The sequence below is a fragment of the Pseudoalteromonas luteoviolacea H33-S genome, assembly GCF_001625695.1.
GTDB classification, from domain to species: domain Bacteria; phylum Pseudomonadota; class Gammaproteobacteria; order Enterobacterales; family Alteromonadaceae; genus Pseudoalteromonas; species Pseudoalteromonas luteoviolacea_B.
In genome coordinates, this window is record NZ_AUXY01000086.1 from 1 (window position 1) to 57,671 (window position 57,671).

The 57,671-nt window shown below is 41.7% G+C and carries 50 protein-coding genes (1 of these 50 running past the window's edge); 31 read left to right on the forward strand and 19 right to left on the reverse strand.

All coding sequences use genetic code 11. The annotated features are described in order from the left end of the window. The first annotated feature begins 86 nt into the window (after window positions 1-86). The 6 genes from N477_RS16925 (at window position 87) to N477_RS26325 (ending at window position 5,435) form a co-directional block, all read left to right on the forward strand. Window positions 87-800 carry a class I SAM-dependent methyltransferase gene (locus tag N477_RS16925; RefSeq protein WP_063360324.1) on the forward strand — a complete coding sequence of 238 codons (714 nt, stop codon included), beginning with the start codon at window positions 87-89 and terminating at the stop codon, window positions 798-800. Between the two features lie 52 nt (window positions 801-852). Then, window positions 853-1,263, forward strand: a complete 411-nt coding sequence (locus N477_RS16930; RefSeq protein ID WP_063360323.1) for an energy transducer TonB — start codon at window positions 853-855, stop codon at window positions 1,261-1,263. 377 nt (window positions 1,264-1,640) lie between these two features. Continuing rightward, on the forward strand, window positions 1,641-2,906 hold the full coding sequence (locus N477_RS16935; protein WP_231098045.1) for an N-acetylmuramoyl-L-alanine amidase: 1,266 nt from the start codon (window positions 1,641-1,643) through the stop codon (window positions 2,904-2,906). Between the two features lie 284 nt (window positions 2,907-3,190). Further along, window positions 3,191-4,795: a hypothetical protein gene (locus tag N477_RS16940; protein WP_063360322.1), complete on the forward strand. Its 1,605-nt coding sequence runs from the start codon at window positions 3,191-3,193 to the stop codon at window positions 4,793-4,795. A gap of 10 nt (window positions 4,796-4,805) precedes the next feature. Next, window positions 4,806-5,048 (forward strand): hypothetical protein, encoded by a 243-nt coding sequence (locus tag N477_RS16945; RefSeq protein WP_063379455.1) that lies wholly within the window; start codon window positions 4,806-4,808, stop codon window positions 5,046-5,048. A gap of 210 nt (window positions 5,049-5,258) precedes the next feature. Beyond that, window positions 5,259-5,435, forward strand: a complete 177-nt coding sequence (locus tag N477_RS26325) for a hypothetical protein (protein ID WP_196760644.1) — start codon at window positions 5,259-5,261, stop codon at window positions 5,433-5,435. Window positions 5,436-5,495: 60 nt separating this feature from the next. On the opposite strand, the gene sigZ is transcribed toward N477_RS26325, so the two are convergent. Further along, the gene (gene sigZ / locus N477_RS16950; protein ID WP_063363254.1) at window positions 5,496-6,059 is read right to left on the reverse strand and encodes an RNA polymerase sigma factor SigZ; all 564 of its coding nucleotides are present in this window, start codon (window positions 6,057-6,059) and stop codon (window positions 5,496-5,498) included. 47 nt (window positions 6,060-6,106) lie between these two features. Further along, on the reverse strand, window positions 6,107-6,850 hold the full coding sequence (gene arsH / locus N477_RS16955; RefSeq protein ID WP_063363255.1) for an arsenical resistance protein ArsH: 744 nt from the start codon (window positions 6,848-6,850) through the stop codon (window positions 6,107-6,109). A gap of 180 nt (window positions 6,851-7,030) precedes the next feature. Here arsH and N477_RS16960 point away from each other — a divergent pair, with 180 nt between their 5' ends. The 4 genes from N477_RS16960 (at window position 7,031) to N477_RS16975 (ending at window position 9,501) form a co-directional block, all read left to right on the forward strand. Next, the gene (locus N477_RS16960; protein WP_063363256.1) at window positions 7,031-7,240 is read left to right on the forward strand and encodes a hypothetical protein; all 210 of its coding nucleotides are present in this window, start codon (window positions 7,031-7,033) and stop codon (window positions 7,238-7,240) included. 229 nt (window positions 7,241-7,469) lie between these two features. Then, on the forward strand, window positions 7,470-7,856 hold the full coding sequence (locus N477_RS16965) for a thiol-disulfide oxidoreductase DCC family protein (protein ID WP_063363257.1): 387 nt from the start codon (window positions 7,470-7,472) through the stop codon (window positions 7,854-7,856). A 144-nt stretch (window positions 7,857-8,000) separates the two neighbouring features. Further along, window positions 8,001-8,348, forward strand: a complete 348-nt coding sequence (locus tag N477_RS16970) for a hypothetical protein (RefSeq protein WP_063363258.1) — start codon at window positions 8,001-8,003, stop codon at window positions 8,346-8,348. A 91-nt stretch (window positions 8,349-8,439) separates the two neighbouring features. After that, entirely contained in the window at window positions 8,440-9,501 is a 1,062-nt protein-coding gene (locus N477_RS16975) for a Kelch repeat-containing protein (protein WP_081216556.1), read from the forward strand. 21 nt (window positions 9,502-9,522) lie between these two features. Here N477_RS16975 and N477_RS16980 read toward each other — a convergent pair whose 3' ends face one another. After that, window positions 9,523-9,921: a winged helix-turn-helix transcriptional regulator gene (locus tag N477_RS16980; RefSeq protein ID WP_081216557.1), complete on the reverse strand. Its 399-nt coding sequence runs from the start codon at window positions 9,919-9,921 to the stop codon at window positions 9,523-9,525. Window positions 9,922-10,054: 133 nt separating this feature from the next. Here N477_RS16980 and N477_RS16985 point away from each other — a divergent pair, with 133 nt between their 5' ends. Then, window positions 10,055-10,534 (forward strand): nuclear transport factor 2 family protein, encoded by a 480-nt coding sequence (locus N477_RS16985; protein ID WP_063363259.1) that lies wholly within the window; start codon window positions 10,055-10,057, stop codon window positions 10,532-10,534. 73 nt (window positions 10,535-10,607) lie between these two features. On the opposite strand, the gene N477_RS16990 is transcribed toward N477_RS16985, so the two are convergent. Further along, on the reverse strand, window positions 10,608-11,141 hold the full coding sequence (locus tag N477_RS16990; RefSeq protein WP_063363260.1) for a hypothetical protein: 534 nt from the start codon (window positions 11,139-11,141) through the stop codon (window positions 10,608-10,610). A gap of 14 nt (window positions 11,142-11,155) precedes the next feature. Then, complete coding sequence (locus N477_RS16995) at window positions 11,156-12,358, reverse strand: MFS transporter (protein WP_063363261.1); 1,203 nt, start codon at window positions 12,356-12,358, stop codon at window positions 11,156-11,158. 152 nt (window positions 12,359-12,510) lie between these two features. On the opposite strand from N477_RS16995, the gene N477_RS17000 reads away from it, so the two are divergent. Next, entirely contained in the window at window positions 12,511-13,461 is a 951-nt protein-coding gene (locus tag N477_RS17000) for a LysR family transcriptional regulator (protein ID WP_063363262.1), read from the forward strand. A gap of 16 nt (window positions 13,462-13,477) precedes the next feature. Here the strand turns inward: N477_RS17000 and N477_RS17005 are convergent, their stop codons facing one another. Beyond that, window positions 13,478-14,194, reverse strand: coding sequence for an SIMPL domain-containing protein (locus tag N477_RS17005; RefSeq protein WP_063363263.1), 717 nt, complete (start codon window positions 14,192-14,194; stop codon window positions 13,478-13,480). Window positions 14,195-14,301: 107 nt separating this feature from the next. Beyond that, entirely contained in the window at window positions 14,302-15,498 is a 1,197-nt protein-coding gene (locus N477_RS17010; protein WP_196760645.1) for a serine hydrolase domain-containing protein, read from the reverse strand. 113 nt (window positions 15,499-15,611) lie between these two features. Between N477_RS17010 and N477_RS17015 the strand changes: the two genes are divergently transcribed. Further along, window positions 15,612-16,598, forward strand: a complete 987-nt coding sequence (locus N477_RS17015; protein ID WP_063363265.1) for a helix-turn-helix domain-containing protein — start codon at window positions 15,612-15,614, stop codon at window positions 16,596-16,598. Window positions 16,599-16,886: 288 nt separating this feature from the next. Continuing rightward, the gene (locus N477_RS17020; RefSeq protein WP_063363266.1) at window positions 16,887-17,318 is read left to right on the forward strand and encodes a GNAT family N-acetyltransferase; all 432 of its coding nucleotides are present in this window, start codon (window positions 16,887-16,889) and stop codon (window positions 17,316-17,318) included. 13 nt (window positions 17,319-17,331) lie between these two features. On the opposite strand, the gene yiaA is transcribed toward N477_RS17020, so the two are convergent. Genes yiaA through N477_RS17035 form a run of 3 tightly spaced genes read right to left on the reverse strand, consistent with a single transcriptional unit; the run spans window position 17,332 to window position 18,927 of the window. Next, window positions 17,332-17,787 carry an inner membrane protein YiaA gene (gene yiaA / locus N477_RS17025; RefSeq protein ID WP_063363267.1) on the reverse strand — a complete coding sequence of 152 codons (456 nt, stop codon included), beginning with the start codon at window positions 17,785-17,787 and terminating at the stop codon, window positions 17,332-17,334. 2 nt (window positions 17,788-17,789) lie between these two features. Continuing rightward, window positions 17,790-18,599 carry a DUF2145 domain-containing protein gene (locus tag N477_RS17030; RefSeq protein WP_063363268.1) on the reverse strand — a complete coding sequence of 270 codons (810 nt, stop codon included), beginning with the start codon at window positions 18,597-18,599 and terminating at the stop codon, window positions 17,790-17,792. Window positions 18,600-18,609: 10 nt separating this feature from the next. Further along, window positions 18,610-18,927 carry a hypothetical protein gene (locus tag N477_RS17035; protein WP_063363269.1) on the reverse strand — a complete coding sequence of 106 codons (318 nt, stop codon included), beginning with the start codon at window positions 18,925-18,927 and terminating at the stop codon, window positions 18,610-18,612. A 114-nt stretch (window positions 18,928-19,041) separates the two neighbouring features. On the opposite strand from N477_RS17035, the gene N477_RS17040 reads away from it, so the two are divergent. The 4 genes from N477_RS17040 to N477_RS17055 all read left to right on the forward strand — a co-directional run bounded on the left by N477_RS17040 (window position 19,042) and on the right by N477_RS17055 (window position 23,538). After that, entirely contained in the window at window positions 19,042-19,812 is a 771-nt protein-coding gene (locus N477_RS17040) for a helix-turn-helix domain-containing protein (protein ID WP_063363270.1), read from the forward strand. Between the two features lie 250 nt (window positions 19,813-20,062). Further along, complete coding sequence (locus N477_RS17045; protein ID WP_063363271.1) at window positions 20,063-21,106, forward strand: GGDEF domain-containing protein; 1,044 nt, start codon at window positions 20,063-20,065, stop codon at window positions 21,104-21,106. 291 nt (window positions 21,107-21,397) lie between these two features. After that, entirely contained in the window at window positions 21,398-22,465 is a 1,068-nt protein-coding gene (locus tag N477_RS17050; protein WP_063363272.1) for a hypothetical protein, read from the forward strand. A 5-nt stretch (window positions 22,466-22,470) separates the two neighbouring features. Beyond that, complete coding sequence (locus N477_RS17055) at window positions 22,471-23,538, forward strand: hypothetical protein (protein WP_063363273.1); 1,068 nt, start codon at window positions 22,471-22,473, stop codon at window positions 23,536-23,538. Window positions 23,539-23,551: 13 nt separating this feature from the next. Here the strand turns inward: N477_RS17055 and N477_RS17060 are convergent, their stop codons facing one another. The 3 genes from N477_RS17060 to N477_RS17070 form a co-directional block, all read right to left on the reverse strand. Then, window positions 23,552-25,504: a methyl-accepting chemotaxis protein gene (locus N477_RS17060; protein WP_063363274.1), complete on the reverse strand. Its 1,953-nt coding sequence runs from the start codon at window positions 25,502-25,504 to the stop codon at window positions 23,552-23,554. A 128-nt stretch (window positions 25,505-25,632) separates the two neighbouring features. Beyond that, on the reverse strand, window positions 25,633-26,175 hold the full coding sequence (locus tag N477_RS17065; protein WP_063363275.1) for a GNAT family N-acetyltransferase: 543 nt from the start codon (window positions 26,173-26,175) through the stop codon (window positions 25,633-25,635). After that, a complete protein-coding gene (locus tag N477_RS17070) occupies window positions 26,144-27,352 on the reverse strand; it encodes an MFS transporter (RefSeq protein WP_231098141.1) in 1,209 nt (402 codons plus the stop codon). The genes N477_RS17065 and N477_RS17070 overlap by 32 nt, the downstream gene beginning before the upstream one ends. A 104-nt stretch (window positions 27,353-27,456) precedes the next feature. Between N477_RS17070 and N477_RS17075 the strand changes: the two genes are divergently transcribed. Beyond that, on the forward strand, window positions 27,457-28,353 hold the full coding sequence (locus N477_RS17075) for a LysR family transcriptional regulator (protein WP_063363276.1): 897 nt from the start codon (window positions 27,457-27,459) through the stop codon (window positions 28,351-28,353). On the opposite strand, the gene N477_RS17080 is transcribed toward N477_RS17075, so the two are convergent. Continuing rightward, the gene (locus N477_RS17080; RefSeq protein WP_063363277.1) at window positions 28,336-28,941 is read right to left on the reverse strand and encodes a hypothetical protein; all 606 of its coding nucleotides are present in this window, start codon (window positions 28,939-28,941) and stop codon (window positions 28,336-28,338) included. The genes N477_RS17075 and N477_RS17080 overlap by 18 nt on opposite strands. Window positions 28,942-29,108: 167 nt before the next feature. Then, window positions 29,109-31,934 (reverse strand): hypothetical protein, encoded by a 2,826-nt coding sequence (locus N477_RS17085; RefSeq protein ID WP_155731943.1) that lies wholly within the window; start codon window positions 31,932-31,934, stop codon window positions 29,109-29,111. Window positions 31,935-32,474: 540 nt separating this feature from the next. On the opposite strand from N477_RS17085, the gene N477_RS17090 reads away from it, so the two are divergent. Together N477_RS17090 and N477_RS17095 are read left to right on the forward strand one after the other, a co-directional pair. After that, entirely contained in the window at window positions 32,475-33,221 is a 747-nt protein-coding gene (locus N477_RS17090) for a hypothetical protein (RefSeq protein WP_155731944.1), read from the forward strand. Next, on the forward strand, window positions 33,222-33,566 hold the full coding sequence (locus tag N477_RS17095) for a hypothetical protein (RefSeq protein ID WP_063363280.1): 345 nt from the start codon (window positions 33,222-33,224) through the stop codon (window positions 33,564-33,566). A gap of 365 nt (window positions 33,567-33,931) precedes the next feature. On the opposite strand, the gene N477_RS17100 is transcribed toward N477_RS17095, so the two are convergent. From N477_RS17100 to N477_RS17115, 4 genes are read right to left on the reverse strand one after another with little or no spacing between them, the layout of a single operon-like run. After that, a complete protein-coding gene (locus N477_RS17100) occupies window positions 33,932-35,515 on the reverse strand; it encodes a hypothetical protein (protein WP_063363281.1) in 1,584 nt (527 codons plus the stop codon). Beyond that, window positions 35,512-36,474, reverse strand: coding sequence for a hypothetical protein (locus N477_RS17105; protein WP_063363282.1), 963 nt, complete (start codon window positions 36,472-36,474; stop codon window positions 35,512-35,514). The genes N477_RS17100 and N477_RS17105 overlap by 4 nt, the downstream gene beginning before the upstream one ends. 36 nt (window positions 36,475-36,510) lie before the next feature. Beyond that, entirely contained in the window at window positions 36,511-36,759 is a 249-nt protein-coding gene (locus N477_RS17110; protein ID WP_046357147.1) for a hypothetical protein, read from the reverse strand. A gap of 12 nt (window positions 36,760-36,771) precedes the next feature. Then, window positions 36,772-40,608, reverse strand: coding sequence for a TOMM system kinase/cyclase fusion protein (locus tag N477_RS17115; RefSeq protein WP_063363283.1), 3,837 nt, complete (start codon window positions 40,606-40,608; stop codon window positions 36,772-36,774). A 495-nt stretch (window positions 40,609-41,103) separates the two neighbouring features. Here N477_RS17115 and N477_RS17120 point away from each other — a divergent pair, with 495 nt between their 5' ends. The 10 genes in view from N477_RS17120 to N477_RS17165 are tightly spaced (at most 56 nt apart) and all read left to right on the forward strand, a layout consistent with a single transcriptional unit that may run on beyond the window. Next, on the forward strand, window positions 41,104-41,811 hold the full coding sequence (locus N477_RS17120) for a hypothetical protein (protein ID WP_063363284.1): 708 nt from the start codon (window positions 41,104-41,106) through the stop codon (window positions 41,809-41,811). 4 nt (window positions 41,812-41,815) lie between these two features. Continuing rightward, on the forward strand, window positions 41,816-42,430 hold the full coding sequence (locus N477_RS17125; RefSeq protein ID WP_081216559.1) for an aspartyl/asparaginyl beta-hydroxylase domain-containing protein: 615 nt from the start codon (window positions 41,816-41,818) through the stop codon (window positions 42,428-42,430). 42 nt (window positions 42,431-42,472) lie between these two features. Further along, complete coding sequence (locus N477_RS17130; protein ID WP_196760646.1) at window positions 42,473-42,985, forward strand: GNAT family N-acetyltransferase; 513 nt, start codon at window positions 42,473-42,475, stop codon at window positions 42,983-42,985. 56 nt (window positions 42,986-43,041) lie between these two features. Further along, on the forward strand, window positions 43,042-43,335 hold the full coding sequence (locus N477_RS17135; protein ID WP_063363285.1) for a DUF6916 family protein: 294 nt from the start codon (window positions 43,042-43,044) through the stop codon (window positions 43,333-43,335). 40 nt (window positions 43,336-43,375) lie between these two features. Next, window positions 43,376-43,924, forward strand: a complete 549-nt coding sequence (locus N477_RS17140) for a phage tail protein (protein WP_063363286.1) — start codon at window positions 43,376-43,378, stop codon at window positions 43,922-43,924. Between the two features lie 15 nt (window positions 43,925-43,939). Continuing rightward, complete coding sequence (locus N477_RS17145) at window positions 43,940-44,467, forward strand: phage tail protein (protein ID WP_063363287.1); 528 nt, start codon at window positions 43,940-43,942, stop codon at window positions 44,465-44,467. A gap of 12 nt (window positions 44,468-44,479) precedes the next feature. Further along, a complete protein-coding gene (locus N477_RS17150) occupies window positions 44,480-45,028 on the forward strand; it encodes a phage tail protein (protein WP_063363288.1) in 549 nt (182 codons plus the stop codon). A gap of 14 nt (window positions 45,029-45,042) precedes the next feature. Then, the gene (locus N477_RS17155; RefSeq protein ID WP_063363289.1) at window positions 45,043-46,176 is read left to right on the forward strand and encodes a S8 family peptidase; all 1,134 of its coding nucleotides are present in this window, start codon (window positions 45,043-45,045) and stop codon (window positions 46,174-46,176) included. A gap of 53 nt (window positions 46,177-46,229) precedes the next feature. Further along, entirely contained in the window at window positions 46,230-47,417 is a 1,188-nt protein-coding gene (locus tag N477_RS17160; RefSeq protein WP_081216560.1) for a TIGR03032 family protein, read from the forward strand. After that, window positions 47,414-57,671, forward strand: the 5' portion of a protein-coding gene (locus tag N477_RS17165; RefSeq protein ID WP_063379456.1) for a tandem-95 repeat protein. It continues 3,842 nt past the right edge of the window; only the first 10,258 of its 14,100 coding nucleotides appear in the window; its start codon is at window positions 47,414-47,416; its stop codon lies off the right edge, out of view. The genes N477_RS17160 and N477_RS17165 overlap by 4 nt, the downstream gene beginning before the upstream one ends.

Here is a 57,671-nt window from a genome sequence, read left to right on the forward strand (position 1 = left end):
TATTTGATCAACAAGGCCGTTTTACTTTATTTATTTTATTGATTAATGTTATCTTTTGAATGTATCTAAATTAGGTAAATATATTAATGGAATACAATAGCCCTTTAGGAAAAATAAAAGAGCAGTATTTACTGTCACTTTTGCAATTACCCGCGTCCTCTGATGTTTTAGAAGTTGGTTGCGGCAATGGAAAGTTTTTACATCAAATCTTAGAAGCATATGAAGCTAATGTTGTTGGTGTGGATATTGATGCGCAATTAATAGAGCAAGCGCAATCATACTGTGTCGATAATTTTGCGTCGGATTGCTTCAAATTTATCAATCAGCCGATAAAAGAAGTTGATTTACCAAAAGATCACTTTGATTTAGTGGTTTGTAATGGCTCCTCTCATGCTTTTGGAGACGGGGAAAGTGCGCTGGAAAGTACCTTTTCTGAGGTTTTAAAATTATTAAAACCAGGGGGAAGACTGTTACTGGGTGAATGCTATTGGAAGCAGCAGCCGGATCAAAGCTACTTAGATGTGTTGGGTGTCACACAAGATATGTATCAAACTCATCATGGCAATGTTAAATTGGCACAAGAGGCAGGTTTTACAGCTTTATATGCGACAACAAGCAGTGAAGATGAGTGGGACAATTTTGAGTGGAGTCGAATTATGAGTATTCATTCACTTAAAGGGGAGCCTGATTGTAGCAGCGAAATAAAATTAAAAGCGAAACAACTAGGCAAATGGATAGATATTTATCTTGGTCTGGGCAGAGATACACTTGGCTATGGGTTTTACATCTTAGAAAAGTAAACTTAATATCTCACCTGAAATACTCTATGCAATTAAAATGTAAAGGGAATTTATGAGAACCATTTCTACAGTAATAGCTATTTGGGCTTTAGTTGGCTGCTCTTCGTCAAATAATGTGGAGCATGATAATAATGTAATAGATTTAACTAATTCGAATATACCAACAGAGCAATATTGGCAGGTTTCTAGGTCTATGATTCCTATTTACCCCTTTAAGGCCGCTAAAAAAGGCGTAAGTGGTTGTGTTGAATTTGAGCTTGTCATTTCAAGTGAAGGCAGGGTATCGGAGTTTCAAATAATTAAATCTGTGCCGAATGAAGTGTTTGATCTTGCAGCAAGAAAAGCATTGAGAAAGTATGAATGGAAACCGGCCAGTAATAACCAATCACGTCATTCTATTAGAACAACATTTAAATTAGACTTTTCTGTTGAGCCTTTCAAGCCAGTTCTTGAATGTATTTAGTTATACAGCTGACATAAAGTTAATTTGGCTGAGTAAAGCTATGTCTTTTTATTTGTTATTACGATTGATGTCAGCATGAAAAGCAGGCATCAATCATAGCCACTTTTTAGTAGCAAACTAGAGGAATTATTGTTTTTATAGCTGCTCTTGGTTTTTTTACAGGTCAGTGTATGTTGCCTTCGAGCTTGATAATTAAAGTTGTTGCTTATAGCTAGTTTATCTTAATAGTATTGATTTCACTTACTTTATCTTGCTTACTAGTATAATCTATACTTAAGCAGTATTTTTGATTTAAAGGATGAGCTTTGAAAGCCAATTTAGTAACTTCAAAACTTTTAATTCGCTCATTTTTAGTTTTTCTTATACTTTTTGTGAGTGTGAATAGCGTAAAAGTACACGCACAAAATAGTATTGAATCAGTACGTCTTTGGTCAGCACCATCGAGTACTAGAGTGGTTTTTGATTTAAAAGACAAGCCAGATTACTCATTTTTTAGTTTACGTTCACCAAATCGCTTGGTCATTGACTTTAGCGACAGCAAAACCCAAGTCGATTTTAAAAAGCTGGCTCGAAGCGATCATCGAGTTAAAAAAGTGCGAACCAGTGCACCTAAAAATAAAAAATCTAAACGCGTCGTATTAGAGCTAGATGGCACATATAAGCTAGTTGTTTTCCCTTTAGCACCAACAGGGCAGTATGGACACAGGCTTGTGGTGGAGTTGCATGATACCGTAAAGCCTAAACCTGTAGTTAAAAATAAAAAGGCTGATGAAAATAGAGACGTTGTGATTGCAATTGTCGCCGGGCATGGCGGGGATGATCCGGGCTCGATTGGATATAAGGGCAGTTATGAAAAACATGTGACTTTGGCGATAGCTAGAAAACTCGCAGCTCAACTTAATAAGAAAGCTGGCCTGAAAGCGGTTTTGATACGGACTGGAGATTACTTTGTCAGGCATGAAAGAAAGCCGCGTATGGCACGAGAAAATAAAGCTGATTTGTTAATATCAATCCACGCCGATGCGTTTACGTCGCCTCAGCCAAATGGCGCTTCTGTTTTAGTGCAATCTGCTCGAAGAGCGAATTCTGAATTTACCAAAGTCATAGCAAATCGCGAAAAAGAGTCTCAATTATTGGGTGGCGCAGGTGAGATCATTAAAAATACGCAAGACGATAATTTAGCCGTGATCCTTGCTGACATGACCAAAGAATTTACGACTCAAAGTAGCTACGTGTTCGCTACAGAAGCTTTAAAAGAGCTGAAAAAGGTGACTAAGTTACACAAGACAAAACCTGTCGGGTTAAGTTTAGCGGTATTGACGGCACAAGATATACCCTCAGTCCTTATTGAAACGGGTTTTATCTCAAACCCCAAAGATGAAAAAAACTTAAATAACCCTGCTCATCAGAAAAAATTAGCGATGGCGATTACTAGTGCGATTAAAAATTATTTTACTCAATACCCTCCAAAAGGTACGCTAATCTCGGCAACAAGCTCATTAACTCACCGTGTAGAACGAGGTGAGTCACTTTCGATGATTGCGCAAAAATATCGTATATCTGTAAGGAATATCAAAGATTCTAATAATTTAAGAGGAGATTCGATTCAAATAGGTCAGGTGCTAACAATACCTAAGAAATAATCTGAGTGTAAAATTTCCTACCAATAATATGCCTTGGTATCCATTTACTAAAGGTACCTCTATCATGGTTTACCATAGTACTAAATTGTCATTATAACAAAACTAAATTGTAATTTTACTGCGCCATTCAATATCAGTTTATATTTAATTTTTAATTTTTAATATTTAATTTTTAATTTTTAATCAATTTCAAGTTCTATTTTTAGAGAAAGTTGGCTTTTGATGTTTTATTTTAAAATTTATCATTTAGAATGCAGAGTTTTAATTATAGTTAAAAGGATATTATGAAAAAGGTTATAATTTTAGGGACTGCTCTATCTATAATGCCGTTAACTGTAGGTGCAGAAAGTAGTGTGGTAGTGCCGCATGAGTTTATTGCGAATACACCTGCAAAGGCTGACGAAGTGAACGAAAACTTCTCCTTCCTATCAGATAATATAAGTGAAAACCAGACAGAGCTTGCAGAGTTAAACACTTCATTGACTGCAGTTGTATCTGGATTGAACAGTCAGCTAACCAGTGCTAACGAAAAAATTGAAACTAACACTACTTCAATATCTGCCCTACAGCAGGCTGTTAGTGGAAATGAGAATATAATAAATAACTTTATTGACTCAGCCTCAGTAAGTATTCAGTCGCTGCAAACAGACAAGCAACAAAAAACTGTACAAATTACACAGATAAATACAAGTTTAGGTAGTATTCGTGCAGAGATTGCAGATCAGGCACAAACGATTACTGTATTGAATACAGCTTCAACTCAAAATGGCGCTGCATTAGAGGTAATGAATACGAGTTTGCAAGTACAGTCACAAGCCGTTAGCCTTGCGAATACGCGAATTCAGGCCAACGAGAACAGCCTAAGTGCGCTTCAGCAGAAAGTTACGCAACAGGAGGTTGTTGATACAAATATTGAGAATCGAGTGACGCAATTGAATACTGGGATATCTTCAGTAAATACCCAGCTTCAGGCTAACGAGAATAGTTTGAATGCGTTACAGCAGAGAGTTACTCAACAGGAGGTTGTTGATACAAATATTGAGAATCGAGTAACGCAATTGAGCAATGGGATATCATCATTAAATACCCAGCTCTCTGCTATTTCAACTCGTTCTCAGAATAATGAAAATTCAATCACAGCACTGAACTCGTCGCAAACAACATTGAATACAGATGTAACCAATTTGGATTCGGCTGTCTCTGATTTGAGCGCTACAGTCAATACACAATCGTCTACAATTTCAACCATACAGTCATCGGTGCAGGGACATGGCGGAAGATTGGATGTGCTAGAGGCTGCACGTCAGCCAATACAGACGTACGATCCAATCATTAATCCGCATGAAGATATTCTGGACGCACCTATTAATTACTCTTACATTGCCACAGCACCCGGCGATGTATTTTCGTTACATGGTGAAAATTTTAGAATGTACCGTTTCCCGGTCATGGATTTTGAGACTAACCAGAGATATGCCGTCGATATCCCCCTAATTGAAGGGGATACTTACGAGTCGATTGGTGTCAATAGCATGTGTGGTTCCTTCCATTTATCTCCTTCACAACTCATTGGTGATAATGCTAAAGCGATTTTTTCTGTAAGAGGGACTATAGAGAGAAAGTACACTATGAGCCGTGATAAAATCGAGAGCTCTTTTTCACTTCAAAAGCTCAGGCCTCAAATACAAGTAAAGATAGGTCGTTACTCCTGTTTTAGCCTTACTTTAGGTCAATGGTCTGGCAGCATGGAGGTAGATGGGCAAGGTGCACTTGCTAGCGGCCAGTATGATCTGACAAACGGGTTTAACTGGCCGGCCAAAGCAGATCGAATTGATGAGGTGATTGATTTTCGCAGTTTAGCAAACTATGTCCGTGTGACAGCACTTTGATGGGGCGGATATGAACTTATTGCAAATTATTTTCCTCGCCTTTTTGGTTTTGCTTCTCAGTGCTTGTGGCGGCGGAGGTGACGGTGCTGAAACTACCAATAATAAGCAATCATCTAGTGCGTCGAACGTAAATAATAACCAAGGTGGCAGTGACCAAGGTGGCGGCGACCAAGGTGGTGGTGATACTGGTACTTTACCAGCTACAAAAACGAGCTGGACTAAAGCAACTTGGGATGACTTGAAATGGCAATAGTGTCAGTTTAGGCTTATATGGTACGTACCAATATAGTTTTTACATATATGGGTACGCTGCTTTACTACTACTTAGCGGTGTTAATCTGAGAAGTTGAATCTAATTCAGTTGCCATTGAACAAGCGTTTAATATTTGTTACAAAGTTCTTTGGTTTTTGACGCGATTTTCTCGTACTGTATAAATGATCGAGTTAGACAGTTGGAACAATCATGAAAACGTTATTTAGGATCTTGATTATCTTAGCACTGTTAATCGCTGCACTGAGTGCATACAGCTATGGTAGTGCTCATAGTGCCTTTGTTTTTGTAGTGTTAGGGGTTGCGTTGGAAACTGTATTCTGGCTACGCTTATTCCCTCGAAAAACCAAAAAGCGTCTTGTGAAGTAAGTATTAATCCTTAGCGTTTTTTAGTATCCACTTCAAATCATTAAATGGTCGTTTGTGTACTTATTGTTTTAAATCTGACTTTAATCTACGAGAATCAAAGTCTGACTTAGGATGGTACTCAATAAGGTTGCCACGTTTATCCAAATCATAGTCACAGCAAGCATGAAAAACGTCATTCAACTCTGTTCGAGCTTTTTGCACACGGGATTTTACCGTCGAGTAGCTGATAGATAGCTCTTGTGCGAGTTGTTTTTGAGATTTACCTTCAAGCTCCACTTCTTCTAATAAAGAGGCGCTTTGTTCAGGCAGTGCCTGGATAAAAGGCTTGATGCATTGTGCCAGTTCCATTTTTATATTTCTTTGCTGCGACTCATACCATAGTTGCTGCGATTCAATGTGTTTCTCTTGTCCATTTTTGCGGTAATGATCTATCACAGTATGGTGTGCTATTTGAAAAATCCATGCTTTAGTGTTGCTTTTTTTATTTAAACTGTGCATTGCAAGATGCGTTTTTAGTAACACATCTTGCAATAGGTCTTCAACGTCGTCAGGGTTGGACACTTTGCTATGTAAAAACGCCTTTAAACTGCTTCTATATTCTCGCCAGATTTCTTCTATGGTCATATCAATTCTCAAAAGAGCAATAGCATATTCACTATTGCCCAATTATATTAGCAGCACGACATCTGTTTAGCTTCAACTGATGGTGTTTTTTGCTCTAAGATATCTGCCATCGCAGGAGGCATTTCTGTTTGTGGTGTAACTTGGGCTTTTCGCTCACTGTATCTATCTACTAAAAAATCTTTATTGTCTCGGGTTAAATAAGTAAAACGCATCAGTTCTTCCATCACATCAACAACTCTATCTCGATAGCTACTTGCCCTCATGGAACCATCGTCATTAAATTCATTGTAAGCTTTCGCTACCGAAGACTGATTAGGTATGGTTAGCATGCGCATCCAACGTCCTAAAATACGCATATTATTCACCGCATTGAAGCTTTGCGAGCCTCCACTGACTTGCATGACTGCAAGAACTTTACCTTGTGTAGGCCTCACCGCCCCAATGGATAAGGGGATCCAGTCGATTTGGTTTTTAAGTGCAGCAGACATATTGCCATGTAGCTCAGGTGAGCTCCATACTTGTGCTTCAGACCAAGTAACTAAATCTCTAAGCTCTATTACTTTGGGGTGCTCGGCACTCTCGCCATGATCAAATACTGGCAGACCTTGAGGATTAAAATATCTGACTTCTGCGCCCATATCGGTCAGTATATTGCCGGCTTCAATAGCTACTTTTTTACTTATGGAATTGGCTCTTAGTGAGCCATATAAAATAAGCACTCTTGGCTTGTGTGCAGATCCAGTTTTTACTGGGGCTTGTAAGTTGAATGAGTGAGTGTCGAGATATTGCATAAATGCCTCCAAAAGAATTAACACTTATAAGACGGTGAAGTGTTAAAAAAGACGAAAATCTCTTATTATTTTTGGAAAAATACACTTATTTATATTTTGTTTTCTTTTTTGTGTTGTTTTGTTAGCATTTTGTCGTGGTTATACAATCACATCAATTATTAAAATAAGGAAAGACAAATAATGATAAAAACAACACTCGCCGCATTAGCAGCCATCATTACTATTTCACTGCCTAGTGTTTCTACAGCTGAGGAAGCGACTTACGTCGTATGTTATAAAAATGGTTCATTCTTGTGGTATGAAGAGGCATATAGTGATGGTTCCATTAATAGCGCGTATTTTCGTTGTATCAATGAAGGTGGCACGCCACGCGTTTTCGGTGGTCGATAATCATAGCGAAGTAGTTAGCTAAGATTGAATTGACTAATGAAAAGTTGAGCCATACAAGTGTGGCTCTTTTTACTTTTATACCTCATGAGTGTGTTGGCTCTGGGCATAAGCTAATTTGTTGTAATTTGGTTTAATCTGTTCACTTTCTGCGTTATTGTGTATTTACAAGCGCGGTGCTGATCGTATTTATTTGCATGTACGTATCGGATAATAAACAAGAGTGACAAATATGACTAGATTAACGATATTTTACGATGGTACGTGCCCACTTTGCGTGAAAGAAATGACGGCATTGACTAAACGTGACAAGACTGCGCAAATTAAAACAGTGGATATACACAGTGATGAGTTTGTTAACTATCCACACATAGACCCAAAGAAAGCTAATTTAATTTTACATGCACTTGACGAGCAAGGCGGGTTGTTGCTGGGATTAGATGTCACACATCGTGCATGGCAATTGGTGGGCATGGGGTGGCTATACGCACCACTGCGCTGGCCTTTCATTAAACCAATTGCGGATAAGGTTTATTTATTGTTTGCAAAAAATCGGTATCGTATCTCATATTTACTGACAGGCAAGTCGCGTTGCGAAAACGGTGTGTGCCGCCGTTAATAGACAGCTATCAAGGAAGGTGATGGTTAAGTTAATTATCCAGTCTCGATTACAAAATGTGATAGATAGGGCTTATAAAGTTGCATTTTCTCTTTGTTACAGTTTGCGATTGCGAGCTTGTATATTTGAGCGTTTGATGCGCGTGTGAATCAGGATCAAATACATGGCGCACTCGTATTCATTGCTTTAATTGTCACAGTTCCACCTATCTGGTTAGCTGTATTTAATACAGGAAAAAGTCGCGTGGTAGAACACGGTGTTAAACTGAGCGAAGATAGTTTTGAATTGATACGACTCGGAGAAAGTAGCTTGTTATCTCGCTCTGAAATTATTGAATTTAAGGTGCCATTTGGCTTACTGAGGAAGCAGCTTAGCATCACAGATAAGTCACAAAACACAATTCGCTTTGGCTATTATGCTTTAACGCTCGGCAAAAACGAGAAATCACTGCCTATCAACAAGAAGCACTTCAAGTCTAATATACTAATTTAGATACATAATTTTTAAGTTAAGGAAAAAGTCACAGGCGTTAGGGACCGAGTATGCTTTACTTCCGAGACCACGAATGTAACCACTTCAACCTATGAATAAAAAGTTTTACGCAATTTTAATCGCCTCTTTTTGCGCTATTACACTGCAAGCTTGTTCTGTTGATTCAACGGTAGGCAAAGCGCCTGAGTCGAAAAATATTCAATGGCAATCACAGACAAGGTTACCTGCACCACTTCAAGAAGTGTACCCAACCGTTTTTGATGAAAAAATATATGTTGCAGGGGCTTTTGAACAAAGGCCTCCTGAACATGCTGTGCTCGCTCACTTGGCGGCATCTATAAATACTTATGTGTACGATGCACAAACTCAAAAGTGGACGCGTGGCCCTGTGTTGCCAGAACCTCGACATCATTTAGGACTGATAGCCAATGACAATGTGCTTTATGCGATAGGTGGATTTAATGCAACATCAGACGACGCATGGCAAGTAAAAGGTACCGTTTACACATTACAAAAAGGGCACAATACATGGGGAGTAGGGCCTGACTTACCAATGCCTCTGGGGGAATCAGTGTACGGTGTGATCAATGGCTATGTCCATGTTGCTGGTGGTCGCACTTTGATAAACGGTAAATTGAGCGACACAAATGCGCACTGGGTATTGAAGGATGGTCGGTGGCAGCAAGCTGCGCCTTTGCCGATTGCCAGTAATTCAGCGACGTCAGTGGTGATTAATGGTCAATGGTATGTGATGGGTGGTCGTGTTAATGCACTCGATTTTAAAAATCTCGATAATTTATGGCGATATGACGCCCAGCAGGATAGCTGGGAGAACCTTGCAAACATGCCGCAGGCCAGTGCTGGACTAGCTAGCGCTGTTTTAAATGGCCAAATCTATGTGTTTGGTGGTGAAGAGTATACATACATCACGAACAATCAGGGAGAGCGAGAAATGAAAACGCGTACCTTTGATGGTATTTGGCGCTACGATCCAGACTCCAACCTTTGGCACACTGATCCGGCTACAATGACCTCGACGCGCCATGGGCTTGGTGCGTTAACTGTAAACAATCATATCTACTTGTTGGGTGGAGCAACACAAGCGGGGGCAACAGGCACCTCCGCCATATTTGAGCGCATGTCGTTACAATAAAAAACAGAGTGTGAATTGTGGCTATTGTCGAATATTGGCCATCAACTCTTCTAATAATGCCGCCCGATCGCTTTGTGCACGTTCGACTAATTGCGTTGGTATGTTTAAATCCGGAGCGTGCTTTGCGCTCCAAAGTATCATTTCTAACAGAGTCGGCATTAAATCTATGCCTGGCTCTGTGAGTTGATATACCTTTTTTCGCTTATCTTTCTCATCAGGTAATTTCTTGATGAGTCCTTGCTTTTCTAACTTCTCCAAGCGGCTAGATAGAATGTTGGTAGCCATCTTTTCTTCTGAGTTTTGTAACTCAGAGTAAGAATGTTTAGCAAAAAACATCAGATCTCTGATGATCAGTAAGCTCCATTTATCTCCAACAATATCAAGTACATTAGAGATAGGGCAGTCAGAACGTTTGGTCATAATAGGTCTCTTTGTTCGATGTCCTTACATAATAATTCACTTGCATTTTGCAATCAAATAATTTAACTTGCATTTTAAAAGTTAAATGCAAGGCGATTAAAGCCTTGATTGAATCAAGTTTTAAGGGCGAACAATGAATACTCCACAGATCAATTTACAAGCACTAACTCAATCTCACTGGCAAGCAGAGGAACTTGGTAATGCCCAAGCTGTGGTTGAATTTGTGCAGCTACTGATGAACGATCACAACTTTGACGAAGTCATCGCGCGCTTTGGAGAAGATCAATACAAGCAGCACAACCGTACAATGGCTGATGGTATCGGTGGTGTAGTAAAAACACTTAAAGACTTTGTGAAATTAGCACCTGAGTTTAGCTATGACGTCAAACGCATGTTTGTTGATGGTGAACAAGTGATCATTCACTCTCATGCGACATTAAAAGCAAAGCACCGTGGTGATGATACAAAAGGCATGAATATCATAGATACGTGGACTGTGAGAGAGGGTAGGTTGGTAGAACATTGGGATGCGATACAGCCGTTAGATATGTCTATGCGACTTTATAACTTGTTTATGGGCGGTAAAATTAACAATGCGAATGGGGTCTTTTAATCTTGGTTAAAACGAGTTTTCTGAGCCCACTTTTATTGGCTAAAGTGGGCAATGTTAAACGTCTGTTTTAGAGTTAACCGGGTTTATGTACCGCCTTATTTATCTCAATTTTGTGACAGGTTTTGCCATAGCCGAGCGCGTATTTTAGCGTTGGAAATACACGGTAGGTGCTGATGCTAAAGCTTAATGTGATGAGCCCTGGTTGACCCCATAGTGAAACAATTTGTGCTTTGAGGTCATCAGCATCAGGATCATGGGCCAGCACGAGTTCGGTAAAGCGCATAGTAAGCGCTACCTCTTTAGGCACTTTGTCTTGCTGGTTTTTTATAATCTGTTCAATAAGCGCGGCGTCTAATCCTGCTTCTAATGCCATATTGACAGCAAGTTGTATGCAAGGCCCGCAGTCTTCATTGATGAGTGTGCGTATACGTGCGGCAAATAACGGGGCAATGGGTACCTGCGCGCTATGGGAGGACATGCTGGTGAAACCCCAATACTTGAAAAAAGCGGCCAAATTAGATTGCAAAATATCTTCCATATATTGCACATCATAATCGTATCTTGATTTCATATCTTGTATCTGTTTATTAAGCAAAAATCTGATCATGATACTTCCTTTTATTACTTAGCGTGTGTGGTAAGAGTGGGAGTAGATTGCCCCTTTGTAGGAGGCGCTGTTTTGAGCGGCATATATAAAATGACAGCACAAAGCGCAAATAGCGACGCACAGACTGTGAGCATCAGGCTATAGTCACTTGGTTTTATTAAAAATGCGGCTAGCATGGGCCCTGACGCCATCGCGATAGAAGATACAAGAGAGCTTACGGTAGACAGTCGTCCACTGGGGCTGATATCAGCAATCGCTGCAAATAAAAAGGATTGTACTGATGGCCACGCAAAGAAGAACAGGGCTAGTGCGACAACATAGGCAGTGATGGAGATGGTTGGTTGAAGTAGCACGAGTACAGCAACGAGACATAGTGAAATGTTGATTATTGTCAGTGGTCGTCTTTTAATAAATGGTGCTTGTATCATGGGAATGACAGCACCTAGCAAACCTAATAATCCTGTAAAAGCAATATAAGTACTCACTTGTGTTTCATTTAAGTTTGCTTTCATGCCAATTAAACCGACATAGGTATAAAGTGCGCTGGCTGCGGTTAAATAAATAAAGATGACCAGCATGATCGTTATTGAAAGGCCAAGAGAGCCTACTCTTGTATGACTTTGTTGTGACTTATTGTTAGTTGTAAAGCGCCCCGCAGGAATACTTATTGCCATTAATATACTAAAGGCCGCAATTGTCGCCATGACATAAAATACAGCATATGCACCAAAGTTAAGCTCAAGCTGTGGCAGTGTGTACATCACCAATGCACCAATGATAAATTGGATAAATAACAAAAAGCCAAAAGCCCGATTTGTATTGTACATTTTTGCAAGCACAGAAAATGACACGCCAACGGCCAGCCCACCAGCAAAGCCTGTGGCAAATCTCAACACCAACAAGGCGTCAAAGTTAATAATGGCGGGAGTGGTTAATTCTAAAAGTAGTAATACAGACAAAGCACTGATAATCGTCGGTTTCCAATGTATATATTTCACACTCAAAATTGCCAGCGCAGTGCCAAATAAAGCGCCATATCCATTGAGTGCAACAACTTGACCTGCTTGGCTTTCTGTATAACCTAAGCCAATTGCGAGGGCATTCATTAAACCCGGTAAAAAATTGATGTAAGAGAGTCCTGACATAGCAATGAAAGCAACCGCAAAATATAGCCGTAACGGTTGTTTGTCTGGTGTATCCGTGTTGAATTGTCGCAAAACTTAGCCTCCAAAATAGTACTTTAAAATGGTTAGCTCAGTGTATGAAGACACCACTCATGGAAAAATAGTAAAAAATACAGTTCAACCATGAATATAATTCACGGATCAAACTGGTATATTGGAGGGAAAAATAAGAAGGAATATATCAAATGGATAAGTTAAGAGCATTGGAGCTATTTATTGCGACTTGTGAAGAAGGTAGCTTTGCCGCTGCCTCGGCATATTGTAATACTGATCCATCCGCAGTGAGTAAAGCAATTAGTCGATTAGAAGCGCAGCTTCAAGTAACGCTGATCCAGCGTTCAACCAGACAACTGAGTGTCACCGATGCAGGTAAGCAATATTTATCTACTGCTCGAAAGTTGCTACAGGAGCTCTCTGCGTGTGAAGGGGAGATTAAACACCTTAATGACTCGCCAAGCGGGGTGTTGAAGGTCAACTCCGCGGTTTGTTATGGACATTTGTATTTACGCCCTGTACTGGCTGCGTTTTGTGCGCATTACCCCGAAATTAAACTCGACTTGCAAATTAATGACTTGCATACGGATGTCATTGAGAGTGGTGTAGATATTGCGATTCGAACCGGCTACGTGAAAGACAGTCGGCTGGTTGCGAAAAGGCTCAGCCCAATGGATTTTTTTGTCTGTGCATCACCAGACTATTTAGACAAAAACGGAATACCTGAGCTACGAGATGACTTTAAAGCACATCATTGGATAGGATTTCGCATTAAAGAAACGCAGCAACTGCAACCCATTTATTTACCAGACGAGCAAGGAGATTATGCACTGTATGACCTTGAGCCTAGTCATATTACGGACGATGGGGAAATGATGGTGGCAATGTGTGAGGATGGATTGGGGTTTGCACAGTTACCCCACTTTTTGGCAAAAGCTGGACTAGAATCAGGCAAACTTGTCTCTGTGTACCCGCACTTTAGGCCACCACAAATAGAGAATGGAGTATTTGCAATATACCCTAAACGTACTTATTTACCTGCTAAAGTACGCGTTTTCCTCTCATTTTTAGCTGATGCACTCGAAAAGCAAAATGAAAGCGCTTATCAGACATGGGCTGAACAAGTTGCTTATGTACGATGACGAACCTCTATACTGTTTATTCTATTTCTAAATCAAACACTGCATTCACTGATGCAGAAAATGTAATGGTTGCTTGTAAGTATCGACCAGTAGATAAATAAGCACTGTCAATCTGCGAGCCAGTCACCTCTATGCGCTCAATACCGTATTGGTATCTAGAGCCATGAGCGTTGGGGTCGATACTGTAGATTTGACCGAGCTTTACGCCAAAAGCTTCGGCATATATATTGGCTTTATCCATTGCGTTGCGTACAGCTTGCATGGTCGCTTCTTGTCGGAATTGAGATGATTTTGAAGATCTGAATTTGATGTCGTCTATTGTGTCGATTTTTACACTCAGAGCGAAATTGAGGAAATCATTAAGCTTATTTATGTTGGTTAGCGTGACAGTGATTGAGCGAGTGGCGATATAACCTGACTCTACTGGGTTGTCCTCATCATCATAAATAATATTAGGCTCAGTTAATAAACTAGACGCTGAGACATGTTCATCTTTAATATCAAATGTACCCAACCCCTCTAATAAAGCATTGACCCGTTTATCTAGCGCTTGCTTTGCCGCCAAAGCATTACTTTTCATGACCTCAACTTCAAAAGAAATATCAGCAAGGTCGGGCTTTGCTTCAACTGTTGCAGAGCCTTGTATACTTACATGTCTATTGTCGGGCAGTGGCGAATTGGCATACACGGACATGGCGCAAAAGGAGGTAAGTGTAAAATAAATGGCTTTCATAGTGGTTCCATTATTATTATTATTTTGATATCAAATTAGCATGCTTTAAAAGCAAAGGTAATGATATTAATCTACTTTTGTAGCTACCTCCCTTAACTAGTAAGCCCTTATAACAATGATTTATATAATCCTTTGATTAAGTTCTGTTGCCGTTTACCGCAGAGGCTTTTGTCGTATTTATTTGGGGTATGAAAAGATTCAGTCACATAAGCAAAAGCAAGTTGTGATTTGGGGTCGGCAAACCCAATAGAGCCGCCCATACCCATATGACCAAATGCCTCTACGTTGGGCCCCATTGGGCAAAAGTCCGGGGAGTTGAGCATCATACCAGCGCCCATGCGCCATTGCTTTTGGGTTGTCAGCTCTTGCCCTGCAAAACTCAATTGCGTCATTGTTTTAACCTGTGACAGTGGTAGAAGTGTTTTGCCTGTTAAAGTCCCGCCATTTGCTAAGAACGCATACATTTTTGCGAGCCCAAAGGCTGAAGCATGGCCAGATACCGCGGGAATCTCACTATTATGCCAAGCCGATGAGTTTGGGTGATAGTGTTCACTACACGGTCTAAAATACTGGTATTTCCAATAAGGAATATAAGGCAACCAACGGGACATTATTTTTAGCCCAAAACGAGAAAAGGCTGGGCTTGGTTTTATATCCCGATGCGGATGGTTTTCTTGTCTTTTTAATGCGCAATCAATTTCAAACGGCTGTGCTATTTCTTGATCGAAATATGTGCTTGGCACGCGGCCATCAACGCGGCGCAATACCTCACCTAAAATATGACCGTATGTAAGGGCATGATATACGAGCTTTTGTCCTGCAAGAAAGATAGGAACGGCTGATTCAAGATTGCTAATTGATGCTTGCCAATCAAATATATCATGGGGTTTTCCCGTAGAGTGGCAAGGTAATCCCGCGCTGTGATTGAGCACAGAGGCAATGGTGATATGTGCTTTATTGTGTTTTGCAAACTCGGGCCAGTAACGACAAATAGGGGCATCTAATTCGATTTGCCGATTTGCAGCTAATTTGTGGATGCAGATAGCCAGCATTGCTTTTGAGCAAGACATTACACTGACTCTGTGATTTGCTTGCCATGGTGAGGTTTGTTTGTTGTTGCCATATAAGTTAACCACTAATTGTCCGTTGTGATAAACACAGATCGCCGCACCAGTTTCATGGTGTCGTGTAAAGTTATCTACAAAAGCATCCTTGAGGGGCTTAAATCGGTCTAAAACTGTACCTTTAATTTCTGGTGTCTGGCTATCGTCATGGTTATTAACTGAAGTAAAATTGTTCATCATGTATGGCTTGTGATTGTAAGTGCGTGTTGTATTGAACGCATATTTTTGTCTATATCGCAGAGTAAGCAGAGCGCGATAAGGAGTTATTTTGTCACTGAATGGAGTTTTGAATAGTGCCCACTGAACAAGTAGAGAATAGCGCGTTTTCAACAAGCGAATGGACATTACAATCACAGCCAGTATTAGAGAGTGAGAGCAGGTGGTCAAAAGGTTCGGATTATTGTATCGCTTTGCCTGAAAAGCTTGGTAAAGGAGCGAGTTTTGGATTTAATTATAATGACGATAGTGCATTGCAAATCAATGAACTGAACTTTAACCAAAAGACAAAATTCACAGCTGATAGCACTAAACTCTGTGGCACATTTTTTGTTTTAGAAGGACGAGTGAGCATTACAACCCCTGCCACAGGCAATGTAATGATCCCAAAAGATCATCTGTGTTTATTTTTTATTGAACAATCAGCTTGTACATTTGAATATAGTGCTGGTAAAAATAAAGTGATGAGCTTCACTATGAGTCACGGGCTGATGTCATCGTTGATAGCACAATATCAATCAGCGAATTCTGTATCATCTTTAATCGAAAAAAACTTCATCTGTTTACCAATCAATGCGGCAATAAAAAGTATGCTAAATCAAGTTTATGATTGCCAATTACCCGCTAAAAGTATGAAACTATTAGTGCAAGCTAAAATGATGGAGTTGATGACTGAATTGCTGGAGTACAACCAAATCTATCACAATAGTTTGGCCACCATTAAAGAAACTGACTTAAAAGCGATTTATCAAGCTGCAAAATATTTGGAGACCAATATGCAGTCTCCTCCGAGTATTGTTGAGTTGGCTAAAATCGTGGGTGTGAATGACTATAAGCTGAAGCAGCAATTTAAAACGGTGTTTAGCAGTGCGCCATTTGCGTATTTGACAGAGCTTCGCCTGAATCGTGCCGCTAGTTTATTGGCGCGCACAGAATTATCTATTATGCAGGTGGCTCAAGAGGTTGGTTACAAGCACGCAGGGCATTTTGCGAAAAACTTTAAGCTAAAGTTTGGTCGTACACCAAAGGCTTACAAAACATGGATAAGCTCAAAAAATACATGACATGGTTTTGGTTTGTTTGTTATTTGAGCGCTTAGAAATATTATTTAATTTTTTTGATCCAAATAAATGGCTGCTGCGTTTATACATGTGAAGGGTTTCTGATGTGTCACACATCCTTGGAGTCGCCCCTTCACCATGTCATGATAACGCGCACTTCGGTGCGCGTTAGTCTTTTCTAAGTACAGTCATTATCAAAATCATACTCTGTCAGGTTATTGTTGCGTTATCGATAGAAAGTCCTGTATAAACATCGAGTTTAGCAACTTTACAAAAAATAAGAAGAATAAAATGTGTACAAGGATAACGTTATTGTTCGCAGATTCTAAGGAGCTACAACAAGTAGCGACTTGGTACTATGAACAATGGGAGAGTAAGCGAGCGAATAACAGTGTGTCAGACGTCATTACAAAACTCTCAAGCACTGAGCAGCGACTTGGGTTTACTGTGCATTTTAATGAGCAGTTGGCAGGCGCTGCCGAGATTAAATTCATGAATGGACGCTGTTGGCTAGATGGCGTCTACGTGGATGGTCGCTTACGTGGCAAAGGGTTGGCAGAAGAATTGGTTAATTTTGCCAAGCAACAAGCTACAGAACGTGGTTGGTCATCATTAAATTTGAAATGCGATCCTGATCTCATAGCCTTATATAAAAAGTATGGCTTTGTCGTTTTTGACACTCGCGATGGCAAATCCATGATGACCTGCAAATTAATGCCCTGATTATACTTGGTTTTTAATCTGTTTCTTGCTGCGCACACGCTAGCGATTCTTCAGTAGGCTGTGAGTGTGCGAGAGCGGCTTGATCCCTGATATTCTTTTGGACAGCGACGGCAGCATACAGGCTCATTAAATATGCGAGTCCGTAAAACCCTTTTTCACTGAGCAACAAGTCTGCGTTATACAAGCCAATCAACAAGAGGAGGATAGCACTGCCTGTCGATATTAAGCTTAGCGCATGGTAAATATCTGAAGTTTTTAAATGCTCTTGTTTATCTCGAATGCTTTTTTGTAATGAAACCGCTGAAAACAGTCCATATAAGAGAATAACCAAGTAATAACCTTTTTCATTCAATTGCATAGAGGCGTTAAATAAGCCTATACAGTATGTGATTACACCCGTGGCTAATACGGTTAAAGATGCAAGATTAAATGCTTTGCTCGGTGCTTTTGTTGGGGTTATGTTGTCCATTATTAAATCTCTCCTCGTTTGTGCACTGGTGTATCAGGTGTCAATATCGCCGAGTGGGCCAGCAACCCGTATTGCTTGAGGTAGTTACGAATGCTGGTAAAAGTTGCAACTTGTACATCCCCGCTGTGGTCTTTTCTATAAATGTCATCTTTAAATACAGAGCCAAAGAACAGCTTAAAGCGACTAACTGATAGAGGTTGTGCCTGAAAATAGGCTTGTGTGTTTGCTTTTAGCTGCGCCATATCTGTGGTTTTATACATCGCAGCGTTGATGACATTAAGGGTATGCTCTGTACAGTTTTGTCTTCTGTTGTTGTATGGGTTAGCAATCAGCGAGTATTTCGGATTATGAACTTGCTTAGCCACGCCATTATTAATTGCTTCAAGTAATTGTCTTTGAACGTTCAATGTGGGGATGGCTATCCCTGCTTTTAAGTCTTTTACCGACCAAAAAAAGTCAGTTGGATAGTCAACAATCAGCTGGCTTTTCGCTGGGTCATCTGTTTTCTGATAAAGGTTGTGTATGGCATATCCGAGCTTTTTTTCACCATTTTGCATTGTGATATTAGAATACACAGCGATTGCCGCATGGGTGAATTCAATGCCCTTTGGCAAGTCCTCACTCGGTTGTCCTACCCTTGCGATAATGAATGCATATGCTTGGTGCGCAGCACCATAATGTTCAACTTTTTTAGCAAACTGAATGATATCAGCTGGGTTATAGCTTGGCTCTGACGATTGCTCACTCCCTGCTAAGACAAGCATACTTTGCATAAGCAGAATTAAATAGGAAATGCATTTTAACTTATTCATGTCTTCCACCTTATTGGGTGTGTGAAGGAGGAGGCCCTGCAACGACAATGTCGTTACTAATCGCTAATGGCTCATGATTTGTTGATTGAGGCGCTGTCTCTGTCGCACCGATACTGAGTGCATTGGTATTTTGTATTACAGCATTTGAAATGGCGACAGGCACTGCCTCTATGGCATTTGAAACTGTGATCCCCACGATCACACTGCCTGCAGCACTGTATACGCTTGCTTTTGATATGTCCTTTGATGCGTAACTTGTGGGCGAAACAAGCAGAGCGATTGTTGCTGAGCTAAGTAAGGCTGTTTGCAATAACTTTTGAACTAACATTTGAAAACTCCATATTTCGTTGTGTTGCTGTTAAGCTAGCAGACTGGACGGAGTTGTATACATAATAATACCGTGTATTAATACAAGATACTTTAAGTATCAAATTTTAATACTATGAGCCAGATCCCACTCGTTTCAAATACGATAAAAATGCTATTAAAGCAGCGCAAACTCACTTATAAGGATGTTGCTACACATTTTGGTCAAAGTGAGGCAACAATAAAGCGAATGTTCTCTAATGACTTATTTTCGTTACAAAAACTTGAGAGTATTTGTGAGTTGCTAGAGCTTACTTTGTGTGATTTGTTTTCTCTGTCGCAATCTCAGCAATCACAGATCAGCCAGTTGAGCGTCCAACAAGAACAAGAACTCATGGACAATCCAAAGCTATTCTTAGTAGCAGTTTGTGTCAGAGACGGTTGGGAGTTCGAAGATATTGTTTCGCGCTATCAAATTGAAGCACTAGAGTGTATTCGCTTACTAGCGCATCTAGATCGCTTAAAAATGATTCAGTTGTTACCAAATAACAGATATAAATTGCTGATAGCACAGGATTTTAGCTGGATCCCAGGCGGGCCATTAGAGTCGTACATCGAACAACAAGTATTAGGTAAATTTTTACAGGGTGAATTTAGCCAAGAAGATAGTTATCGTTTTTACTTAAGAGGTAGCTATAGCGATGCGACAATCGCGACCATAAAACGTCGATTGCAGCAACTCACCAAAGAAGTTGCGCAGCTTAATGAACAAGATATTAAACTGCCGTTGAGTAAACGCAGAGGGGTTGGCCTTTTGCTCGCTATGCGGCCTTGGCAACTGGGGCAATTTAAAAACATGCTGAGGGAATCAGCTGGACCCAATAATGGAACTAATGGTCGTAATTAAGTTGAAAAAAACGCAATTAATAAATACCTTGTAGGGGTACTTTAGGGGAGGGTACCTAGATAAATTATTCTTAATCCTTGAATTAGACTTAATTCGTATGCATTTGCTACATAGTTAGTCGTTGTTATTAGAGTGTTAAATTCATGATTGATTAATTTTTTCTAATTATTTAGTATTGTATTTCTTGGCTCTCAAAGCAGAACAAAAATTAATAAAAATACCACGTGAACCGTGGATTGATGGGTCTTACATGGAACAAAATAGCTCTTTCGCTCAATCAGCAACTTGTCTCAAGCAAGCTGTCCCTTTTATGGTTAAGTATCAGATCCCGTTATCGCCGATGAACTATGCGATATGGTACTGCTATGTGTTAGGTAAAGAGCCTGAACTGAATCAAAAACTCGATGAAATTTTAATGGAACATGGAACGTGTCCGCCTGAAAACGCAAAAGCGCTGTTTGATGAGTTTTTAAGTGAGCAGGATCTTGCTCTTTTCCATGAAATGTCCGATCTGGTAAAAGGCACTCTCAATACCGTTGAACAAGAAATCAGTAATACGCTTAACTGCTCGGAAGAGTTTTCAGCCGTATTATCTGAATGTCATGTCGGGTTGCATCAGCTAAAAAAGCAAAATTTGGGGACTGGTCCTGAGATTTACGATGGGGTACTGAGCTATGTCTCTAAGCTAACCCAAGAATCTATCGTGATGCAGCACAACGCGCTGTGCTTTCAAAAAAAGCTGGAAGTTGCATATAGTGAAATCAAGCAACTTCAAGAAACGTTGACCGATGCCCAAACCAAAGCAAGTACAGATAAGCTCACAGGACTGCTAAATCGAGGTAAATTTGACGACGACATTATTAAGTTTTGTGATGATCCGAGTCAGTTTCAAAAAGTCCTTATTTTTATTGATATAGACCATTTTAAGCAATTTAACGATGAGTTCGGCCATCAGCGTGGTGATGATGTGTTGCGAAAAGTTGCACAAAAGCTTCAGTCACACAGTGAAGGGCAAGGTGCAGCTTATCGTTACGGGGGGGAGGAGTTTTGCATTTTAATTTCTTTTTCCAGTATCAGTGAGGCCGTTGGCTTTTCTAATCGTATTCGCGAAGATATTGCAAAGCTGTCTATAAAAGACAAAGAAACTTGTGAAGTGCTCAAACATATCAGTGCCAGCTTTGGCATTGCACTTTACGGTAAAGAAATGACTTGGCATAGCTTAGTTGAATGTGCTGATAAGGCATTGTACCTCGCAAAATCTCATGGACGAAACAGAGTTGAAGTAGCAGGTTAGCTAGTTCACATACCTTCCAATTCAGTAGTTCTTGTTCGATAAGGGCTGCTGTCTACATATATTTACAATTTGATAATTTAATCCATTTTTAACTTAAACATCACGTTTGTTTCAATTTTAAACACTAATATTTATGGCTTAAAGGTCGATGAAGTGTCCCTTTTTTGATCTTTAAAGTTAAATTTCTGAAACCAAATTGCGTCATTAATTTGATTTTTGAGTTTTTACTTGCAATTATTTTGTAGCTAAACACGAAGTCGTTGGTGTGTTTACTTTATTAATATAATAAAAATGGAGCGTACGTCAGTGAAGTCAATCAAGCAAATGTTAGTGAGTGGTTTTGTACTCACGTTGATGGGAACAAGCATCAATGTAAGTGCTAAAGCATATAAAACGGTATTAGTACATGGGTTTCAATCGCAGCAGCTATCTGCCATTGATCCGACAAAGGTAGAAAGTGATGGTCAAGCTTACTGGGCAGACTATTGGGGAGCACTTGCCGATGAGCGTATTGATTGGCCATCATACGAGCGAATTGAAGGTAAAATTGCAAGCGACTATTTGTGGCCTAAACTACGCACCATGTCTGAGCAAGGTGTATGTCAGCCAGGCTGTGTCTTTTTAACGCACTCAACAGGTGACTTAGTTACACGTTATATCATTGATAACCAAGCAAACTGGTTAGAAAATGCGGGTCTTGAACCACTTAACATCGTTGCGACTTTTGATGTTGCTGGTGCTGGTGGCGGTAGCGAACTTGCAGATCTGGCAGTCAGTGCGGCAAATGGACTGGCAAATCCGGTTATAGAGGCAGCGGTTAGAGCTTGGTTAGGTCGTTCAGTGGGTCAAACGCTAGGTGTATTACATGACTTGAAAGTAAATAATGCACGTCAACTGGCGACTTTCCCAAGTGATCGAACACCAAGACTGAGATTTGTAGCCGATGGCGATCTTTATTTTAATGCCACAAAACTATTTTTACCGGGGATCGACGACAGCGTTGTCGCAGCGCATTCTGCCTGTGGTGCAAACCAAGCTGGTGCTTTTGACAGCTGTAGCGTTAGTGTTGGGATGGACGGTAAGCTGGAAAGCCAAGATGGCGTAAGAAACTTCTGGCCATATCACTATCCAATGTTAATGAGTGATAACTATGATCACTTTTCGGTTATCGTAAATCAGTCAAAAGGCAAAGTAACAACGGCCAATTCATCGATTCAGCTTGCACCAAATAAGCAAGTGGCTTTCTCAACGTATGAAGAAGAGAAGGGCTTCTGGATTTGGAAGAAGAAGTATAGATATGTAAGACAGTCAGATAATAACAGCATGTCAGCATTGTTATTTGCTGCTATGCCTGAGTAATTGCGATGAATAAAAAGGTCGTAATTGTAATAAGTGCCCTTGCGGCACTTATTATTTTGTATGTATTTATGCCTGATGACACAGTGCAACCAGCCTTAGTGCAAATACAAAAAGCCAATAAGCAGGTGGTTGTTGAAAAAGCGTCTGATGAGACGATTGAGCCTGAAACTGAAGTGGCTGCAAGTGCCGTAGATATGTCGCCTTTTCAGCTAACAAGTACTCAAAAAGCTGCAAAAGTGATAGCGAACAACTACCGTGAAACGTTACGTTATGCGCCTTATTCCCAGCCATTAACGGTGAATGATGTTGATCGTTTAGAGCCAAATCGGTTCATCCCTTTGACGGTTCCAACCTCAGATATGTCAGGCACGATTTCACTCTCATTAAACAAATATCGCTTTATTTACCCTGAACCCATAAAACTGGTGTTAAAAGGTGACGCGGTAACGCGCGCCAAAGTTATTGTGAGCATTGTAGATGAGCAAAAGATCTTGCTTGAGAAGTCGCTAGCTGTTTCTGAGGCCGGTGCAATGATTGAACTCGCAGGTAAGGAAAGTTTTTCTGGCGATTTGCAATTGAAAGTGGTGGCTGATGTCGCTGGAGATCCCATTGTAATTGTTGCGCAGGCAAAGTATGAGCAGCCTAGTGCAAAGTTGATTGGCTTGAAGCATACAGAAGTAAATGGCAGTGACTTGATAATGACATTATCGATGGATGTTGAGGACGCAGGCATTTATCGCGTTCGAGCAAATTTATATGATGGCGCACAGCCTTTAGCGCACCTTGTTGCCAAGTCTAAGTTGTCGTCTGGTCGACAAGAGCTGCAATTAAAGGCGCACCAATCGGTACTACCGGATAAAAGTTCAGACCTAAGGCTCATGACATTTGTTGTAGAGCGTATGTCCTCAGTGCCTGGTGAGCGGACTCGGTTTGGTGAAAGTGAAGTGACCGAAATTCCCTTGATAGACGTCGATTTATCTGAGCTATCAAGAGATCCCTACAGCCCAACAACCAATGAGCGCGCAAGCTTAGAGTTTTTAGAAGGCATGGCGAGTCAGAAAAATCTTCAATAGCGCATTACTGACTTTAATCAGTGTTGAATCGGCCAACAAGCTCATTGAGATTGTTGGCAAATATCACTAGTTGTTTAGCGCCATCATATAAGGTGTCAGCTGACTGGCTTACCTGTTTAATTGATTGGTTAACCCCTTCTATTTGCGTTCGACTATCACTGGCATAGGCACCTTGCTGCTCAGCTTGCTCAGATATATTCGCAATGATTGGTTTCACACGTGAAATTGAGTTTGCAATATCTTCAAAAGCTTGATGAGCTTGCTCCGATTGCTCAATAGCCGATTTAGACTCCTCAACGCTGAGGGTCATATGGCGTGATACTGAGCGAGTTTGCTCAGTGAGCTTGGTCAATACCTTTTCAATATCCTTGGTGGCGTCATGGGAGCGTTGAGCAAGAGTACGCACTTCATCTGCAACCACCGCAAATCCACGTCCTTGCTCACCAGCTCTAGCAGCTTCGATAGCGGCATTGAGTGCCAGTAAGTTGGTTTGCTCGGCAATGGTTCTAATAACTTCTAATATGTTCGTGATATTGTTGCTTTGATCTTCTAGTTCGCTCATTGCTTTTGCTGAGCTGCCAAGTGAGTCATTCAAAGTGGCCACTTGTTGCACTGTGCTTTGTATTAATGTATTACCATGTTGGGCATGGGCATCTGTATTAGAGATTTCGCTTAGCGCTTGCGTGCAGTTATCATTGACGGTCATCGCCATATTTTCCATTGAGTGGGTGTGTTCAGCGGTTTGCTCAGATGTGCTAGCTTGATGATGACATTGACCCCTTATTTCATCGATACTACCGTGAGACTGTTGGGCTTGGTTGTTTAAATTGCTGGCATTACTTTTTATGTCTATGACGAGTGCATTGATTGAGTTTAAAAACTGATTAAACCAAGCTGCTAGCTCACTTATTTCATCATTGCCAATAACTTGCAGTCTTTTTGATAAATTGCCTTCCCCTTGCGCAATTTCTTTTAATCCTTCTGAGACCATTTCTATGGGATAGACAATTTTATTGGCAAGTACGATAGCGATGACAACAAATAATACCAGCATAATGATGGCGATAACGCTAATGTTGTAAGACATGGTATAGGCAGAGGATAAGATTTCATCTTCATCCATTAACGCGATAAAAGTCCAATTAAGTGTGTTTGAATGGTAGAGTTTGGCCATCAACTTGTTAGTACCATTATCAATTTCAATTAAGGCATCTTTGGGGCCGTTTTTAATAGCTTGATATTTGGGGGCGGTTAATTCAGCGATATTTTTAAAGTTATTATCTGGTTGCTTAGGATCAGCCAAGATAGTGCCACTCCCATCCAGTAGCATTAAATAGCCGGTTTCTCCGAGTTGAATATTACTGACAATATCGGTCAAAGTGGCCAGCGTGACATCAAGAGACTGAACGCCAACCAGGGTGTTATCTCGCTTAATGGCTGTTGCAATGGAGACCATGGCTTGACCTGTTACGCCTTGATAAGGGTCCGTAATGACCACGTCATTAGCTGACTTTGTGACTTCTTGATACCAAGGGCGTTTACGTGGGTCGTAGCCGCCAAGTGGCTCTGCTGGGTATTGTATGAAACCGCCTTGAGTTGTGCCTAAATAAACAAATAGCAATTCTGGGTGCGTCACGCCAAAGCTTTTAAATAGCTCAAAAATCTCAGCTTCATTACTGCCGGAGGTTTCAGGTGTCATCATTTTTTCAGCACCGAAGTAGGTTGTCGTATCATCTCCTACTAGGGTGACAGCCTGACTTTGTGCCAAAAATCGAGCGTTGTTTTTCATTTGGTCAAAAAACAGCACAAAGGTGTTTTCTACCTGACGTATTTCACTGTCAGAGGATGCGGTAAATCGAGTCAGAGATTCTTCTTTGGTGCGCGTAATACTCATAATTGATATTGCTAATATTGGTATTATCACTGTCAGTACAAAACTACTAATCAGCTTTTGGCGCATTCTCATAACTCACTCCTACATCAATGCTTTTAAACAGTATAGTTGCAGAATGACGTCTTGGTTAGGCGAGCTTATATATAAATTTTAGAAGGTGTTTGTTGCTTATAATGAGATACTTTAGCTCGCCAACATCCTTATAATGATCGGCTTAGGTGCTCTTTTTTTAAAATTGAATACAGGTAGCTATCAGCAAACCCTGAATCAAGTGGCATATGCTCGCGAAGATGTCCTTCTTTTTGCATCCCAAGCTTTTCCATAAGTTGCCAAGAAGCGGTATTTGCTGTGGCGCAAATCGCAGTAATTTTATTGAGCGTAAAACGTTCAAATAATTGCGAAATGAGAGCACTAGCAGCTTCATATGCATAGCCTTTTCTTTGTTGAGTAGGACTTAGACGGTAACCAATCTCACCGATTTGACGATCCACATGGGTAAACTTAAACAGCATCTCGCCAATAAATTCACCAGAAACTTTATGCTCAATGGCTAATAAAAGCTTTTGACCATCGATGTTTTTCCAAGGTTGGCTCGCTTCTTCGATACGCTTTTGTACATCTTCAATTGTGGCTGGTTTTCCGATGTACTTTGATGTCTCAAGATCTCTGCGGGATTGATAAACCGCATGCAAGTCTGAGTTATTTAATGGTCTAATTCTGAGTCTTGGTGTTTCGAATTGCATTGGACGTTCCTTGAATGCTGTGGTTAGGATTTTTGGCTTTGGCCAAGTTTTTTGCTGCAAAGATAACAATCACAGAAGTTGCAGCAATGATGATTGAGATAGAATCAGGGCCTGTGATCACATACTGATTTGCTAACCATGCAATAATAGAAAAAATTAACAACTCAGTCGCCCCAACCAGCGCATTGGCTGTACTAGAACGAGACTTGTGAAAGTGGCCAACATAGTACATGTAGATTGGAAAGAATCCGCCAAAAATGAAGAGAATCGCGCCATATGCAAGGGTGACCGCGTAAACTGAGTCATGAAAAAACCAAAATGTCAGTGCGCTTAATGGTAGGGCTGGCCATAAATAGACGACGACTTTTAAATGACCAATTTGCTTTTGCATTATTTTCGCAAGGGATGAACCGACAAGTAAGCCGCCCATACAGACTGTCATGGCTTGACCAATTTGTTCAGTGGTAAAATTAAATTGATTACGCAATAAAAACGGAAAATAAAGCTGGATGGTCAAATATAAAAATGTAGGCGCCCATTTAAGCACCGCCATTGAAGCAAAATAACGGCTGAGAAAGATGTCTTGATATTGCTTTACAAGTGCCGAAGGGCGCAGTGACATAGCGCTAGATTGCTCTGTGGGAAATACCGCTAAACCAAAGATCATAACGAACCCATAATAAGCGATCAGCGCATATGACATTCCCTGCCAAGAAAAGTGTTCAGCAAGGGTACCTGCACACAATGGGGTGATAATTGCCACAATACTGGCTGAAATCGCCAAGTTGCCCATAGCGCTATTAAGTTTACTGCCGTTAAATGTGGCATATAAAATTGCGCGGCTAACAAGCACTGGGGCTGCACTACCAATACCTTGCAATATACGCCCGATCAAAAATGTATTGGGGCTTTCAGCAACAGCACACAGTAAAGTGCCCATAATCAAAATAACCTGCCCACCGATAAAAATTGGTCGACTACCATATTTGTCACACAGCGGCCCTGCGATCAGCTGAGACGCGCCTAAAGAGAGAAAAAAGCTAATGATGATTGCTTGGCTTGCACCTTCTGTAAGCGCTAAATTTTGCGTAATGTCAGGTAAGACAGGCATAAATATTTGACTCGCCAGCTGAGAGCAAGACAATAAAAAAGCAGCCAATGCAATATACGGATTCAAGATATGCACTCTTCAGGGTTTTACAATGATGCGTACTATATCGCGCTTTTAATGTCCTAAAAATAAGGTAATAATTAAAAGACTTTTTCTTACTAGGAATTAATATGGATTGGTTAAGTGCTGTTCGTAGTTTTGTGGTGTTGTCAGATATGGGCAGTTTTACAAAAGCCGCGGACGTGATAGGGGTGTCGGCTTCTGCAATGAGTAAGCGCATTGATTGGTTAGAAAAACAGTTAGGCCAGACTTTGTTTGTGCGCACAACCCGCAAAGTGAGCCTAAATGAAAATGGATTGCGATTTTTATCGTACGCGAGAAATTGGGTTGGCCAATTTGATGACATGCTTGAGCAAGCACAAGGCAGTGAGTTGGAGCCTCAGGGCACTTTAAAAATAGCCACAACTCAGGCGATTGGCAGTAGTTTATTGATGCCAATCATTGAGACATTTTTGCAAAAATATAAAGATTTAACCATTCACTTAAATATACTGACGCCTGGCTCACCGCCTGATCTTGAGCATGACCTCGTTATCACGAGTTACTATGAAGAGTTTGACTCTATGGCACACAAAGGTATTCGCCTTGCCGATTATCAAATGACGTTATTTGGTGCACCGAGTTACCTTTCTCAATGTGCGCAAATTAACTCCATTGAAGATCTTGCCCCACATAAAATGCTGCTAAGTAATTATTATCAAAAGAAAGGTGGGATCATTTTAGAAGATGGCAGTTTATTTGACTTCAGCCATTATAATTTTGTCTCTGATCATTTAGACGCGCTGATGAAAGCCGCTATTCAAGGAATGGGGCTCATTTTTATCTCACCGCAGTATGTGGCACGGGAGTTAACAGAAGGTGTTTTGATCCCTGTACTACCTAACTTGAAATCTGAGGTAAAGCAGCTTTGGGCTTATTACCCGAATACGCGCTTTACCCCATATAAAACTAAGCTATTTATCGAAGAGCTTGAATTGAGCCTTACTCAATTAAAAACGGTAATTTAGCCCCGCACTTAACTGAAATTGGTTTAAGACATCGCCATCGAAGTGCCAGATACAATTGTCTTGTGTTTGCGGATCATCATCGCAGATAACATGAGATGTATTTTTCACAATCGTGGCCATCCATCTTAATTCAGTATAGGCATGAAATCCTGCGCCAATATTATAATCAAGGCCGGTAAATAGACCTGATGCAAAAAAGTCATCGGCCTCAGCAAAGTTTGGTGTAACACGGTTTACGCCAATATGGGCACCCACATAGCTAGATAAGTTATCGTAGATTGGGATCTCAATCGCACTTTGAAATAGCAAGTATTCCATATCGACCTTCGCAACCTCATTGTCTGCAAACTCTGTTTCATTAAAGCTATAAAAGAAGCCATAGCGCGTATTATTGACTACTCTGTCGGCGGAAACGCCAAAATGGCTGCTGTCCTCAAGATCAACTTTAAATTCTTTGGTTGTTTGTAAGTCATGATTCGTTGAGTAACCGCCAAATGCAGATATCGCAAAACCGGTGTCTGCTGCGTGAGTAAAGTGACTTGCACTGAATAAGCCTAGAGTCGTAATGATGCCAAATAGTGTTTTCATACATAATCCTTTTTGCGAAGTTAGCACTATTTTGGCATAAATTTTTGTATGAAGGGAGAGAATTAAAAATAAACAAGTATGTGTAATTTAGGTTGCAGCTAGCGAATTAACAGATAGCTGCAACCTGTAATGGTTTAAGTTAATAAAATAGAACGTTGTACATCAAATTACTTATTAGTTCGCTCCATTGTCGACTCAGCAACAGGGCTGCCAAGTAAGTCAGTGTGAATAAAAATGACTTGCTTTGTTTTTGGTTCTTTTAAGATATTAAAGTCGAGCTCTATCGTGTTACTCCATGGGTAACACTGATTATTAATATCACACGCTCTTGCTTTTACAGCTACAATCCCAGTCTCTTGAGTGGTAATTGTCTGTGACTGTTGTGAAAGTTGAGGAGATACGTGATAAGGAAGCCAGATAAGTGGTTCTGATCTTGAAGCGCACTCTTGGCCACAGTGCGCGGTCATAACCTCCAAATATGCTAGTGAGGGTTCCATAAGCTTACACCAGCTAAACTCTGCTTTAGAGTTTGTTTTTGATAGCTTAGGAATTGTAGTGCAACCTGGTTGAATGTAGTCAATCACAAGTTTCGTTTTTGCACTACAATCACCATTGATCGTACATGCTTCAACAAATAACGTGTGTGCACTTAACTCACTGAATGTGTACTGCCATTGTTGCTTTTGTAGATTGCGAGGGGCATCTCCTAGGGGCACAACTTGATTGTATTTATCAAGGGTATACAAGTTATACCTTAATGAATCAATGAACGCTTTAGAGTAGTGAGATGGCATTTGCCATTGCAACGTGGCGGTGTCTCCGAGGCTCCAATACTTACCTATTTCTGTTGAGAATTCGAATTGAATAGGGGGTTGTAATATTAAAAAGTCATCATCTACGACATGTACAGCGAGCGTTTTTGAATCATATGTTGCGCAGCCACCTTGTTTTGTACAGGTGCGAATAGCAAAAAGATAAACGCCTGAATGTGCAAATGTATAATCAAACTGTGTGTAAGGGTAATCGGTTTTCAGTGGCACAAAGCTGCTTGATTGTGCTCCTTCAGTATTCGCCAGTAAAGAGATATTAAATGTAACCTCCTGAGAAAAAGAAGTATTCATTGTCCAAGATAGCGTCAACGAACTTCCTTTTAATACAACTAGTTGGTCAGAATCTTCACCTCCCCATGCAAATATCGGAGAGACTTCAATATGTTCAGGAGCTGGGGGCGGGCCTTGTTCAACATTAAATGACAACTGACTTTTAGGTCCACAGATTGTATTGCGTGTACAAGCTTGCATCTCCATGTGATAGAGCCCAGGTTCTGTCAGCAGATATTTGTTCAGTACATGATGGTTATCATGCTGTTGCCCAGAAATTAAGATTGGTTTCAATGGCTCAGTGGTATTCGGTAGCGTTAAATATAACTTGTACGTAAGCTGAGTTTCACTGGGCATGCCTTGTATAGTCGGTTTGCTCCACTGAACAGATGCGCGGCCATGTGTTTTTATAGCGCTTGAGATAGATAAGTTTCTTACTTCCCCTACATTTGGAGTGACAATAGTTGGTGTTGTTGGCAGATGCACGTTAACTGACTTAACTGCCATACTGCCAAGTTGCTGAAAGTAGCTATAGGGAGTGACGGCAAATGTATAAGTACCACTTTGACTTACGGGCAGTACAGTTTCATTTTTGGCAAATACAACTTCATCACGCCAACGCTTTGCCCAGACATATCCTGGAGGGATAAGTCGAGTGGTGCTCTGTCCATTTATGGTCTGGAAAATGGTGTAACCAAAAGCACCAGGTATCGTGGGCCATTTGAGCTGAATTGTTTGGGATGTCGCGTCATATCTTGTCTGTATTTGCTGAGGGTCAATAGAGTTTAACTGATACAAAATTGATGATGTATCATAAAAATATCCACTTGTCGGGCAGCCAACGATCCCTTCACAGCGCAGTCTAAACTGATATCTATTTGCGGGTAAAAATGAAATATCATACACCTGTCGTGTACTCATACCGCCATAGTAAAATGTTTGCCACGTGTTTTGACCGTAAGGACTATATTCTATGTGGTACTGATGATGTTCATCACCAAAGGGAGTCCACCCCATTTCGATATTTTGACCTAAGTTGACAGCGGACACCGAAAATGTAGGTTGGGCTTGGGCCAATGCGGCACCTTCATAAAGTTGAATATCATCCAGCTGAATCTCAGCATGCTCACCTAATAGGCGTACTTCGAATGAAATATATCGCGTCCGCTTGGTGCTATCTAGCCAAAGTGATTCCCTGAAATTAATCACTTTATCGCCAGCCTCTGAAATAACCAATTCACTGCCTTTAACTCGATGATTACTGTTGTAATAGGCAATTGGCGTTATACTGACTTTACTATTGGGTGATAAATGGCTAACTCGTAATTTACCTGTTATTGAGATGCCACTTAAATATTCACCTCCAAGGTCTCCAAACACACCGTGCCAGCCATAAATGTGGTTATAATGAGCAAACCCCCAGTCTTTTATATTTAAGTTTAAGTAATTCGGTTCTTCACTGTTTATGGGGGTGAGCGTTCTGACCGTGATGTCACCAAATTTTTCATCCATATTGAGAATAGTATAGCCATTTTCAAAGCCTGACTGTGCAATCAGTGGCTTTAGGCTGGCAATGTTTATCTTTATTGGAGATGATGTTTTATATTTTCCACATTGATTTTCAAAGCACTCTTTAACACGGTAAATAAGCTGTTTATTGATATCATTAGGTATATAAAAGTGTGCATCATTATCAAGAAGCAAAGATGTTGTATCTTGCTCATGTTGACTACCTACCTGAGCATTAATACCGTTATAGTGCTCTTTTAAATGATTAGGTGTATTAACAAATGCTCTGTGAGGCACAATTGGAAGCCAAGTCGTGCCTCCATCATCACTTTGCTCTAGTAAGTATTTGCTATCGTTAGATAGGCTTTCCCAACTAATGTGCATAATTTGTGTGTCATAGTCGTAACTTGCATGTAGGTAATTGGGCGTGTTAACAACTAAAATCTCTTTCTCAAAGACACTAGTGTTCGTGCATTTTATAGGCTCGTCACATATTAAACTAACGGTATACTTCCCTGAAGTTAGTTCCAATTTTTGTTTGAAATACAGATTGTTTCCTGAATAGAGAGTTTGAGATTGAAGGCTATTATTGTTTCTAATTATCAGGCTATACTCATTATTTTCATTTTCATCATGCCACCGAATATCTAATTCTCCGTTGTGTATTATTTCATCAGTAAGGATTTTTGATTCAGATACATTATTAGTTAAGTAATATGAAATAACAGGCGTGTTTTTTATATTTGCTAAAATGTTGAATGGTGCTGCTATTAGTGCTGTGAAAATAAGGAACCTATAAATCATATTTTCTTTTTTAATCCCTACTTGAAATAGTGCCTAGCTAGGAGGTGCTGTATTATCTTTTGTTATTATGGCATTATTGCGGTGGTTTTAATATTTAAAATGTGAATTCGGATGAAAATAATGAGAAGTTTTTTATGTCTACTGTTTTCTATATTCAGTATACATGTATTTTCAGCTGCGCAAATTATTCAGTTGAATGTGAGTGACAATAATGTACGTTTTGCTATAGATGAAGAGAAAACGCATACCCTTCCTAGTTGTGCTCACGCATCGAAGCGTAATGAATATAGTTTTTCGTTAAATAATGAGCAAGGCCGGGCGATGTACTCTATGTTGATCACCGCATTGGCTGGGGAATTACCGATTAGTGTTGAAAGTGCCAATGACTGCCTTGCAATTGTTAATGTAGAACGAGCAAAGGGCGTATCGGTGGCGGTAAAGCCGGCACTCTCAGATGGCTATAAGGGGGTGAGTATGCTTTATAAGGGAGATGGCATAACCAAAATCGGACGCATAGAAGGCTTTGCCAGTGATGATAGATACTTGTATATCGCTCCGCTTTCAGAGGGGCAAGATTTTTCTATGTACTATAGGCGGGATGTGTACACAGACCTAGTTTATTTTCTGGAAGAAAACTGCCTAGGTGCTGGCTATGTAAGTACTAAACACAAGTATGCATCTTTCCCATTTTATCAAGATAGAGCGATGTTTACGCCGAATAAAGAGAGCCTCAAAAGGCGTCAAGTGAAGTCTCACGCAACGAGAGCAGGGTGTACCAACATTTCTTTTTTAAAAGATGTATATGAGTTGACACCTGCGGTTCACCCTGTATGTGGCAGTAAGCATTGCATCATTCGAGATGAATAAATGAAGACAATTTATCAACAAACTGTATTTGGTATACTGGTGATATTCAATCTATTTGCCTCAACGAGCGTACAGGCGAAAGGGGTAATCACAGATATTGAAGTAAAATCGGGTATCGCTTATTTTCAGCTTTCTACATTGAAAAATTCAGTTGCTACCTGTGTCAGCGAAGATCATAAACAATTGTGGTCAGTGGATGTGACTGCAAACTCTAATCAAGGTACATATTTGATGCTGCTCAGTGCGGTTAATAGTGCACTGACGTTGGAGGTTACCTCAGCACAAGATTGCCGATTAGCTCCAGGTATTGAAAGGGTAAAGTCTATCACGGTAGTGACACCGTAATTGGTTAAGAAAATTGCACTATTAAATAGTCACTGTTATACAAGATGGTGTTACACAACCTTTCTAATAAGTGAGGGGTTTGTGTGCCAAGTGTTAATAATGTGAGTTTTGTTCTTGTTTCTCTATGTTTGGTGAAGTGATATAAATACTTCCCATAGGGGGGAAATCGTGATGAAGGGGATATCAAACTTTGAGAGAAACTATAAATCCACTTTGCACTTTGGGAGCCTAGTCTCACTGCAGTGAACATTAATAAACGTTATCATTGCTCGCTTGTGAATGCATTCATGCGAAGTGCAAAGTCGGGATTAGACTAAAGTGTGAAAAATCATATCTGAATTGGTTAATCACACTTTGGTGGGCGTTTAGTTTATTGTATTTTGTGGTGCACAATATTTATCTTGGTTTTTCCAGTGCGCATCGTCAAAAATAAACATAAAGTCAGATGTGCGCAGACCAAAAACCGCCTTTTTTAAGCTGGTATCACATTTGACTGCAATGCCGCCTTTGGCATGACAATTCATGCATGAAGAGCTGTTATAAATTGGCTTTTTTTGGCCTTCAACTTGTTCATTGCCTATTTGCAAGAAGGTTTCCAGCACCTCATTGGTTAAGTAAACAGGGTGTGGGTGATTGCCCGAATAATTCTCGAGTTCCACTTGTTTAGAGGTGCTTACTTTGCCGGTATTATCGGTAAGTGGTTCACTTCTGTCTGTTGTGAACTGAGTGCCAATCAATTGATAAAACTGTAAAACGGAGTTTTCAGCTGTCAGCGCTTCAACGACATGTTCATTCACTTGTCTTGTGATAGGGCTAATGGCGTCAATACGGGTAACTTGCGTTTTCGATTGTCCGTTATCAGCATTGTTCACAGGGCAAGTTGGGCAGTTTCTATCATAGAATGAGGGCGTTAACCCATCGATATTACTCTTATGTGAAAAGGTCGAATAAACCCAATTTTTTGAGCTGCCCGTTTTTTGAATAATGTGAAACCCAACAACGCCCATATATTTATTCGTGACAGTGTAAGGGCTACTTTGGCCGGATACAAAATCCTTATACTCTCTGACAGGCAATAATCGGGTGATGTATTTGCTTTTATCATCACCAGACTCGAGTACTTTCCAAGCCACTTTGATTTCAATGGCCATACCTGGCGTAGTGGAAGACCAGTCAAATTGTGTGAGGTCTTGTATTTTATCACATTGTGTTTGAGACGGATCTTTACATGCCAAAAAGCCAATGGTATTTACTGTTATACAAGCATCATTGTCGATGTCGTTGTCATTTTTACATGCCCAAGCACGCTTATTGGCATAGTCAATTTGACCATCCAAGTTATAGAATGATTTCTTTTTAATAAACTCGAATAGGTAAGGGCTGACAAATTTTTGGTAGTAAACGGGGTTATTGGATTGATCGATTAAAATTGCATCTTTGTATGGCATGTGCGGTGGGGCAACCTGTTCAACTAACCTAAGTGGCTCGATGAGCGATGCGTTGTTGTTAAACTGCCAGTCGACAGGCGTTGCACCTTGTTCAAGAAAAATTGTGTCGGTTTCTCGCCAATTTAACCAAACAGGGTTGCCACAATTGGCGTCTTTATCGCAGCGACCCAAGTTATTCTGTGTTATCTCGTAATGATTATTTACCTCCCTGTTCAGCGCAATGAACTGTAGCCATGAAAACAAGTTGTAGCGATTGGTGAGGTAATCTATTTTTGCTTGATAGTCGCTGCCTGACGAGGATATTGGCTTTAAATCTTCGCACACATTTTTGTTATATGCGTCTAGAGGGTAGTACTCAAGTTGTGTCATCCCTTTGGGCAGCAATGGCACATCATCCACCTTGCACTTGTCTGTTGCTAGCCAATCCGGGTACGTTGCATAGGTTGCATCTGTAGCTTGGGCACCAAAAGCCATCGCCATTGCGAGATAGATTGCTCTCATTGTAAAAATCTCCTTTTTTGGAATGGACTTGAATGTAAATAGGATTTCAAGTTGACGGTAGAATCCTCAAATAAAGAGAACTTATTATAAAAAATACAATCATGATTTTTTGCATCTAGCCAAGTTTGTAGCTCAGCTAAACTTTGGTATTCATCCTGGGCGTGGCATATGTCTGACACAAAGTCGATAAACGGTTTATCGATGTAATTGTTATCATGTGATGTGATCCACGGTAGCTCAATTTCAAGTTTGCTAGATAAGTTGTCATCAAAAGAGATGCTAATCTGCGTTTTTGGGGTGATGCCTTTTACAAAATCGAGCAGTTGAACCAATTTGTCATGATCCCCTTCCCAATCTAAGTCACTCAGCAGGGGTAAAATAGATGTTGTGTCACAGGTTAAGACAAATTTTGTTTTCAATTTCTCTCGAGCAAACGTAAACCCAATGTGGTTGAGTTTTGCCTTACCCAAACAGTCCAAGACACGTTGTGCCGTTGCTAAATGGCTCGGCACAAGGCGGGTGACGAGATCCGTTGTCAGTGATGATAATTTCTGTTTATCGTTGTACTTTTCATTTTGTGTGCTGACATAAAAAGTCGGGATACTGGGGTAGTGCGTGCTATTCCAATCAAAGCTAAACCAAACTAGATTGATAGGCCTGTATTCAGGGTTAATCCTTCTTTGCTCTATGAACTTGATTATTTCACTTGCATATTGGTCGTGTGTAAGCTGCGAAACATAGTTTTCGAGTTGTTCCAAATCAGCTGGGGCACAGCTGTATGCCAGTAAAATATCGCAAGGACGGTGTTTTATATTCGAGCGGTATTCGTAGCATATGCCTTTAGTATTTTGAGGAACAACCTCGATGAGACTTTGGGCCAGTGCAGGCTGATTTCTGTTTATAAGTGAAGAGAATGACTGATCTAAGCACGTATGTAGTTGTAATGTCGTATATCGCATAGTATTGGCGGGTAAATAATTACCCGCCTCCCATCATTACCAAACGGTCTTGATGTCGTGATCAACTTCAGTTCTTAGCTCTTCGGCATATTGTTCCCATAAGCTGTCAGTAAGGCCCGTCTCGTTAGAAATTTTAGTGATGAGTTCTTGCTGAGTTGGCGTTAACGCAAAGTCAGTCATTACACCATCTAAGTCAGACTGTGCCTGTGCTTTTACAGACTCCGTGTTTGCCACATGATAAGTAAAAGAAAGTAGACCCGTAGGGTACGTTGCTGCGTCAGACATAATTATCTCCAATTAAAGGTTATCGTGTTGATTAAGATATCGGTTTTGGTTTTTACTTTTTTCGCTAATATACTCTGCATACGCATCTTCATAACGCCCATCGTTGCGTAAAAATAGAAACTTAGCTAAGAAAAAGTAATAAAAATAACGGTGAGATTGATAGCCCATAAATTGGGCTATATTTTCCTCAAAATGCTCAAATGAATTTTGTGTATCGATATTGGCCAAGTATTTAAGCATGGTGTTATATCCAAGCCAGCCAATATTATTGGTGTTTTGCGAGTGGATGTATCCTTGCTCGGAATGCAACTTGGCGTTCTTTAGACTGTGGTTAAAGTCATTGAACTCAGTGCTGATGGCACTTTTGAGTAAGAAGTACCAAGCTTGAAAGCCATGAGTGGCTGAAAGTACATCTTCGACGTTAAGTTGTCTCGCAAGCAAAAGTTGGTCTCGCATGGTTTCATCCGCTTGTTGCTCCAGACCTAGCAAGAGTTCAGATAATCCTTTGAAGCCAATGCAAACTAGCTCAGAGCAAAATCCAAAGTTGGCAGAAATGGCCTCAGGACTGTTGTCAAAAAAACCACGCTTGGGCAATGAGTCTATTAAGCTTAAAACTGTGTCAAACTCCCCAAATGAGAAATGGGTTTGTACAACAACTTCAGCAATTATGGGGTGAACATGACTTGGTAGATCGTCTGTTTTTTTCGCAATCCCAATGCCTATCTGATGTGCTACATTCATATCGCCTGATGCATAGGCGTGTAGCCATTGCCCACGCTGTGTGAAAAACTTTTGTGTCGGATCTTGAATTTCTTCCATCTTACGGATATTTTCTTCCATATTCGACACGGCTTGGCTATCAAGCCAGCCATTGTAAGCGATACGAGATGCGGCGAGGGCATTTTTAACAGACGTTGCCAGTGCGTTGTCTTCAATGTTACCTGCATTGATAATCTCCAATGCTTCTGCATAAAATGAGCTGGCTTTTGCTACAAAAAAGCACGTGGTTGCTTGTTTCGCACTGTGCAAAAGCAGTGTGACCGCTTCATTAAATTGACCGACTTTTTTCAAGTGAAATGTGGTCAGTAGTGGATCTCTATCAAAGTGGTTTAGGGTTTCGAGTGCAGACAATATTTGTAAGTGTTTGCCTTTGAACTCTTTAGAACTTTGGCTTTCATAGGCGGCATCTCGCACCAAAGCATGTTTGAATATATAGCTGTCGCTGTCCACTCTACGTTGTTGCACAATGAGATCTTTGTCAATCAGTTCATTCAAATCATTTTGAATTTGATCCTCACTGAGTGAGGATGCCGCTACCAGCAAATCATAGTCAAACTCTCTGCCGATTGTTGCAGCCAATTGCGCTGTTTCTTTGGCATGTACAAGACAGTCAAGCTTCTGTTGCAAAGACTCTCTAAGGCTGCCTGGGACCTCATTTTGCTTGTCTGGGCTGATGAACTGAATAGCACCGTGTTGTTCATGTACAAGGCCTTTTTGCTTCATCATATCTACCAGCTCTTCGATAAATAGAGGGATCCCATCTGTTCGATTAATTAGTACATTCCTGACTGAATTGGACACTGATTTATTTTCGAAAAGTTGTTCAATAAAGTCTTCGGTTGCTCTAGAGGTCAGTTTATTAAGTTCGATTTCAAGTAGCGTTAAATCGTGTAAGCAGTTTGGAGCTGGTTGCCGTGATGTGCTAATCAGAACATGATGGCCGTCTAGACTCTCTGCAAAAAATTGAATGAACTCCAGCGTGGTTGCATCCGACCAATGAATGTCTTCAAAAACATATAGTTTATTGTTGCAGATTGCATTTTCATCTGTGCTTAATAGGCTTGCCAAGCCCTTAAACAACAGTGCTTTTTGCGATTCTGAATTCAAAGAAGAGGGTTGGATATGTTCAGGTAACTCGACATTTAGCCATACAAGTAACACAGGCATCATGTGTGTGACATCTATGTCAGAGGCTGCACTGCTTAATAATGTGGTGAATTTAGCAACGATTTCTGAGTGGCTAAGGGTCTGAATGTTGTATAGGTACTTAACTAGGTTAATAACAGGATACAAGCCATTGTTTTGGTGTTCTGGCAAGCACTGTGCAACCAGGTGTTGATATTGAGATGCATTGTCTCTTATTTCTTGCAACAAGCGAGATTTACCTATGCCTGCCTCGCCGAAGATGTGTGCGATGCGGGATTTCGTATTCTCATCGTTAATGATGGACAACGTTTTATCTAACTCATGTTGTCTGCCAACCAGCTTGTGGTGGTTCTTAGTGCCACGCATAAAGCCAAAGGCTTCAATGCGTTTTTCACCATTGAGGTTATAAACTGTCAACTGTTCAATGGATAATCCCAACTGAATGTTGTCGAAATAATCAAACTCACTGAACGGTTCTAGAATAGAGCGTGTTTCTGCTGAGCATAAAATCTGCCTCTCGCCCGCAAGGCGAGATAACTCCATGGCAATATTAGCTACATTTCCTTCTGGCACTGCATTGGCATATGTGACAAAAATACCAGAATGGATACCAACATGCGCATTAAGTTGAATGCCATGCGCTTCTTGCATTAACGCATTTCTTTTGGCTAATTCACTGATGGCTTCGAGTGCGGTGCGCGCACTGAGACGCGTATCATTGTCGCTGGCAACTGGGTAGCCAAAATAAAACAGCATGGTGTCTGCCAAATTACCAACATGATAGGCGCCAAAGCGTGTTGCAATATCAATGCAGTGATTACGCTGAGATCGAAAAAGGGTGTCTATTATGTCTAAATCTTTGCTTTCACCAGTGACTATTTTCGCGCTTAATCGAACAGCGAGCACAGTGATTTGTTTTCGTTCGGTGAGCGTTGTGTAGTCAAGCGCGACCACATGGTTTGGGTCATCATTTCTCAAAACAACCGTGTTGTCGTCATATCCATGTTGTGCATGGACGTCTGCTAATATCCCCACCAAATTTGAGACGTTCATTGAATTGAGTTCTGTGAACACTTCTTTGCCTGAGATGACGCGCTCAGTGGCATTTTTTTGCAACACACGTCTAAGCAACCCTGAAAGCGGGTGTCCTAGTAGCGCACTGGGTATGGGAATATGTACGTCACTTAATTGTTTGTGATAGATAGACGCAATACTCGATCCAGTTACGGCGGGCATGCCTGTTAAACACTCTAATAAAACGAGCCCCCAAACGTATAGGTCTGTTTTTTCTGACGCAGGTTCACCTCTCAGCTGCTCTGGGGCACTGTAAGAAGGCGTACCGATTGTCTCTTGCGTTAACGTGATGGTTGCAAAGTCTTGATGACGGCTTTCTTGCGTGAGAGTACCGATACCAAAATCAAGGATTTTTGCATGTATTTTCGCTCCCGCTTGTGTAAGCATTATGTTGGCGGGTTTGATATCTCGGTGAATAATCCCTTTTTTATGGGCGTGGATCAGTGCATCGAGCACTTGTAACATAATATCGGTGGCTTCAACTGCGTCCAGCGCTCCTTCTTGCATAAGGTATTCACGCAGTGACTGGCCTTCAATATACTCAAAAACACCATATAACAGGTGCTCATTAACCTGTCCTTTATCTAATAATCGAACGATATGCGGGTGCTCTAATTGCCCACTTAGTGCGGTTTCACGTTTAAAGCGTTCAACATATCGTTTCTTTTTTGATTCTTCTAAATGGGGCTCAAGAGCTAAAAATTTGATAGCAACAGTTTGTTCTGTATTTTTATTGCGTGCTTTATAGACTTTACCAAAACCGCCCTCGCCAATCTTATGAAGTAGCTCATATTGGGAAGAATCGAAGTTATTCTCTATATATGGATCAGAAAAATGAGTTAATGACATTATGTTTATTCTACGAGTTAATTATTGTTGCCAAGAAACATTTGATGCAATTGAATGTAGATAGTACATCGTTTTTTAGTGGTTGACGATTACAAGTTATAATTAATTTCACATATATAATACATACGATTTTTTACCTAGTAAGAAACGCTTGTCTTATTTTTATTATTCCAAATATAAGGATTAAAGATTGTATCTTTTGTCTCTTATATCGGTATGACGATGTTTTTAGTTTTTTATTGTTGTGTTTTTTGGTCTTTTCTTATGTAGCTTTTTATTTTTTAAAAAAAGCTGAGAATATTTTTTCTTTGGGGTAGGTAGCTTATGGCTGCAAAGTGTGACTCACTTCAATTGATTAAATTCAAGGCTAGTTATTAAGTGGTGCTTTTTTCTATTGAGTTAATGTTTATGTACTGCGCAGTGTAATAAGGTGTAATATTTTATTATTTTCAATCCTGTAATAATTGATTTAATCAACTTAGGAAGGAATCGTCCATGAAGCGTCGAGGGTTCATTAAATCAGCAGTTATTATGGGTGCATCAAGCGCAGCGGGTGTTTCCATGCCTGTTTGGGCACATCAAAGTAAGCACGCAACGGCATATACACAAAGATTAAATAACTCAGAACTTCTTTCTTGGAATGTCACAAACCCCACCACTTTAATTGAAAACCCACAACAAACTATCGTAGAAGTTAGACTCAAACCGAGAGTTGCAAGGCGCTATGGTAGCAAAGTATATATTTTGTTTGAGTCAATGAATCAAATAGACATATATGATGATAAAGGAACAATATTAGGTTTTATTCCACTGAGTATGCATGTTAAAGATTTTACTATTGATGAAAAGCGCCAGCGTCTATTTGTAACAGGGGAAACGAGCTATTCTATTTATGCATTAGATTTTGAGGGCGATGTACTTGGCTCTTTTGGCGAATCTGGTAATGAATTGGAGCACCAACTTAATGGTGTTAAATCGATAACCTGCGACGTGTCTGGATATATACATGTTTTAGACTCCCATTCAAACAGCATAAAGATATACGACAATCAGGGCATATATCTGAAAAGTTATGGACCTAGGGAGTTATATACAAAAACTCGACTCCTGACCATAGATGGATATGACTCGATAACCGCTATTGGTGGCAAGTTTGCAGATACCGTCTATAAATTTGATATTTCAGGTCAGCCTTTAGGGTAGTTTGATGACTCTAAGTTGTACACAACCAACTAAGGTGTTGGCGGGCGCAAAGCTCGATTTACCTTGCCGTGTTAATGCTTTGCTCGATGATGTTATTTCTGTCAGTAATTCTCATTGGTGTAGACACGTAAACACATCTTGTTTTACAGGTGAGTGGGATGTACTCGCACTCTATGCTGATCAAGCTCATTTAGATGCTCATCCAATTTTACAATGTTTCTCAATCGAGGAATGTAACGGGCAGTTTTCACCTTTACCTATCATGGAAAGCCTACCTGAAATTGAACGGTTTCTAAGCCAATTCAAATGTCTCTTTAAGTCAGTGAGGCTGATGCGTTTAGGGGCAGGAAGTCAGATCTATCCACATCAAGACCATCGCTTATCTTTGGAGTACGGCGAAGCACGGATCCATATCCCCATTACTGGCTCTGAAGAAATTGAGTTTGTTGTTGGCGGACAAAAAGTGCCTATGCGCAATGGGGAATCTTGGTACGTCAATGCGGACTTAGAGCACAGTGTTTTGAATCGCGGCTTTAAGGCTAGGATCAATTTGGTGATTGATTGCAAGGTTAATGCGTGGCTTAAAAATATCATTGAATGTTCTGAGCAAAAATTTTAAAGCTGCATATACTCAATAAATGCACATAAGAGGATAAGGATTATGGTGCAATTTACCATACCTGAGGGACTTCATATCCGTCCCTCAACAGCAAGTGATAAGCCATTTATCGAAAAGCTGCACAGAGAAGTAAGACAGGACTTGCAGTGTATTGATGGCGAGCAAGATTTTATTGAGTCCATCGTTGAGATGCAGCTAAAAGCGCAAACTCAAGGGTACGGTGCTCAGTACCCCAATGCAATGTACTTCATTATTGAAAAGCACGGTGAACCCATTGGCAAGGCCACGCTTGATTTTGGTCATAATGAAATTCGTTTAGTTGATATCGGCTTTTTGGCCGCAGCGCGAGGCCATGGTTTTGGGCGGGCAATTATTCAATCATTTCAGCACTGTGCGGCGCAGTCAGCTATGCCACTCACTTTGTCTGTTAGCTGTTTGAATTTGGGTGCAAAACGCCTGTATTTAGAACTAGGTTTTCATACTGAATTGATACAACCGCCTCATGAATTATTGATTTGGTATCCCCCTGCAATGAAAAGCATAGTGGGTGTTTAAACTGGGTGTCATTTAGGCAGCCTTGTATTCACTTTACACAAAAAGAGTAGCAAGAAATGGAAATAGTAACGCATGAGTTAATGCACTCCTTAGTTGGTCAAAAAGTAGATGTCTTTTCGGTGCAGAATGAACAGCAAGTTGGTGAACTAGAAATTTTTAACGTAGAGAATGGCAGAATAGACACTGAAGAGTTTTCTTCCTTTAGTATTTCTCTTCGCGGAGACCCTAACAACCAACTTCCTCAAGATAATTATCTGTTTAAGCATAGTACGTTTGGTGAATATCCGATGTTTATGAGTATTTATGATGTTGATAAATATCAGATTGTTATTTCTCGCAAACGCAATTAAGAAGTGGGGAAACCCAAGTCAAAAGTAAGGAGTGGTTTTTATGGTTAATCCGTATTTAGGCATGATGCAGATGATTGCCTTTAACTTTCCACCTGTACACTGGGCTGCGTGCAATGGCGCATTGATTCCTGTCAACGACAACCCAGCGCTATTTTCATTGCTCTCAGATACATTCGGTGGCGATGCACGAACGAACTTTGGATTACCTGATATGCGAGGGCGAGCGCCTGTTTATCAAGGTAAATACGGTATATTGCAACAAGGTCAGAAGGGCGGTTTTGAGGAAGTTACCTTGACTAATGCCCAGACGGGACATAACCACGATTTTCAAGTTGATTCATTAGAGGGGGATAGTTTCCTTCCATTTAGTAACGCCAATCCAACAGCGCGTTACACCATATCGACTGCAAACACGCAGTTTCCGACTGGGGTAAAAAAGTTTTACGCGCAAAACTCAGGTGGTTTGGATACTTTGTCTTCGCAAAGTATTGGCACTGTAGGGCAAAACGCACCTCATACTAATTTACAACCAACAACGGTTCTGGGTTTTGTGATTGCACTTAACGGTGCGTATCCGCCAAGAAACTAAGTAAAGGAGCATAATATGAGTGATGCATATTTAGGTGAAATTCGTATGTTTGCAGGCGTGTATTCACCATACCACTGGTCATACTGTGCAGGCCAGCTACAAGCGATAACGGATAACGAATCTTTATTTAGTCTATTGGGTAGTAATTATGGTGGTGATGGGCGAACCACTTATGGCCTTCCAGACATGCGAGGGCGAATACCAGTAGGTGACGGGCAGGGGCCAGGCCTGACAAATCGAGTGATAGGTCAGCGGTATGGTGTTGAACAAGTTGTGTTGTCGACCTCACAATTACCAGCACACAGTCACCCCGTACAAATAACTAGTGCGACGTCTGAGTTACAAGCCCCAGTTGATGGTCAATCTTATATTGGTAGCGAGTTACATTTTTTACCTGATTCTACCGCAGGGTTAGAAACGAACCCATTCAGCGCTCGAGCCATAGGCACAACCGGTGGTGATGAAGCGCACGAAAACAGAATGCCTATGCTGTATCTCGGTTTTATTATTTGTATGAACGGTTTGTACCCGTCTCGAAATTAAAGGAGTATTGAAATGGATCCATTTATTGGTCAAGTTGATATGTTGCCATATGCCTTCGCTCCGGTTAGTTATGCGTTTTGTGATGGCCAGTTTGTTGATATTTCGCAAAATCAGGCACTGTTTGCTGTGATTGGTACTACTTATGGCGGCAATGGACAGACAAATATGCAGCTACCAGATTTGCAAGGCAGAAGCCCAACCATGTTTGGTACTGGGCCTGGTCTTTCCCCTGGCGATCTTGGTAATCGGGTTGGGTTACCGGATGTTGTGTTAATGGAGAGTGAGCTTCCATCACATACTCATGAGTTATATGCAGGTAAAACCATCAAAGATGGTCTGGTTGATCGCTCCAATGGCACTGGTTTGTTATCTGCGGCAAGAGCCACCACTGGTGGTGTCGCTCGTGTATATTCTTCGGATGATTTGGGAGGCTCAAACATTACTTTGAATCCTCAAGCGATATTGAGTAATGGGCAAAATCAAGCGCATGAAAATAGACAACCATACCTTGCTGTACAATTTTGTTTGTGTATGGATGGTATTTTTCCTCCTAGGAGTTAAGAGAGCAGTTAGCGGTGAAATTATTGGGCTGTTTTTTAATTCTATTCGCATTTGGGGTTGTCGCTGACACCCCCAATAGACCCTTCATTACTTTTAAAAATGACCTTGAAGAAATTAGGTTATACCCATCACCTCAAACGGATATCTATAGCAGCAATATTGGATTAGATTTTTATTTAAATTACAAACTTATTGCTCAAATCGATAAACAAAAAGCACATGGCATTGAGTCGATAGCGCCAATCCAAATACTTGCGGAAAATGTAGAGAGTGCAACCGTTCTAATATCATCTGCACCGACACAGTTTTTATCTGTTTATGAACAGCTAAAGCAATTAAGTGGAGTGGTGAATATACAGCCTGATTTTGCAATTGCGCGTGCACATGAACAAGCTGAACAAGCACCTAATAGTATATTGAAAGCGCAACAAGTGAGGCAGCTTCACAGGCATCAGTGTCTTTCGTCTTATCATCCAAAACGTATAGCAATTATTGATGACGGGTTGAGTTTATCAGAGCCTGCGCTTTCAACGTTTAATGTATTACTCGCATACGATGCAGATCATCAGCATTTGCTATCTAATAGCGAGGGCACAAGAGGCCATGGCAGCATGGTTGCGAATGTTATAGCGAGCAATCTTAAGTCACAGGCAATTGGCCAAAGCGCTCCCGCAGCTGAATTGGTGAGTATTCAGCAAGCCAGCACCTTAAATTCGGCCATGATTTTGGCATTCAGTGTGTCTCAAAAAATGCAGGTAGACATCATTAATAGCAGTTGGACATTGCCTTTTGTTTCTGAGTTTCTGGCTAATGTGATCCGCGATGGGCTAACTGAAGGGGGCATTTCTTACATAATCGTATCTGCAGGCAACCATTCACAGGATGCTTGTGTGAGTAATAAGCTGTCGTTGATAAAAGGTGTAACAACAGTTGGTGCATTATCTCTAGATGGAACAATTGCACCGTTTTCAAATTACGGCCGGTGCGTCGATGTTTATGCACCAGGCGTATTTTCCAAAAAAGAACAAGGTTTAAATCTCACTATACATGGGACGTCTTCGGCTGCAGCTTGGGTCACCGGAGAAGTGTCACACCTGTTAGGCTGTGGCCTGACAAACAATGAAATTAAACTCAATAACAATTATTAAGCTCGTTTGATTTTTAAACAGAGACTGCGCGCTGTTAACTAAGGAGTAAAGGCATGCAAGGGTATCGTGAACAGGGTTATGGAAGTACAGGTGATGAGACAGACCTCGTCAATATTGACTTTGCGAGTGAATATAGTGAGAACTTTCCTAAGATCTTACAAGCTTTAGGGGTTTCACTGGCTGTGTCTAGCTATCAATCACATGCTGTGATGCTGCTTAGAAGCCGAGGAACGGCACTGAATTGCAGTGTAAAAAAGTTTGTCAGGCCAATGGGTGTCTGTGTTAGTGAAGATAGACTTTTAGTCAGTACCGTGAATCGAATTGTGAACTTTAAAGCAAGCAGCATGTCTCGAAAAAGTGTACTTAGCGGTGAAGTGGACAATATTGACACTTTGGCAAGCAAATTACGAGATGAGCAACGCGATACCGATGCATTTAAATCGCTTAGAGCAGAGCAGATCAATGCAATAAAGCAATGTGATGTCTTATTTACAGAGCGCTCTTCTTTAACGACGGGGACGCTCAACACTCACGATATCGCTTGGGGCGATGACGGCTTATGGGTCGTTAACTCAAGCTTTTCTTGTCTTGCGACGCTTTCTTCAGAATCAGGTTTTACACCTCGTTGGAAGCCGCATTTTATCAGCGAGTTAAAACCGCAAGACCGTTGCCATTTAAATGGTATGGCCATGTTAGATGGGCAACCTAAATATGTCACAACGTTCAACACCCAAGATTATCAAGATTCATGGCGAACCGAGCTAAATGGCACGTTAATGGATGTAGAAAAAAATGAAATACTCATTAGTGGACTATCGATGCCGCATTCACCAAGATGCCATGATGAGAAAGTCTACTTATGTAACTCAGGCGAAGGTGAAATACTGTGTTACGACCCAAAAACTTGTGAAAAATTAGTTTTATGCACATTACCTGGCTTTACACGTGGACTGACATTTTATGGTGATTTGATGTTGGTCGCGACCAGTCATGTGCGTTCGTCTACCGTGGTTAATGATATACCTTTAACTAAAGCGCATACCCAAAAAGATACTGTCTGTGGCATATGGATTATTAATAAGCACAACGGTGAGATCCTATCCAAATTGCAGTTTAAAGGCGATGTCAGCCAACTTTACGATCTTTGCATTATTCCCAACTCCACATTTCCTGAAATGATCAGTGGTGATGACGCTATTTCTGCGCATTTATATGAGTTTACGAAGGAGGAATTGAAATGAAAAAACTTGATATGACGACCTCGATATTAGGGGTGATGATCCCATCACTGGTTGCTGCAAATTCTTCTTCAAATATTGCGGATAGTTACTTCTTGCCAAATCACGAAGTGCCATCGCTTAGCTCCATACAAGTTGCAGACAGTATTCATTTTAACAACCAGCAAAGTAATAAACAGGGTGAGGTTTTTGGCATTGCTGAGCATACAAAGCTGCAACCAAATAACCAAGATGATGCAGCATCAGCTACGTTGTCTTTTTTGGCAGCGCAAGGCTTACTTGACAGCCAAGGGATGGGAGCGACTCAAGTTAATGGTGAAGTAAGTATTGCCAAAGAGCTTGCAGCATCTTGCCAAGCCTCTTTTGGTTGTACTACCGCCTATGGTAGTCAAGCCAGTTGTGAAGCTGCGCCTGGGCCTGGTGTATGGTTCCCTGATACCAATGATTGTACCGCAGCAGCCCCTGACCCGGATATTAACTTAAAAGGTAATGGTCAATCAATTACATCTGGCACGACGGCATTAAGTGCAAGCAACCATACTGATTTTGGTTCTCACCAAACAGGTGGCAGCAATTTTACTCGTACGTTTACCATAGAAAATGTTATCGCAGCTTCTACGCTTAATTTGAGCGGCTCTCCATTGGTGAGCATTTCAGCTTCCAGTGACTTTTCAATATCTAGCCAGCCTGGCGCTAGTTCTTTAAATGGGGTAACCAGCACGACATTTGTTGTTCAGCTAGATCCGACCACGGTCGGCTCACCAAATGCAACGGTGACCATCACCAGTAATGATCCCAATGAAGGCACTTATACTTTTAAAGTCGGTGCCACAGTCACTGCGGCCAATACCGCACCTGTGGTAGATTTAGATACAGCAGCCGGTGGTAATAACAGGTCGTCCTCTTTCAGTGAGGGCAGTGGGGGGGTTGGCATTACTAACAGTGCCAGCGTCACAGATGCTGAGTCAGATACCATTAAAACGATTACGGTTTCTCTGACAAATGACCAAGACGGGGCCTCGGAAGGACTGAGTGTCACAGGCGCGGCGCAAAATGCTTTAAATGGGGTATCGGGCAGCTCAGATATCACCCTGCAAGATACCATTTCGATTACAGGGGCGACGGCAACACTTTCCCAAGTACAGACATTTTTAGACGCCATAACCTATAACAATACATCGTCTACACCTAATACAACGGCGAGAACGGTAACGGTCGTCGTCAATGATGGTACTGATAATAGTGTGTCGCGCACCTCAACGGTGAGTGTCGCGAATGTCACTTCGACCACCTCGTCGGGTGCATCGTTCAATACCACAACTGGTGCTAATTTAAACCCCGCGATTTTATTCACCAGTGAAGATGAATCTTTAACCATAGCGCAAACATCACATGCGACAGGATCTACAGCGGATGGTGGCGGTGGCACGGATACCTTGAATGTGTCAGATGGTGTGGATATCAGTGGACTGACGACACTGACAAATTTTGAGACGTTAGAGGCGGCAAACAACGGTAACTTGACCTTAAGTGAGACTCAGCATGAATCGTTTAGCACTATAAATGGTGTGGGTACGAATCAGTTTACTATCTCAAGTGCCAATGGCGATGCAGCTGTGACGGGGGATGCGGACATTGAAACCTATGTGTTAGGTGCTGCCATGACATTCACTTTGGGCAGTGCGTCGCAAAATGTCTCGGGTAGTAGTTCAAATGATGTCATTAATGTCGCAGCGCTTACACCAACAGGCACGCTTGATGCTAGTGGCGGGACAGGAGATACACTGCGTCTATCAAATGGCGCGAATATCGCGGGTGCAACTGTCTCAAATACAGAAATACTGGAATTGAACTCGGGAGCTTCGGTGACCATGACCGAAGCTCAGCATGATAGCTTTAGCTCCATTACGGCAACCGGTACAGATACGATTACCATTTCAGCAGCCACAGATGGGTTAACAGGCAATGCTGCAATAGAGTCATACGTTCTATCCGTCGGGAATACATTTACACTGGGCAGCGCTGGGCAAAACTTAACAGGGAGTGGCAACAACGATACTGTTAATGTGGGGACTCTGACCGCGACAGGCACATTAGCAGGCGGTATTGGTACAGATACGCTTAGTGTCGGAAATGGCGGCAGTATTGCTGGTGCAACCGTTTCGGGTTTTGAAAACCTCACTTTATCAAGTGGCGCATCCGCAACATTTAGTGCTGCACAACTTTCTCAGTTTTCAGGCACAGTCACGGCTGCTGGTACAGAGACTGTCTCTGTGACAGGCGATGGGAATCTGTCAACGGTTGCTGGCATCGAAAACTATACCATTGGCGATGACAGTACAAACACCCGCACGGTAACGGTAGCTGCTGCTGGTCATTCAGTGACTGCGACCAGTGTCACTGATGCAGTGACTTTTGACGTTGGGACATTAACATTTACAGGTACGCTCACAGGGGAAAATACGTCCGCTGATACATTGAGCTTATCCAATGGCGCAGACATTAGCGGCGCGACTATTTCAAATATTACTAATCTTGCCTTGGCAACTGGCGCGTCGGTGACTATGACAGCAGCGCAAAATGAGAACTTTAGTGGCTCAATCACCGCAGGTGGTACAGAAACCATCGTTATCTCAGGTGATGGTGATATAACAACGCTCTCAGGCATAGAAAATTACACAGTAGGGGATGACTCTAGTAATACACGCACGATAAATGTAGGCGCAACAACAAGTGTTTCGGCAACATCGGTGACGGATGCAATTACTTTTAATATTGCAGGACAAAGCTTTTCGGGTTCGTTAACAGGTCAAGCGACTGCTGCCGACATCGTGTCTGCCAGTGATGGTGCAAATACAACAGGTGCAAGTTTTAGTAATGTGGGTACATTGTCATTGGCAAGTGGTGCAACAGTAACGATTGACGTTCAAAATGTTAGTGACTTTTCAACAGCAATAAATGGTGCTGCGGGGACTGAAACGTTAAATTTGGTCAGTGGTGGTACGTTTGACTTTAGTTCGACCAGTGTCTCAAGTATTGAGACCATCTCATTAGGCTCCAATAGCGTCACTTCGGTGACCATTACCGATAACTTTTCTTCAAATGGCGGGACAGTCACCGTTAGTAACTCATCAGGAGCAGCTATTAATGCTGGGGTTACCATTAACGCATCTGCGTTAGCAGGTGATAGCTTGGTGATTTCCGCAACCGATTTAACGGGTAATGATACTTTAACAGGGGGTGACAGCGCCGACACGATAAGACCTGGCTCGGGCACAGATTCAATAACTGGCAATGGTGGTAATGATAACTTTGTCGGTAGTGCCAGCGATTTAAATGGGGATACCATCGCGGACCTTGCTGTGGGCGATATGATCACGGTGACGGGGGTCACTGGATTAACTACGAGCAACGTCAGATTTAATGGTAATGGCACCTTGCAAGTGGACACTGATGCGACAGACTTTGCGGCAGTAGAGATTGCGTTAACCCTGACGAATTCACCAGGCGCAAGTTTAGATTTCACAGTCGCCGATAGCGGCGCGAATACAGTGATCACCTTTATTGCTGCCAACGATGTGCCTGTGTTTAGCTCACTGAATGGGTTGTCTACGTTTACAGAAAATGGCTCGGCGGTTGCCATTGATAGTGATGCGACTGTAGCAGATACGGAATTGGATGCCTTAAATGGGGGCACGGGCAACTACAATGATGCATCTTTAACCATCACCCGAAACGGTGGCGCCAATGCACAAGATGTGTTTGCAAACTTAAGTTTGCTTGGCACGTTAACACAGGGGAGTACCTTTACTTACAATGGCACCAGTGTTGGTACTGTGACGACAAACTCGGCTGGGACGCTTGTTCTGACATTTAATACCAGCGCAACATCGGCCATTGTGGATGGCGTGATCCAATCTATTTCCTATAGCAATACATCTGATGATCCGCCTTCAAGCGTAACGCTTGATTACACATTTAACGATGGTACGGCGAACAGTACAGGCACCAACCAGGCGGTTGTAAATATTACAGCACAGAACGATGCGCCAACTGATATCGCATTATCTGCAACGAGTATCAATCAATCGGCAACGGGGACAAGTGTGAATGTGGGCACGCTGTCGACCACGGATCTTGATAGCGCCAATGTGCATGCATATAGCCTAGTGAATAGTGGCAGTAGTGCCAGCGGTACTTGTACAAGTAATGCCGGAAACAGCAGTTTCCAAATTAGCAGCTCGAATTTACAAACTCAGTCGGCATTAAGTGCAGGGGATTATATTGTTTGTGTACAAACAAATGATGGCACGACAACATTCCAAGAGTCATTTACTATCACTGTGGTAGATAATGTCGCGCCAAACGCCCCTTCCACGCCAGATCTTGATGCAGGTTCAGACACCGGTGGTTCTAATACCGATAATGTCACATCAGATACTACGCCAACATTCAGTGGTACAGCAGAGTCTGGCAGTACGGTAAGGTTGTACAGCGATCAGTCAGGTAGCACTGTGATTGGTAGTGGCACTGCAACCGGTGGTAATTGGCAGATCACCACAAGTGCATTATCAGCAACGACTCATGCCATTACAGCAAAGGCAACGGATGCAAGCAGTAATGAAAGTAGCGCTTCTAGTGCTTTGAATGTGACTATAGATACATCAGCACCAAACGCGCCGAGCACGCCGGACCTGTCAGCCAGTAGTGATTCAGGTACGTCCAACACAGATAATATTACAAACGATACAACGCCAACGATCACGGGCACAGGTACTACAGGTGACACCATTAACTTGTCTTCCAATTTAGACGGTAATATCGGTAGTACAACTGTCTCGGGTGGTGCTTGGAGTATCACATCGTCTACGTTACAAGCGGGCAGCCATACTATTTCAGCGCAGTCTGTTGATAATGCAGGTAATACGGCGAACTCTGCGAGTAATTTATCGCTGACTTTAGACACTCAAGCCCCCAGTGGGCAAAGCGTTGCCTTTGGTGATACTTTATATTCCAATACTGAAAAAACTGCGGCTTCGTTTAGCTTTAGCAGTGCCGAAGTGGGGGCAACCTACAGCTATACCATTTCGAGTAGCAATGGCGGCACATCAGCAACGGGCAATGGCACGGTGACCTCTGCAAGCCAAACCATTTCTAATATAGATTTAAGTGCACTGAACGACGGGACACTCACGCTGTCAGTGACGCTGACAGATACCGCAGGTAACGCAGCCACAGCGGTGACGGCGACGAGTACATTGGATACCAGCGCGCCAAGTGGTCACAGTGTGGCACTCAATGACACCAGCTATAACAGCACAGAAACAGGCAGTGCGAGCTTTAGTTTTAGCAGTGCAGAAGTGGGTGCGAGCTATACCTATACATTAAATAGCAGTAATGGCGGCACGGAAGTGACAGGCAATGGCAATATCACCAGTGCCTCACAAACTGTGAATATTGCAGATATCAGCGGGTTAAATGATGGCACATTAACGCTGTCAGTGACGGTATCTGATGCGGCAGGCAATGCAGCCACAGCGGTAACAGACACTGCAACGCTTGATAAAACCAAGCCGACGGTAACCACTTTCAGTGCATCAGACACTAATCTCAAAGCGGGTGAAACGTCGACGATTTCCATTGTCTTGAGCGAAGCCAGTACGACCTTTACTTCATCAGATATCACCGTATCAGGTGGCTCACTGAGCAACTTCAGTGCGACTTCAAGCACACAATATAGCGTGCTCTTTACACCAACGGCGGATTCAGAGGCCAATGCTACATTAGACATCGCGGCAGATACCTTTAGCGATGCGGCAGGTAATAACAACACCGCAGCAACACAGCTGCCCATAACGGTGGACACCAAAGCCCCAACAGGTCACAGTGTATCACTGGGTGATACCTTATACTCCAACACAGAGAAAACAGCTGCTTCGTTTAGCTTTAGCAGTGCAGAAGTGGGGGCAACCTATAGCTATACCATTTCGAGTAGCAATGGCGGCACATCAGCAACGGGCAATGGCACGGTGACCTCTGCAAGCCAAACCATTTCTAATATAGATTTAAGTGCACTGAACGACGGGACACTCACGCTGTCAGTGACGCTGACAGATACCGCAGGTAATGCTGCATCAGCGGTCACCGCAACCAGTGAGCTGGATACATCTAGCCCATCAGTGACAACATTCAGTGCATCAGACACGGCACTTAAGGTTGGTGAAACTGCGACGGTTACTATTGTCCTGAGTGAGTCGAGTGATAATTTCACCTTAGATGATGTGAGCGTTTCAGGAGGGGCTTTAAGCAACTTTACTGCTACTTCAGGAACACAGTATAGCGTGGTGTTCACGCCGAGTGAAAATTCAGAAGCGGACGCTACGCTTAATATTCTTGCTGACAAGTTTACCGACAGCGCTGGCAACCCAAATACAGCGGCGCAGCAAATCACCTTGAGTGTCGATACCAGTGCGCCGACAGGGCAAGCCGTCAATATAGATCAAGCACTGATCAATAGAGATAATGAGTCGGCTCTGAGTTTTAGTTTAACTGGTCTGGAGAGTTCAGGTACATTTACATACAGCATCACAGATACAAATAATGCTTCGGTGACTGGTAATGGCAATATTACAGCTGCTACCGCGCAAGTATCCGCGATTGATGTGAGTAATCTAGCTGAAGGTACTTTGACGGTATCGGTGACTGTAACAGATGTAGCTGGAAATAGCGCAGATCCGATTTCAGACACTGTTACTAAAAAGTATAACGTGGCGCCGACCCTATCTGGCCAGCCTACAACGTCGATTGCGCAAGACCAAGCTTATAGTTTTACACCCACTTTAGTTGACCCTGATGAGCAAGATACTCACACCTACAGCATCACTAATTTACCTAGTTGGTTGACGTTTAGTACGACGACAGGTGTGCTTTCTGGCACGCCAGCGGATGCTGATGTAGGCGAGTACAATGGCATTGTGATTTCGGTGAATGATGGCACTGATTCAGCGTCATTGGCGAGCTTTAATATTGAAGTGACCAATGTCAATGATGCGCCAAGTGGCACAGCGTTTAATTTTGCCACTCAAGAGGCTGGCACGCTGAGCGTAACTGCGCAAGCGGGCTTACTCAGCACAGCAACTGATGACGATACTGATAACGGAGATACGCTAACTGTAGAACAGGTCGCCGCTCCGTCATTTGGTCAGTTAACACTTAATACAGATGGTAGCTTTACCTATCAGCATGATGGCAGCGAAAACCATACTGATCAATTTACCTATCGTGTTAAAGATGCATCAAACGCGACATCTGATACCTATACGGTGACGATTAATGTCACGCCAGTTGCGGATGCACCAACAGCGGTGAATGACGTGTTGACCGTGATTGAAGATAATGCAGGTAACATTGATTTATTGGCTAACGACAGCGATCCTGAGCAAGATATGGTGGCCTCCTCTGCAACGGTTGTTACGGCACCTAGCAAAGGGCGTGTGAGTCTATTAAATGGCGTTGCGACCTATACACCAAATGCCAATGAAAATGGTGTAGACACCTTCACTTATACTGTCAAAGATGCACAGCAAAACACCTCTAATACGGCGATGGTGACGGTGACTATTACCGCGGATAATGACCTCCCTGTAGCGAAAGAGTTAGTTATCGATACATCTGAGGATACTCATTCAGATCCGCTGCAAGTTCGTGCGCAGACTACGGATATAGAGGATGGTATACCAACAGGAGACTTGGCAATATCGACTCAGCCGAGTAAAGGTAGTGTTGTTATCGACCAACAGCAGGGTACATTTGTTTATCAACCTGCTGCGAATCAAACAGGTACAGATAGCTTTGCTTACACGGTAGCGGATAGCGCAGGGGCTGTATCCGCACCGATGACAATTACCGTGAATATTGGCGCGGTAAACGATAAACCCGTAGCTGTTGCTGATAGTGTCACAACCGATGAGGATGTGAGCACTCTGTTATCGATTTTATCAAACGACAGTGATGTAGAAGATCAAGGTTTCAATGGGGCAAATATCACACTTGAGGATCAAGGTAATGGCACGGGCAGCTATGAAAAAGCCATTGTGACTATCCAAGCTGACGGACAGCTTAATATTGCGCCTGTTGCAAACCAAAATGGCACCTTCACGTTTAACTATACCCTTACTGACAGTGAAGGTTTAACCTCTGATCCTGCCCAAGTAACTGTCACTCTAACCCCAGTGAATGACGCGCCAGTGGCCGTTGATAACACTGCGAGCTTACAAGAAGAGGGCTCATTTGAAGTGAACGTCTTGGGCAATGATACGGACGTAGATGAAAATGACAGCTTTAATCTTGCTAGTGTAACTGTGGTTGATCAGCCTCAATTTGGTCAGGCGGTTGTCAATGCGCAAGGCGGGATAGTGTATACCCCGAACGAGCATTACTTTGGCGATGATACTTTTACGTATACGGTTCAAGATGCAGCGGGCGCAACGTCTAATAAAGCCACGGTGACAATGACGGTGACCCCTGTGAATGATGCACCGATTGCGCAGGCTCAAAACCTGAATTTAGATGAAGATGGCAGTTTACTTGTTACACTCAGTGCGACAGATCAGGAAAATGATACGCTGAGCTACCGTGTTGTCACAGGTGTGTCTAGTGGGACATTGGTGCAGCAATCAGATACAACTTGGTTATATACACCAACATCAAATTTCAACGGGGTAGACACATTCACCTTCGTAGCAAATGATGGTACTGATGACTCTGCGGCAGCAACAGTATCTTTGACAGTCAACGCGGTGAATGACCAACCTACGGTCACAGGGCAAGCTGTTAGCGCAGATGAAGAGACGCAGGTAAATATTACTCTCAGTGCAGAAGATATAGATAACGATAATCTTACTTACCTACTTGTTGGTGAGCCAAGCAATGGTAGCTACTCACTCAATGGCAATGTGTTGAGCTATACAGGTAACTTAGATTACTTTGGAGCGGATAGCTTTACCTTTAAAGTGAACGATGGTCAGGTAGACTCAGAATTAGCGACGGTGAATATCACTGTTAATAATATCAATGATGCGCCAACGATTTCAGGTAGTCCAAGTAACCAAGTTAATGAAGACAGTGCATACAGTTTTGTGCCTACTGCTGAAGATAAAGATGGCGACAATTTAACATTCGCCATTGAAAACTTACCGAGTTGGATGTCCTTCGATAGCACAACGGGTGCAATATCAGGCACACCTGTCAATGCAAATGTTGGCGTATACACAGGCATTGTGATCAGTGTTTCAGATGGTACAGAAACAGTCGCACTCACTGCGTTTAACATTACCGTTGTTAATACCAATGACGCACCAACGATAAGCGGCGCACCTTCAACATCTATTAATGAAGACAGTGCGTATAGCTTTACCCCAAGTGCAACGGATATTGACGGGGATACCTTAACCTTTAGTATTCAAAATGCACCAGCTTGGATTGAGTTTAATACTGCCACAGGAGAAATGACAGGCATACCGCTTGACGCCAATGTTGGTACTGACACTAATATTATTGTTTCTGTCAGCGATGGTCAGGTAAGTGCGTCATTAGCGGCATTTGATATTGTTGTTAATAATACTAATGATGCTCCGACAGCACTTGCACCAAGCTACAGCATTAGCGAGGGAGCAACACTAAATGTAAGCAGTGTTGAAGGCTTGCTAAGCGGTAACTTTGCCCTTGACGATGATTTAGATAGCAATGATGTATTGTCGATTGTTGATTTAACTCAGCCAACGTTTGGCACTTTGAGTGTGAATGCAGATGGCAGCTTTACCTACGCGCATAACGACAGTGAAACGCAAAGTGATAGCTTTACTTATCGACTACAAGACAGCTTTGGTGCTCAATCTACGGTTGTGACTGCAAGTATTGCAATCACGCCAGTGTCAGAGCCTCCTGTTGCTGTAGATGACAATGCGCAAACCAATGAAGATGTGCCAGTGACGGTAAATCTATTGAGCAATGACACGGATCCTGAAGGGGATATTGTGGCCTCTTCTGCTGTTGTCGTCGATCAACCAGCTATTGGCTCTGTATTAATTGAAAATGGAGTGGCGACTTATACACCTAATCAAGATGTAAATGGCACTGATTTATTTACCTATATTGTATCAGACCAAGATTCTAATAATTCAGACAAAGCCACAGTGTCTATCACCATTTCGGCGATAAATGATGTACCACAAATTGAAGACATCACGGTAAACATTG

What these genes read in the sequence shown, in the direction of transcription:
- N477_RS16925 (WP_063360324.1), top strand. Translation starts at nt 87, where the DNA reads ATGGAATACAATAGCCCTTTAGGAAAAATAAAAGAGCAGTATTTACTG.
- N477_RS16930 (WP_063360323.1), top strand. Translation starts at nt 853, where the DNA reads ATGAGAACCATTTCTACAGTAATAGCTATTTGGGCTTTAGTTGGCTGC.
- N477_RS16940 (WP_063360322.1), top strand. Translation starts at nt 3,191, where the DNA reads ATGAAAAAGGTTATAATTTTAGGGACTGCTCTATCTATAATGCCGTTA.
- N477_RS16945 (WP_063379455.1), top strand. Translation starts at nt 4,806, where the DNA reads ATGAACTTATTGCAAATTATTTTCCTCGCCTTTTTGGTTTTGCTTCTC.
- N477_RS26325 (WP_196760644.1), top strand. Translation starts at nt 5,259, where the DNA reads ATGAAAACGTTATTTAGGATCTTGATTATCTTAGCACTGTTAATCGCT.
- sigZ (WP_063363254.1), bottom strand. Translation starts at nt 6,059, where the DNA reads ATGACCATAGAAGAAATCTGGCGAGAATATAGAAGCAGTTTAAAGGCG.
- arsH (WP_063363255.1), bottom strand. Translation starts at nt 6,850, where the DNA reads ATGCAATATCTCGACACTCACTCATTCAACTTACAAGCCCCAGTAAAA.
- N477_RS16960 (WP_063363256.1), top strand. Translation starts at nt 7,031, where the DNA reads ATGATAAAAACAACACTCGCCGCATTAGCAGCCATCATTACTATTTCA.
- N477_RS16965 (WP_063363257.1), top strand. Translation starts at nt 7,470, where the DNA reads ATGACTAGATTAACGATATTTTACGATGGTACGTGCCCACTTTGCGTG.
- N477_RS16975 (WP_081216556.1), top strand. Translation starts at nt 8,440, where the DNA reads ATGAATAAAAAGTTTTACGCAATTTTAATCGCCTCTTTTTGCGCTATT.
- N477_RS16980 (WP_081216557.1), bottom strand. Translation starts at nt 9,921, where the DNA reads ATGACCAAACGTTCTGACTGCCCTATCTCTAATGTACTTGATATTGTT.
- N477_RS16985 (WP_063363259.1), top strand. Translation starts at nt 10,055, where the DNA reads ATGAATACTCCACAGATCAATTTACAAGCACTAACTCAATCTCACTGG.
- N477_RS16990 (WP_063363260.1), bottom strand. Translation starts at nt 11,141, where the DNA reads ATGATCAGATTTTTGCTTAATAAACAGATACAAGATATGAAATCAAGA.
- N477_RS17000 (WP_063363262.1), top strand. Translation starts at nt 12,511, where the DNA reads ATGGATAAGTTAAGAGCATTGGAGCTATTTATTGCGACTTGTGAAGAA.
- N477_RS17005 (WP_063363263.1), bottom strand. Translation starts at nt 14,194, where the DNA reads ATGAAAGCCATTTATTTTACACTTACCTCCTTTTGCGCCATGTCCGTG.
- N477_RS17010 (WP_196760645.1), bottom strand. Translation starts at nt 15,498, where the DNA reads ATGATGAACAATTTTACTTCAGTTAATAACCATGACGATAGCCAGACA.
- N477_RS17020 (WP_063363266.1), top strand. Translation starts at nt 16,887, where the DNA reads ATGTGTACAAGGATAACGTTATTGTTCGCAGATTCTAAGGAGCTACAA.
- yiaA (WP_063363267.1), bottom strand. Translation starts at nt 17,787, where the DNA reads ATGGACAACATAACCCCAACAAAAGCACCGAGCAAAGCATTTAATCTT.
- N477_RS17030 (WP_063363268.1), bottom strand. Translation starts at nt 18,599, where the DNA reads ATGAATAAGTTAAAATGCATTTCCTATTTAATTCTGCTTATGCAAAGT.
- N477_RS17035 (WP_063363269.1), bottom strand. Translation starts at nt 18,927, where the DNA reads ATGTTAGTTCAAAAGTTATTGCAAACAGCCTTACTTAGCTCAGCAACA.
- N477_RS17040 (WP_063363270.1), top strand. Translation starts at nt 19,042, where the DNA reads ATGAGCCAGATCCCACTCGTTTCAAATACGATAAAAATGCTATTAAAG.
- N477_RS17045 (WP_063363271.1), top strand. Translation starts at nt 20,063, where the DNA reads ATGGAACAAAATAGCTCTTTCGCTCAATCAGCAACTTGTCTCAAGCAA.
- N477_RS17050 (WP_063363272.1), top strand. Translation starts at nt 21,398, where the DNA reads ATGGAGCGTACGTCAGTGAAGTCAATCAAGCAAATGTTAGTGAGTGGT.
- N477_RS17055 (WP_063363273.1), top strand. Translation starts at nt 22,471, where the DNA reads ATGAATAAAAAGGTCGTAATTGTAATAAGTGCCCTTGCGGCACTTATT.
- N477_RS17060 (WP_063363274.1), bottom strand. Translation starts at nt 25,504, where the DNA reads ATGAGAATGCGCCAAAAGCTGATTAGTAGTTTTGTACTGACAGTGATA.
- N477_RS17065 (WP_063363275.1), bottom strand. Translation starts at nt 26,175, where the DNA reads ATGCAATTCGAAACACCAAGACTCAGAATTAGACCATTAAATAACTCA.
- N477_RS17075 (WP_063363276.1), top strand. Translation starts at nt 27,457, where the DNA reads ATGGATTGGTTAAGTGCTGTTCGTAGTTTTGTGGTGTTGTCAGATATG.
- N477_RS17080 (WP_063363277.1), bottom strand. Translation starts at nt 28,941, where the DNA reads ATGAAAACACTATTTGGCATCATTACGACTCTAGGCTTATTCAGTGCA.
- N477_RS17085 (WP_155731943.1), bottom strand. Translation starts at nt 31,934, where the DNA reads ATGCACATTAGTTGGGAAAGCCTATCTAACGATAGCAAATACTTACTA.
- N477_RS17090 (WP_155731944.1), top strand. Translation starts at nt 32,475, where the DNA reads ATGAGAAGTTTTTTATGTCTACTGTTTTCTATATTCAGTATACATGTA.
- N477_RS17095 (WP_063363280.1), top strand. Translation starts at nt 33,222, where the DNA reads ATGAAGACAATTTATCAACAAACTGTATTTGGTATACTGGTGATATTC.
- N477_RS17100 (WP_063363281.1), bottom strand. Translation starts at nt 35,515, where the DNA reads ATGAGAGCAATCTATCTCGCAATGGCGATGGCTTTTGGTGCCCAAGCT.
- N477_RS17105 (WP_063363282.1), bottom strand. Translation starts at nt 36,474, where the DNA reads ATGCGATATACGACATTACAACTACATACGTGCTTAGATCAGTCATTC.
- N477_RS17110 (WP_046357147.1), bottom strand. Translation starts at nt 36,759, where the DNA reads ATGTCTGACGCAGCAACGTACCCTACGGGTCTACTTTCTTTTACTTAT.
- N477_RS17115 (WP_063363283.1), bottom strand. Translation starts at nt 40,608, where the DNA reads ATGTCATTAACTCATTTTTCTGATCCATATATAGAGAATAACTTCGAT.
- N477_RS17120 (WP_063363284.1), top strand. Translation starts at nt 41,104, where the DNA reads ATGAAGCGTCGAGGGTTCATTAAATCAGCAGTTATTATGGGTGCATCA.
- N477_RS17125 (WP_081216559.1), top strand. Translation starts at nt 41,816, where the DNA reads ATGACTCTAAGTTGTACACAACCAACTAAGGTGTTGGCGGGCGCAAAG.
- N477_RS17130 (WP_196760646.1), top strand. Translation starts at nt 42,473, where the DNA reads ATGGTGCAATTTACCATACCTGAGGGACTTCATATCCGTCCCTCAACA.
- N477_RS17135 (WP_063363285.1), top strand. Translation starts at nt 43,042, where the DNA reads ATGGAAATAGTAACGCATGAGTTAATGCACTCCTTAGTTGGTCAAAAA.
- N477_RS17140 (WP_063363286.1), top strand. Translation starts at nt 43,376, where the DNA reads ATGGTTAATCCGTATTTAGGCATGATGCAGATGATTGCCTTTAACTTT.
- N477_RS17145 (WP_063363287.1), top strand. Translation starts at nt 43,940, where the DNA reads ATGAGTGATGCATATTTAGGTGAAATTCGTATGTTTGCAGGCGTGTAT.
- N477_RS17150 (WP_063363288.1), top strand. Translation starts at nt 44,480, where the DNA reads ATGGATCCATTTATTGGTCAAGTTGATATGTTGCCATATGCCTTCGCT.
- N477_RS17160 (WP_081216560.1), top strand. Translation starts at nt 46,230, where the DNA reads ATGCAAGGGTATCGTGAACAGGGTTATGGAAGTACAGGTGATGAGACA.